Source organism: Flavobacterium pasteuri, from assembly GCF_048286615.1.
Lineage (GTDB): Bacteria > Bacteroidota > Bacteroidia > Flavobacteriales > Flavobacteriaceae > Flavobacterium.
In genome coordinates, this window is record NZ_JBLVPN010000006.1 from 1 (window position 1) to 57671 (window position 57671).

The following is a 57671-nucleotide window of genomic DNA, read 5'->3' on the forward strand; positions in this document are numbered from 1 at the left end:
CTCTTAAGGTGGTTATTGCGGCGGGGCTCACCTCTTCCCATCCCGAACAGAGTAGTTAAGCCCGCCTGCGCAGATGGTACTGCAGTTATGTGGGAGAGTATGTCGTCGCCTTTCTTTAATCTGAACTCGTTTTAGATTTCATTAAACCCTGTTCTTATGAACGGGGTTTTTTATTCATACTTCTCTTAGTAAGAAAAGTATACTGGTACCTTAGCTCAGATGGTAGAGCAATGGACTGAAAATCCATGTGTCCCTGGTTCGATCCCTGGAGGTACCACAAAATGCTTGGATGGTGAAATTGGTAGACACGCTGGACTTAAAATCCAGTGAACAGCAATGTTCGTGCGGGTTCAAGTCCCGCTCTGAGTACAAGGAACTTCAGTTCGCTAACGCCCGCTGAAGTTTTTTTTAAATTATTAAAATTGATTTATGGAGAATTAATAGGATCCCTTTTATTACCTTTTTAGCTTTATCCATCGCTTAATTTCCTGATCTATTCTTTTCAACGGTTTTTTTCTGATTTCTTGTAAGTTTCCCAGGCTATTTTGAACCTAGAAGTGGTCGGTTAATCGTGTGGTATTTTGAAAATATTTTTGGTAATTATTTTCATATTTGCTGTAATATCTAAGGTAATTTTTGTGATTTGATTACACTCTTTTAGAGGAATTTTTTCTATGATTGAAATTACAATCTCAGCTTTAGTTCCGGCAATCAAAGCAACTATTTTGGTGTTACCCTCCTCTTTGAGTTTCGCGATTACAAAAAATACTTTTTTACCATCACTTGAAATTTTAAAAGATTTTTACAGTAACAATTTCATGCTTTTCTAGAAAATTTTAAAATTACTTTTGTTCAAATGTTTGAATATTGTCATCTTGAGTCTTGTAGAAGTTCAGTTTTGTGTTTTCCCCGTTGATGTTCTCTTAGAGCCAAAAATACCTTTTTCATAATTAGTCAATATAAGGTCAAATAACTTATTTTCTGTTGTGTGGAATTCTGTCTTTATGTTTGTTTGAAGATTCACTGTGCCAAAACTACTTTTCCCTATATGGCAGTGGGATAAAACAGCATATTATTAGGCTTGTCCAATTTGTATTCCATTATATTTTGAAATTGGATGATTTCTTTATTTTTATATTCCCAAGTATTAATTCCCTATGAGTAGAATAGCTCACAATAATTTTTCCGCTACTGACAAATTCATAAGCAGTTTAATTTGATTTATTAATGTTTACACTATTTTCTATGTTGGGAACAATTACTTTATCCCCTTGAAAGGCACTAAATGAAATTTCACCACAAATTTTGCCTTCTGTTCCTAGTGGAAACCAAATCCAATATTTTCTGCTTATGCTTTACAAAAAGTGTATCTGAACCATTACTGTACTGCATATCAAATGATATCCAGTTTCCTTTCTGAGAAATAGCTCTATTTTTTAATTTGCCTCACCTTTCACACTCTTCTTCAGCAATATTCTTTTTGAAATTATCCTGCCCGTAAATAGAGCAGGAGGTTACTAATCAAAATGACAAAATTGTTTTTTTACAAAATCGTTAATTTGCACTGGAAAGTGGTGGTCAATTTGACCGGTTTTTCCAATAACTCAATTGAAAAGCTTTTTCTTTAAAATATTTTTCATAGATTTTGCTTACTTGTTTCATATGCTAAAATTAACATTATTTTATAACTTTAAGTGATGGGTACTTAAGCATGTCAAATAAATATTTGAGATAGTAACGTTGACTAAATTAGGACAAATTATATTTATGCATTTAAAAATTTCTTAAATTTGATTGCGATAAAAAATGTGTCAATTATACCAAAAATTACAATTTAATGGATGAAAAAGTACTTCAAACCTCAACAGAACCTTTACTTGAATACTTTATAAAGAGAGGTTACCTACTAAATGATTTGGAGAAATTATTGGTGCAAGAGAATTTTCATTCACGTCTTTACAGAAAAAGACAGTATGTTTTACAAGACGGCGATGTGTGTACCCAATTTAATTTTGTGGTAAGAGGTTGCCTTCGAACCTATAATGTTGACAAAAAAGGAAACATTCATATTTTGCAATTCGGTACAGAAAATAATTGGATAAATGACCTTGGAAGTTTTCACGGTATGAAACCCTCTAACTTGAATATTGATGCGCTAGAAGATACCATTGTCCTACAAATAGGTTTAGATGATCTTATCTTTTTGTACAAACAGTCACCCATCTTTGATCGTATTTTTAGGGTATTAATAGAAAACGGTTATATTCATTTACAAGAAAGGCTACTTCAAAATATAAGTTCAACTGCAGAAGAACGTTATGAAGCTTTTTTTGAGCGTTATCCTCATTTGATTAATCGTATTTCTCAAGTTCAAATCGCTGCTTTTATGGGTGTTACTCCTGAATTTTTAAGCCGTTTGCGAAATCAGCGTACAAAAGCTTCTCAAAACTCTTAATCTACATCAAGACTATTTCTTAAACTACGTCATTGGAATACCTCTATCCAGTGTCGGACATTTGTACCCACAAATTACAATTAGTAAAAAATAGAAATAGTTATGATACAAAAATCTAAAGTTGCAGTTATTGGTTTAGGAAATATTGGTGCTGCAGTTGCCACAAATCTTGTAAAAGGAAATCGTTCCGTAATTCTTGCTGATAAAACATTTGAAAAAGCAAATATACTTTCGCAAAAATTAGGAAGTCTAGCACATGCAGCCACTATTGCTAATGCAGTTAAAGAAGCTGATATTGTTGTACTTGCCATATATTTTAATCCAATCAAAGATTTTTTAAAAACTTATGCTACAGCACTTGAAGGTAAAATTATTGTTGATCCATCAAATCCTATTGCTCCAGACAAAAATGGTGGTTTTAAGAAAATTATTGGTGAAGACGAATCAGCTGGGCAACTTTTATCTGCATTAGTTCCGAATGGTGTTGAATTTGTAAAAGCATTGGGATCATTAGGAGCAGCTACTCTCGCAAGTGCTTCTTTTCAAACTCCAGAAAAGGCAGTAGAATTTTATGCTACTGACAATAGTAGTATTAATGCTGAAATTGAAGAATTAATTCGTGATAACGGTTTTGAACCATTACGCGTTGGAACTCTTAATCAATCGATACGTATCGAAGTATTTGGTGACTTGCATGAATTTGGTGCTTTGGGTAAAGCCGTTACGCTAAACGAAGCAAAGCTAGTTGTTTAATAAAATAGTAACTTTTTTCTCTGTTTGATGCTAATTAATTTTCAAACAGAGTTAAAATTACTCTACATACTATACAATTTACTAATTCAATACAATTAAATGAGTATACATCAAAATGATGCCGATGGCTTACTTCTGGTTCGTTTTAAATTAAAGTCTACCGACACTAATGATTTTGAAAAATGGAAATCAGAAGCAGTAACTCTTATTAAAACTTTTAAAGGATTTCTAAATATTACTGTTTTAAATAGTTTAAAAGAAGCAGATTATTATCATATTTTGATTCGCTTTGATACAGAAGAACATGTAAACGCTTGGTTGCAATCGGATGAGAGGAAGACAATTTTTAATGCATTAGATTCTAAATGGTTGACAGATAAGCAAGAAGTTATTCAGAATTGGAATATTTTCTGGTTCAGAATTTTTGAAGGCACCAAGAAATGGAAACAATGGGCGGTAACATTTATTGCCGTTTATCCGTTAACGCTTATCATACCAATGATGGTAAAATTAATTGCAAAAGTAATTCCGCTGTATTTTTTTGCAGGAATTATAAGCGCACTCATGATTTCTGGGTTTATGATTTTTTTGGTAATGCCTTTTATACATAACCTTTTTAAGAAGTGGCTTCATGAATAAGATCTATCAAATGCTGAATACTAATTTACTAAAGATTATACCAATGAAAAATATATTTACAGTACTTCTAACATTATTAATTTTACCTGCTTTTAGTTAGCGGAAAGAAATAAAAACCATGAAATCATTTCTGGTTAACTCTTTGTCGACTTCTGGAATACCTTATGGGAATAATCTTTCGAAGGGGAATTATGTCAATTCAGACGATGCTAAAATTTACTACGAAGTATATGGAAAGGGACAACCATTAGTAGTACTACATGGAGGTATTGCTGGGTCTACTTATGAAATGAAACAGCTAATTGATAACTTTTTAAAAATCAACAAGTTATTTCTATTTCCACGAGAGGACATGGTAAATCGGAGTTAGGTACCAAACCACATACTTACGAATAGAAGGCCAAGGATGTCGTTGCTGTTTTAAATGAAGTTACTAAAGTTAGTGTAACGATATTTGGTTTTAGCGATGGAGGTTATACAGGATATTATCTAGCTAGTAAATTCCCATAAAAAGTCAAACAAATGGTTATTATTGGAGCAGTTGAAACACATCCAGGTGATTATAAAATTAACTTGAAAGTTAGTGATATGATGAAATTGGATAAACTGTATTGGGAACAACAGTTACAATTGATGCCAGAACCCCATCGATTACAGGAGCTATTTGATAAAGTGAGTGATGTTACTGCTAAAATGCTAGTTAGTAAAGATTTTTTTGCAACCATCAAATGTCTAGTTCTAGTTATGGCTGGTAATCATGACCAATTTGTATCTACAAAGAGAGTTGTAAATGCATCTAAAATGATTCCCAATGCAGAACTTGCCATAATTCCGAATGCTACACACGCCGTGTTTCTTGAAGACTTTCCAGCAGTGTGGGCTGTTACAAGTTCCTTTCTTAAAATACCTAAAAATAACATATTACAAATGACTGAACAAACAAAAACAATGAACACTATGGTAGAACAAATTTTAATGCATCATCTTATTGCATTTGGAGAAAATAACTTAGATGAAATTCTAAAGGATTATACAGAACAATCAGTAATTATGACACCTAACGGATCTGTAAAGGGATTGGCAGAAGTACGCAAATTCTTTAATGACTTTTTTGAAGTAATCCCCTCAGGTTCTTCTTTTACAATGAAACAAAAAACCATTGAAGGAAATTTAGCCTACATCGCATGGTCAAGTGAATCTGGTTCAAATGAAATCCCTATGGGAACAGATACTTTTGTGTTTGAAGGTGATAAGATTCAGTATCATACCGTTGCCGATTATAGAATTAAGAAGTAGCACCACAAGAAACCAATTAAAAACTTGTAACAAATATTATTATGGAAATAACAGCGGCTATTGTAAAAGAAAAAGGTAGCAATTTTGAATTGCAAAAAGTAATTCTCGATGCACCAGGTGCAGAAGAAGTATTAGTAAAAATTGTAGCTACCAGTATTTGTCATACCGATATGGTAGCACGAGATTTTGTAATGGGTTCTCCAAATTTTCCGGTTATTCTAGGTCATGAAGGTTCAGGAATTATTGAAAAAGTAGGTGAGGATGTACACCACTTGAAAGTAGGAGATCACGTAGTGCTTACTTACGGATTTTGTGGTGAATGTGAAATTTGTCGAACAGGAAATCCGGCATATTGCTATGAGTTTTTTCAACGTAATTTTTCTGGAGCTACTGTTGATGGTGATCACCATCATCACGATCTGGCAGGAAATGCCATCAACGATAATTTCTTTTCGCAATCTTCTTTTGCTACTTATGCCATAGCTCATAAAAATAATGTAATTGCTGTCCCAAAAGATGTGCCTTTAGAAATTTTAGGACCATTAGGCTGCGGAATTCAAACTGGTGCAGGAGCTATTATCAATACTTTGCGAATAAAAGTAGGAAGTTCTGTAGTTATAAGTGGTACTGGTGCCGTAGGTTTATCTGCTGTTATGGCTGCAAAAGCATCTTCTGCAACAACTATTATTGCAGTTGACATTAATGAAGAACGCCTTGCTTATGCTAAAGAATTGGGAGCCACACATATCATCAATTCACTTTCCGAGAATGTGCCACAACGCATACGTGAAATTTCACCAAATGGAGTTCAGTATGGTGTTGACACAACCGGACGCAATGAAGTAATTAATAACACACTTAACAGCATGGCACCAGTAGGTGAACTTGCAATAATTGGAGTTGCTACAAAACCGTTGGAATTAGCAACAAATATTTTTCTGACTAAAGGATACAAAATTAAGTTCGTAAATCAAGGTGACAGTGTTTCGGAAGAATTCATTCCAAAACTTATCAAGATGTATCAAAATAGACAGTTTCCTTTTGATAAACTAATTAAAACATATTCTTTTGAAGATATCAACCAAGCTGTTGAAGATTCTGAAAAAGGAAAAACAATTAAATCCGTTTTACTAATCGGAGAATATAAAAAATAATTAAAAAGTAGTAATTATGAATAAGTCAATTATGTCAAAAATAGGCGTAACCACTATGATGGTTATATTAATGAGTGCATCCGTTTTTGCACAAAAAAAAGATAGTAAAGAAGATTTACTGAAACAAGTTAAAGAACTGGCAGCTGCCAATGCATTAATTGCAAAACACTTGAAAACATTTGATACCCTTGATTATACCGTATTTAGTAATAGAGAATGGAGTAGACTTCATGAAAGTCACGCAAAAGACATTAAGGTTCATTTTCCTGATGGACATATAGAAAATGGTTTGGAGCAACACATTAAAACCTTGCAAGCCATGTTTGTTTACGCACCAGATACGCGCATTAAAGAACATCCAATTAAATTTGGTAGTGGCGATTTTACCGCTGTAATGGGATGGATGGAAGGTACATTTACTAAACCAATGCCTCTTGGAGGTGGAAATTTCATTCAGCCAACTGGGAAAAAATTTAGAATTCCAATGGCAACTATCGGTATCTGGAAGAATGGCACTATGAGTGAAGAATATCTTTTTTGGGATAATAAAACCTATATGGACCAAATAATGGAGAATTAGTTCTTCAAAAAATAAATGTATCCTTACCCGTCAGTGTTTAATGAGAAATTATTTTTTTAGTAAAAAAGACAGGTAAGGTTAACTATTTCACTCAATGGAAAGAAAAGATTTTTTAAAAACTATGGCACTTTTGCCTTTTGGCGTTTCAATGAAGTTAAATGCACTCCATTCTTTATCACAAAATTTTGAAGCAACGGAGCGAATGCCGGTTCTTTTCTTAGGGCATGGCAATCCAATGAATGCAATTGAGACTAATATTTTTACGAAGGGTTTCGAATCTATTGCTAAAAATTTACCAAAGCCCAGAGCTATTCTTTGCATTTCTGCACATTGGGAAACTAAAGGTACCTATGTAACAGCAATGGAACAGCCGAAAACCATTCATGATTTTGGAGGATTTCCTCAAGCTTTGTTTGATGTTCAATATCCAGCACTAGGAAGTCCAATTTTAGCCAATGAAATAAAGAATAGTATTTCATCGATTACTATAGGATTGGATGAAGACTGGGGTCTCGATCATGGTTGTTGGTCGGTGGTAAAATTTCTTTACCCAAATGCTGATGTGCCTGTAGTTCAAATGAGTATTGATTATACACAACCTGCGTCTTATCATTATGCTTTAGCCAAAGAGATTGCTTCCTTGCGAAGAAAGGGGGTTTTAATAGTTGGTAGTGGTAATTCTATTCATAATTTGCGTACAGCAGCTTGGGATAAAATGATGACGCCAGGATATGCTTATGATTGGGCTACAATTGCTAATGAAAAAATTAAGGGATTTATTCTTGATTGTGATCATAATTCCTTGATAAATTTTGATAAACAAGGAAAAGAAATGCAATTGGCAGTGCCTACACCAGAACATTATTTGCCTATGTTATATGTTTTGGCTTTACAAGAAAAAGATGAAAGACCTATTTTTTATAATGATACTATAGTGGCAGGTTCACTCAATATGCTTTCTGTGAAAATTGACAAAAGCTAATGAAAAATAAAATGTGGTATCTACTATTATTTATACCGTTAACCCTATTAATAACAAGTTTTATGATAACATCTCAAGAGGCAAAACCTTCATTACATTATTTAATTCGTCCGCCTAAAATAGAATCTGAAAAACCGCCATTACTTTTATTGTTACATGGAGTAGGTAGTAATGAGCAAAATATGTTTTCTTTTGCTGACATGCTACCTGATAAATATAAAGTAGTATCGGTACGGGGACCAATGACACTAGGAAATGGAAGTTACGCTTGGTTTCAGGTTCAATTTGGTTTGAATGGACCAGTGATTAATAAAGAGCAAGCAGAAAATGCGCGTAAAGAAATAATTATGTTTATTGATGATCTTAAAGCTGTCGAGGAATTTGACCAGAATCAGGTTTATTTGATAGGATTCAGCCAAGGCGGTATTATGAGTTACAGTGTAGCTCTCACCGAACCGGAAAAAGTAAAAGGTATCGCCGTCATGAGCGGACGCTTATTGCCTGAGATCAAACCCTTGATAGTTTCAGAAGATCGACTTAAGAAGTTAAGGATATTTGTTTCTCATGGAAAGCTAGATCCGGTGCTGCAATATGGTTACGCCGAGGATGCTGTGGCTTACCTAAAGAGTAAGGAGCTGCAAACCGATTTTTATACTTATGATGAAGTTCATACTATAAATAGGCAAATGCTTGCCGATGTGACTTCGTAGCTAAATGAAAATTAGGATAGGCGGTCAAAACTTATAATTATGAACAAAATCATATTATCTTTCACATTATTCAGTATGACTATGAGAGCACAGCAATACAATAGCAATTTTAAGATCGAAAAGCTGATGGAATCGGATGTAAGCAGTATGGGCCAGAAGATTTTATATCCTCAGGTCAAAGATGCTGCCGTTACGATGATGAAAATTACGTTTCCACCCAGAGGAGACAACTGTTTGGCATAAGCATTACATTCCTGTATTCTCTTATATTTTGGAAGGTACACTGACGGTTGAAACGGAAGACCTAAAATCACTGAATTCAAAGAAAATAGCTGCTTTGCAGAATCCTACAACATCTATCATAAAAGAACCAACAAGGGAGAGATTGATTTGGTAGTATTTGTTGTACATCTTGGTGGAGATGGAAAAAATCTTTTTATTAAACAGTAGATACTACCTAATCTAAACTTTTTATGGCATCAAAAACTAATTTTCCAGATTCCTTATGTGGAATATGTCCAATATTTGGGATTATGAATTTTTCAGTTTTTCCCTCTATCTAGGTTTCTACCTATAACAATCTTTCGTATTTGTCAGTATCCCCCTGAATGAACAACATCAGACATGAAATATCTTTTAGAAAATGTTTAATATTCCAATTATGGGGAAATTAAACTAGTGAAAATTCTAATTGGTCTTTATGATAATTTTATCATTTTGGCTCAAATGAGAATTTTTACCTTACTATTTTAAAACAAGGTCTACTGTCTATGAATTAGCGCTTTTAAAATGCTTAGTAACGAAGAGGCAGATAAAAAATAAATCCTTCCTTAAAATTCACTAATTTTATCGATAGTCATCTTATTGCATATTTTCTCTAGAGCCCTTTTATTTTTATCAGTTTGAATGAAAATAGTTCTGGATCCAGGCTGAAAAAGGAGTGTACTGGGGTTAAAAGAATGTCTTTACAGTACAGTACGGAATCAGTAACTATTGGTTTGTACCTATAGCTGCCTGATCGGTCAGGAACAGTAGTTTTCCATCCAATGGTTTAATTAACTGCATAGGATATTTCTGTGGGTTATAATCCCCATATAAAACTTCATTTAGCGCATTCGATTTATTTTCTCCATAAGTTATCACTACGATCTCTCTGGCTTTGTTAATTGTAGACGCTGTAAGAGTAATGCGATCCATATTCTGCGACTCTAGATAATAGGCCGATACCCATTTACTATTCTCTTGCAGTACGACCTGGGCCGGAAAAAGTGAAGCGGTATGGCCATCATCACCCATTCCTAATAAAATGAGATCAAATTTTCCATCTTCTCTAACAATACTTTTGATGGATTGTTCATATTCCAGAGCATAATCTTGTGATGTTATACCAGTCTTATACATTGGGAATATGTTTGCTTTTGGTATAGCGACATGATTTAAAAGGTGATGGCATGACATTTTTGCATTGCTTCGGTCATCATCAAGTGGCACCCAGCGTTCGTCACCCCAAAAAACAAAAACGTTATTCCAGTCTATTTTTGTTCTGTAATGTGGCGTTGCTAAAAGCTTGTACATAGCCACAGGGGATGACCCTCCAGTAAGCGCTACCACAAAAATTCCACGTTCCTCTACAGCTTTTTGTGCTGCAGTTACAAAAATATCGGCTGCATAGGGTGTTATTTCTTCTTTATTATTAAAAATAGTTACCATCTGTTGTTTTTTCTTTTACGTCGTTATAAGTATTTGATATCCAGCTATGTCCTTGGCGAGCAAGTAATGCGTCTGCCGCTTCAGGGCCCCATCCTCCAGCCTGATATTTATGCAAATTTAAAAATTCATCATTTTCCCAAGCTTCTTGAATTGTTGTTACCACATCCCAGGCTTCTTCAACCTGATCCGAACGCATAAATAAAGTAGGGTCTCCCAACAAAGCATCTAATATTAGCGTTTCATATGCCTCTGGTGATTTGGTGGAACATGAAAAATAGTCAAAAACCATTTCTGCTGGTTTAAGCGATAAGGAGAGTCCAGGCTTTTTGGTCATAAACTGCAACCTTATATCCATTGCGGGCTGAATATTTATAATTAAGCGGTTTGGCATCATACCTTCCTTTCCAAAAGAGAAAGTAGAATGTGGAACCGGTCTGAATTGAATCACTATAGAGGATTGTTTTTCCTTCATTCTTTTGCCGGTTCGGACATAGAAAGGTACGCCCTGCCACCTCCAGTTATCCAGATAAAATTTCATGGCCACAAAAGTTTCCGTAGTGGAGTTATCCGAGACTCCATTTTCCTGAAGGTATCCCATTACGGACTTCTCTTTTATAGAGCCTTTATCATACTGACCTCTTACCGTATAATGTTCTACTTCTTGTGGTGTAATACGACGTATCGCTTTTAAAACATCTGCTTTACGGTTTCTAATTTCGTCTGCTTGCAATGATGTTGGTGCTTCCATGGCAACCATAGTTAAAATTTGCATTAGGTGGTTTTGTATCATATCCTTTAATGCCCCAGCATCCTCATAAAATCCGCCGCGATCTTCAACACCCACTTCTTCAGCAACGGTAATCTGCACAGAATCAATAAAGTTACGGTTCCATAGTGGCTCAAACATGGAATTTCCAAAGCGGAAAGCTAAGATGTTCTGTACCGTTTCTTTGCCCAGATAGTGATCTATGCGGTATATCTGTTCTTCCTTAAAGGTCTTTGACAATAGTTTGTTTAGTAATACGGCAGAACTCTTATTGTAACCGAAAGGTTTTTCAATAATAATGCGATCCTGTTCTGGATTCGCTGCCAAACCTAATTTGTTGATATTGTCAGAGATTGTTGCAATGAATGATGGTGCTATCGACAGGTAAAAAAGCCTGTTGACACGCTCACCAAATGACAGTTGAGTTGCATCTATCTCAAGTTTTAGTACCTTATAGGATTCTTCCTGATCTATGTCATTTTGCAAATAGGTAATATGGGAAGCAAATTGCTGGTAAGCTTCTGCGGAGTCTACCTTATTTCTTGAAAATGTAGTCAGATTTTCACTCACATAACTGCGAAATTGCTCGTTACTGCTTTGGGCTCTGCCTAATGCTATGATCTTAAACTTTTCAGGCATACGCCCATCAAGGTAGAGATTGTAAAAGGCTGGGAAAAGTTTTCTTTTTGCTAAGTCACCCGTTGCCCCAAAAACAATAATGATTGCAGGTTTTATAGTATTGATGTTGTTCATCTTGTTCCATTTAAAATTTAGTTATTCCACTCTGTATGGAATATCCCCAAGGCATCAGTGCGCTCGTAAGTATGCGCCCCAAAGTAGTCGCGCTGTGCCTGTATAAGATTGGTAGGCAGTTGCTCTGATCTGTACGAATCAAAATAAGCTAATGAGTTCATCAGCCCGGCAATCGGAATGCCTTTTTGAACTGCAGCCTTTATAGTATTCCGGATGCTGTTTTGATTATTGTTTAGTTCTGCTGCAATGTTATCATCGAGTAGTATATTTTGAAGGCTTGGACTCCCTGCATAAGCCAGCCTGAAATTTTCCAGTACTGCAGCACGAATAATACAGCCGCCACGCCAGATTTTTGTTACTGTTTCAAGGTTCAGATTATAATTATACTCTGATGAAGCTTTGGTTAGCAATGCCAGTCCCTGTGCATAAGTAATTAATATAGAAAAATGTAAAGCTCCCCTAAGTTCTTTTAAAACAGAAGCAAGGTCGTTATCACTTTTCGGAGTATCCCAAACCAATTTTTGGGCAGCGAGAATTCTCTCGGGTTTGTTTTTAGACATATCACGCATGGCAACAGCAGCATCAATGGTGAGTAATGGTACCTGAAGATCCATGGCATTCTGTGAGGTCCATTTTCCAGTTCCTTTAGATTTTGCCCAATCAGATATAACATTGATCAGCTTCTTTCCGTCGGTATCTGTTTTTTTAAGAATTTCTCCTGTTATCTCAATAAGGTAGGATTGAAGTTCAGTGCCATTCCACTCTTCAAATGTTTTTTGGATCGTATCATCGTCTATATTGTATCCGCGTTTCATCAAATCATAAACCTCTGAGATAAGCTGCATGATGCCATATTCAATTCCGTTGTGGGCCATTTTGACGTAGTTTCCTGCCGATCCATTCCCTAGATAAGCTACACAAGGCTCTTGATCTACTTTTGCTGCTATGGCTTCAAATATTGGACGAAGCCTTTCATAAGCCTGTTTGTCGCCACCTGGCATAAGGCTTGGTCCAAATCGTGCTCCCTTTTCACCTCCCGAAATTCCCATCCCGAAAAAATGAATGCCTTTGGCTGATAATTCGGTAAATCTGCGGTCGGTATCGATGAAGTAGGTATTTCCGCCGTCGATAAGAATATCGCCTATATCCAAGTACGGCAGCAAGTTTGCAATGGCATTATCCACAGGTTTTCCTGCAGGTACCAATAGCATGATTGCCCTCGGTTGCTTAATAAGTGCTACAAATTCTTTCACTTCTGTAGTAGCCTTAATGATTTGCTGTGCACTGGTTTGCTGGGTAAGTGATAAAACTTTTTCTGTGTCTAAATCCAAGCCTGCTACGGCTAATTTCTCATCGGCCATATTTAAGAGCAGGTTGCGTCCCATTACCCCCAAGCCAACAATACCAAAATCGAATGTATTTTTCATAATGGTTATAGTATCTAAATTTATTATTGTAAAAAAAGGCTGAACCCTATAAATAAAGTCCAGCCTTAATGAATCAATTACTACACAGTAGCACTGATAATTGCATCTTTTAATGCTTTTGCAGCGGCAGCTGGGTCTTTAGCACCATAAATGGCACCACCTGCTACAGCTACATCTGCACCCGCAGCTACAACATCTTTTATCGTATCAATATTTACACCACCTGCCACTGAAAAGGGAACTTTTGCTTCTCTTCCTTCGCTAATTAGTGTTTGTACAGAGTATCCAGGTAATGCTTGTTCGTCAAGACCAGCGTGTAATTCAACAAAAGCAACTCCAAAAGCAGTTACCTCTTTTGCTCTCTGCACTCTGTCTTTAACACCAATAGTATCTACGACTACTTTTTTGCCGTATTTGTTTGCTGCTTCTACAGCACCTTTAATAGTAGCGTCATCTACAGCACCCATAACGGTTACCAAATCAGCACCTGCTTTGAATGCCATTTCGGCTTCTAAAGCACCGGTATCAGCAGTTTTCATGTCAGCAAAAACCAATTTGTCTGGAAAAGCTGCTTTCATAGCTGTTACAACACTAAGCCCTTCAGCTTTAATAAGGGGCGTACCCAATTCTATAATATCTACATAAGGTGCTACTTTTGCTGCAAGTTCTAATGCTGCTTCTGTAGTAAGTAAATCAATTGCGACTTGTAATTTTGTCATGTCTAAAAATGTTTAAAAAATTAATTGTAAAAAATTGTTATTCTAGATTAGCGTGTTGAGGCCACAGGTCTTCTTTGGTTAAACCGGATTCATGCCAAAGGCTCATAAAAACGCTTTCAAGTATAAATAATGTAAATTGTTCAAAAAGAGTTCCTGCATACTGGGCAGAAACAGATATGCCAAAGTCTGTTTTTGTAGCTGCATTAATCAGCAGTATATTTTCTGCTAATTCCGCCAGCCTGCTTCTCGGATCGGCGGTAAAGGCCACAACGCTGGCTTTTTGTTTTGTAGCTTTTTCTACCGCAGTTAAAACCGTTGAAGTCGTACCGGATCCTGATGCTACAAGTAGTAGATCGCCTTCAAGAATGGCAGGTGTAACAGTTTCACCTACTACATATACACTGTAGCCTAAGTGCATAAATCGCATAGCGCCCATTTTTAATGCCAGTCCGCTTCTGCCAGCAGCCATTATAAAGATTCTTTTTGCTGCTTTAATTTTGCGAACCAATACATCAATCTCTTGAGGATTAATCTGATTGGCTAATTTTAGGTTTTCCTCTAAAATTAAGTGTAGGTTTTCGTTTATCAAATTATTGATCTTCATCTTTTTTTATTTATAAATAAGCGCATAAGTACTTAATATCATTCAAATATTCACATCGTTAAACACGGTAATTTTGATTGATGTTTTTGTAAATTTCCGCTTATGGATATTGACTGATTTAAATGCATGACTGTTTATAGTTTTAATTCCTGATCAACAGAATTAAAGCAAATAAGTAAGGCGTGATGCCTTTACAGCAATAAGAATTTGTACATCATTAAATAATATTATTTATTGATGCAAAGATAAATCAAGGGAAAAGGGAGTATGTTATACAAACAAGACTATGCGGTATAAATTTGCGCCAATTCGTTTTGAAGATCAGTTGGCGTTTCTTTTAGTTTTGCCTTTACAAATTTATTAAGTGCAGAGGGAGAACTAAACCCAAGGTCAAATGCTATTTCTTTGTGGGAGAGATGTGAGAACAGTAACTGTCTTTTAATTTCGGTTAAAATTCTGTTATGAATGGCATTTATAGCAGTTTCACCACAATGTTTTTTAGTAATCTCATTAAGTTTTTTAGCGCTAATTGCCAGTTGCTGGGCATAGTACTGTACGGTACGTTCACTTTTATAGTGTTGGTTCAATAACTTTTTGAAGGAGATATATACATGCTGATTAACCCCCGAATTTTCGTGATATATAACAGGATGCTGTCCGTGAATAGACTCTATGAGCCCAAGCAGAAAAACTTTGATATAAAAACGTGCCTGTTCTTTTTTAACAAGGCTTGGGGCGTTATAAATACCCTGTATGTTTTTAATAATAGGAAGTACATTTTCAAATTCAGGTTTGGAAAGTGCGGTGCAATTCAGGTTTGCTGCGAGGTTGACATTATAGGCACTAAGTTCATTTTTCAATATATCAGAGCAGAACAATATTTCTTCAAACAAAATAATTTTGCCTGAGAGATCATTACCAGGATTTGATAGAAAGTGAATTTGCTCGGGGAAAACTATAGAGATTTTTCCAGAGTTCAGTGCGTAAATTTTGTCCTCAATGTGCATGTTTATGGTTCCGGATTCCACTAAAATAATACAGAAATGATCTTTTTTATGGGGGTGTAAGTAATGGTCAATATTTGCTGCAGTTAAGTCAAAAACTCGGAATGACAAATTGGTGTCTTCTGTTTTTTGTATATTTCTCTTGATTTCTAACCTCATTAAGTCCATAGGATATTTTTATTTTATTAACTGCCTAAGATCTCAAATTATCTATCAGATCTACTCGTGTACAAAAAAGTAACGACAAAAGTACGCATTTCCTGATCTTAAAGGAAGTGATGTAATTTGAGAATTATACTTTAACAAGATTAAGTATTTTTAATAGTCTGATTTATAAGTAAAAATTAAAACCCGAAAAAATAATTATTTTCGGGTTTTAATTTATTTGAAAGTATAATAAGATATGGGCAATGCTTTATTTGATGAAAAATGTTTTAGGGATTATACTTTAAAATTCTTCAACAGCTTCTAATTCTATATTCCAGAATTTTCCTGTTTGGGTATTCTCAGTAATGGCTTTGTAAATGCCATTTGCAGATTGTTCAATGGTCACTGGGGCTGTATCACCACCCATTTTGGTCTGTACCCATCCTGGATGTAACGGGGTAACGCGTATATTCTTGTCTGCAAGCCTTTGGCTTAACATCACTGCATAAATGTTTATAGCAGCTTTTGACATGCGGTATGCCGGAGCATTCGGAGCAATATTACGCACTAGTGCCATCGCCGTTGATAAAAACACAATTTGACCTCCATCTTTAACATGTTCTAAAAATGCTTCTGTAAACAATACCGTTCCAGTTGTATTGGTAGCAAATGTGGCATTCATGAGTGCTGCGGTAGGAATTTCATCCCCCAAATCTAGGCCAACCCCCGCATTGTTTACCAAACAGTCTAATTTGATACCAAGTTCTTTTACTTGATTTGCAGCAATTTTAATGCTTTCTTCATTGCAGATGTCAGCTTGGATAATAGTCAACCTTGGATGTGAAAAATCGGCAATTTCCCCCGAGCGGGTTATGGCAATTACTGCAGCACCTTCCTGTAATAATTTTTTGGTTAAGTCAAGGCCTATGCCATTGCTTGCACCGGTAACCAGCACATTTGTAATCGAATTGTTCATACACAATCTATTTGTGGTTTCTGATATTATTTCAGAACCCAATTAATTTATAAATTAGAAAAGCTGTTGCTTTTATTTGATACCAAATGTAGATATTTACCGAACTTAAGACCTGTTTTAAAGGTTAAAATGTAATTTTGTTCATTATACACGAACTTATGAACCAATCGGTAAAAAAAACGTTTCAAATTTTAGAATATATCGCATCCAACGGAAATTTTGTAAGGCTCAATGATGTTGCCCGGGCACTGGACCTAAAAAAGAATACTGTCCATGGTTTTTTAGATACCCTTAAACAGTTAGGATATTTAGAGCAAGATGATATCAGCCCCAGATATAAAATAAGCCCAAAGATCGAAGGTTTATATGTTCCGTCATTTTCAGTCAATGAACTCAAGCAGGAACTGCGACCTCTATTAGAAAAAATATCCAATCTTACGAAGGAATCGTCTTATTTAGCTGTACAGATTGGATCGTATTACAGACATGAACTTAAATGTGAACCCAAAAGGGCTGTAAAAATTACGCTCAATATGGGTAAGGATTATGAAATGACTACTACTGCAATAGGAAAGTGTTTTCTTGCCTATTCGGAACATTTACAGGGAAGCCTTAGTAAAGAATATGAAAAAGATGATTTTACGCTGATTGAAAAGGAAGTTGCAACTATCCGCAATACAGGCTATGCATTGGATATCGAGGCCTATGATCCGGATCTTAATTGTGTTGCCATCCCTATTTTTCATAAAAATAGACCCATCGCAGTGCTTTGTGTTTCAGGGCCATCTTTTAGATTCAAAGAATCGCAGTTCCTTGAAAGCCTGCATATCATGGATTTGGTATTAAAGGAACATGGAAAATATGAGAATAGAATTTGTTTTTACTGAATTCTTTTCCAAGTTGATACGCTAAATAAATTAGTCAAATAAGCAATATAACTTATGATTATTTCTCAAATAAGTATAAAAAAGTGTTGAATATTTCAATTCAAGTATTTTAAGAAGTGACCTTGACTGAATTTAAACCAGAATAATATATCTAATTTAGTGAATGGATGAGTCCTAAACGAGAAGTTGTTGGCGATGATGTAAAAAAGATATCATTTTTAGTCATTATTATTCAATTTCTACTAAACACTTTTCGATATGTAAAAATATTCAGATTATCTAAATGCCTATGCCTCAGTAAAGAGAATTATAGTGGATTTGCTCAAGATATCCCTTTCCATCTCCTGATATCTTCCCACTTGTACCAGATTGCTGGCTAACTAGTCTCGTGCTAACGTATCCAATGCTTAGTTATAAAGCCTTTAGCTTGAATTCTCATGTTTAAGTTGTCTCGATTTTTGCATTTTCCTGTTGTAAACATCAAAGGTCTTGCGTTCTGGGTCCACTTTTAGGTTTTAACTCCAGATAAGAACTAGGTTTTAATAAAGGACAATTAACTTTCTTCGGCTGTGGAACTTCTATTTTGCAATACTATTTTTCGAGGTGAAACATAATTATTTTCAACGAGTATCCTATAAATTTTATCAAACTTAGATTTTTGCTTTTCTATTGTAATAAGGTCTTCATAACTTATATGCAGTATTATTGTGTTTTCCAAAGCATCAATGCTCAGTTCGCAAAGTTTTTTACTGTGACAACTTCCAATTTCACTCATCTAACAATTTTCTGTTGTAAATTGAATAATGTGCATCTTGTCTTTATGATCTACTTTGCACAATCATAAACAACTGCCCATAGATAGCGGAAATTATACATCGCCAACTTTTTAATGTCCCTTCAAAAGCTTTATTCATTATAGTATAGGAACACGAATTAAATAAAGATATCAGTGAGAAAAATTTAAGAAAGGCATTTTATCAGCGATTGAAAAAACGCTTTATAAATGTAAATATTTCGATAAAATTCAAAAAGTTATCAATAAAAACTACAAGCCATTTATGTTTTTCTGTTTAATGGTTACTTGATAGTTCTTTTTTTGCTACAGATTTAGTTTGAAGACGTACATATTGTGCTAATTTATTTTCAACTATTTCTTGACTTCAATTGCTTGTTGGAGAATAGCACGAGAATCGGTACTTGATATCGGCCTTACGGTACGATTAGTAACCTTCCAACCATCTATAGTTCGCAAGAGTTTCCATTGGTTCACTGTGAGTTGATAAATAGAAAATCCCGGAGAAGTTCCTTTACCAGGAAGTTTTATATGAGAGGCTGTTGTGTCTGGCATCACTACGAGCAAATAACCCGTAGCTACTGCAGTATGACCATTGATCGTGATGTGGGGAAGCATAGCTAAATGTGTCATTCCTGCCTTGATAGCCTCGTTCTGTGCAGGTGCATTGACGATTTTCATGATTTCATCTCGACCTTTGTCTTGCCGTGCTGGACCTCGGTCAAAGGTGGCATCTTCTGTAAACATATTTGTCCAATACGATTCCGATGCTACATCAGAACTAAAAGCAGAACCTGCAAGGAGGTTTAGTATTTCAAGTCGGTCTTCAGTGGCTATAATACGTGCGAGAAGTTGTTCTGTATTCAAAGTACTTGTTTGTTCATAAAGAGTCGAGTTACCTTTTTTTTTAGCCTCTACTTTCTGGGCAAAAAGTAGATTAGAAATAAACAAAAAAGCGATATACAATACAAATCGTATATTCAAATTAGCTTGGCTTTTCATTATTGATGTTCAATATTGATTTGATAAAATATCTAAAAATTAAATTTGGTAATCTTCTCTAACTGGAGAAAATATATCAAATATCTTACATTTTGTAATAGCTGTTCCTCCATGTACCATATTTGGAGGTATAACAGCAAGTTGTCCTTTTTCATAGATTTTTGTTTCCTCGCCAATGGTCAATTCAAATTTCCCCTCCAAAACTTGGGTAATTTGTTCATGGAAATGTGCGTGCATAGGTAGAATCGCCCCTTCTTCTACATCCCAGTAACCCAAGGTTAAATTTTCTGTATGAACAAATCTTCCCTTAAACCCTTCTTTTATTTCATTTTGTGGTAGTGTGTCTATTTTTATCATCTTTTGTTTTTTTACTTTTTTATTATAGGAAAATGTGTAAAAATAAAGAATTACAAAAAAAGATCATGGCTTTTGCCAAAATCATCATGTAATACTTTACTTATACCAATGATTTTTTGCTACCAATTTAATAGATTTAATTAAAAAAAATTTGAAAACCTATAAATCTATGATGAGCTTTTTTTGGTCTTAGTGTCAGATAGTTCTATTACGATATTAATGAATATGGATTCCACCATTAACATCAATAGTAGCACCAGTAATGAATCCCGAAAGGTCAGAAGCTAGAAAAAGGCAAGTACCTGCAAGCTCTACTGTTTTGCCAACACGTTTTAATGGAATTCCAGAAATCACATCATTCAATTGTTTTTCTGAAAGTCCATCCAGCATACTTGTTTCTATCATAGCGGGGCAAATCACATTCGCTCGAATATTCATTGGTGCAAATTCTCGGGCTATAGCTTTAGTAAGGCTGGTAACTCCACCTTTTGAAGCAGCGTAGTGAGAACCGCCTACCAATCCACCGCCACGTTGCGCCGATAATGATGATAAATTGACGATTACTCCAGCTTGCTTTTCAGTAAATATTTTTAAAGCACTTTTACAAATATTGAAAGTACCTTTAAGATTAACATCCATTATCAAATCATATGCTTCATCGGTAATAGAAAGCATTCCCTCTGATTTTACAATACCGGCACAATTCACTAAACAGTCAATAGTTCCGAAATGTGCTACTGCCTTTTCTATCACCTTATCGCAATCCTGCATGTGTCGTATGTCACATTGCAGATAAATTATGTCTGGTTTATGGCCTATTTGTAATTCGATAGCAGCCCCAACCTCGTTTGCTATTTCGGCATTCATTACTAAATCAAGAAGTACTAATTTAGCACCATGTGCAGCAAAAAGTTCTGCCGTGGCATATCCTATACTTCGTAAAGAAGCAGCCCCGACAATTACACAGACTTTGTCTTCTAATAGTTGGTGGTTGTATTTTTTCTTTTCGTTTAAGTTTGTATTATTCATATAATTTAAATAGTAACATTTTCGATTATTACAGCATATCCCATACCTACACCAACGCACATAGCGGCAAGAGCATATTTTTTATTCGTACGATGAAGTTCATTTATAGCAGCTTGAATTATTCGAGTACCCGACATTCCCAGTGGATGTCCAAGTGCAATTGCTCCACCGTTTGGATTTACTCTTACATCATCATCTGCGATTCCTAAATTTCGCGTAACGGCTAAACATTGAGCTGCAAAGGCTTCATTGAATTCAAATACATCTATTTGGTCAAGTGTTAAACCCGCTTTTTGCAATGCTTTTTGAGTAGCTCCAACAGGGCCAATTCCCATAATTCTAGGTTCTACACCAACTACTGCTGAGGATACTATTCTTGCTTTTGGAGTAAAATTATATTTTTTTAGTGCTTCTTCTGAAGAAATTAACATAGCAGCAGCTCCATCATTTAATCCAGAAGCATTTCCAGCGGTTACTGTTCCACCTTCTTTCTTAAAAATGGGGTTTAATTTGGAGAGAATTTCTAGCGTTGTACTGCCTTTAATAAACTCATCAGTATCAAAAATGGTGATATTTCCTTTTCTGTCTGCCATTTCAACTTTCATAATTTGATTCGCTAAAATGCCGTTTTGTTGTGCAATAAACGCTTTTTGTTGTGAGCGAAAAGCAAATAAATCTTGGTCTTCTCTGCTTATTGCATACATTGTCGCTAAATTCTCAGCGGTTAAGCCCATTGCATCAGTACCATATAATTTTTGCATTTTTGGATTAACAAATCGCCATCCAAAACTACTATCAAATAGTTGTGCATCATTGCCAAAAGGTTTAGAGGTTTTAGAAATCACCCACGGTCCACGGGTCATGTGCTCCATTCCGCCAGCAATAAAAATATCACCGTCACCAGCTTTAATAGCTCTGTTGGCATGAATAATTGCTGACATTCCTGATGAACATAAACGATTGACTGTTTCACCAGGAACGGTGTGTGGTATTCCAGCTAATAGTAAAGCCATTCTAGCTACATTTCGATTGTCCTCACCGGCCTGGTTATGACATCCTAAAATGACATCGTCTACCAGATCTGTTGGTAAATTTGGATTTCTTTTTATAAGTTCTTTAATTGGTAATGCTGCGAGATCATCGGCACGAAGGTTGGATAAACTCCCCCCTAAGCTACCTATTGGTGTTCGGATAGCATCTATGATGTAAGATTGTTTCATAGGATTATTTTTTGTAAAATAAATAAATTATTATCTGCTTTTATGATTGTTTTGAATCTTTATAGTCGTAGGCTGCTTTTTCAGTTAAAAGCATCTCCATTTCCTTTTCTAAATAGCCCAATTCACTAAGAATTTCGCTAGTGTCCCATCCACAAGGAGCGGCAGTAGAGCCAGCAGAAGGATAATTACCGTCAATTTGTATGGTAGAACGAATTACCGCTGTTTTTCCTTCTGTTGGATGATTTTCAAAATCAATTAGCTTAACTGCTTTTAAATGCGCGTCATTTGGTAATGTGTCAAGAGTATGACAAGGCATTGCTGGGAGATCTGCTGCTCTAAATATTGTAAGCCATTCGTCAGTGGACTTAGTATCAAGCGCCGCACCACGAATTTCAAACCATTTAGAAACGTATTTAGCTCTGCTAGCTACAGTTGTAAATCTTTCATCTTCAATTAACTCAGCTCTATTTGTTATTTTTAAAAATGCTTGTACCTGAGCATTTGTATTGATGGTAAAGGAAATATATCCATCTTTTGTTTTCACTGGTTGGTTGTGAGGACTTAAAAGTCGCAGGTCGCCAGGAGGTCCAACAGGAGGCTCAAAGCTTTGTTGCGCTAAATGTTCTTGCAAGACAAAGGAAGACATGGTTTCAAACATAGGAACTTCAATGCTTGAACCTATTCCTGTATTTTCACGCTGTATTAGTGCAGCCATAACTGTACCTGCTGTAATTTCGCCCACAACGTGGTCGCATATTAGCATAGGAACATATGCCGGTTTCCCATCGCGAGCCATTGTTAATCCAGCAATACCTGAAGCACCTTGTAAAACACTGTCGTACGTTGGTAATCCTGAATAAGGCCCATCTGTACCATAGCCAGTTATTAAGCAATATATTTTTTCTGGATATTTCGATCGAATTGTTTTTGCATCTAAACTTAAACGTTCCAGTGCTTCAGGTCGCATATTGGCAACGACTACATCACACCATTTTACTAATCTTTGAATGATTTCTTTCCCACCTTCTTTTTTTAGGTCGAGACAAATATTCTTTTTTCCTCTATTAAGATGCAAATAAGCCCCAGAATGTTGTCCCGTAGGTGACATTCCCCCAAGACCACGCATAAGATCGCCCGATGGGTTTTCAACTTTAATAATATCTGCTCCATATTGCCCCAATCGCCACGTAGCCACTGGACCAACAACTACAGATGTTAAATCTAATATTTTGATGCCTTTTAATGGTTCAAACTTCATATTCAATCATTTTACGTTAATTTCTGCTTCAACTGCAATACTATTATAATCGTCGTAAATGTATAATATCCAGTTAGTTTCATTTTTTTTAGCAGTCAAAGTCATGGCTCTATTACAATAAAGTGGAGCTATGTGTTTTACTTTTATATCTGTCTTTTCCAGTTTCAAATGAGTTCTTATAAATTCAGTTAAAAAAAGTGTCGATAACCCCCCGTTTACTACTAAATCAGGAAGGCCTTCAATATCTTGTGCATAACCTCTATCTAAGTGAATTTTATGAGAATTAAATCCCAATGCAGAGTATTGGAATAAAATAGTTTCATCAGGAGTTATCTGTTTTTGATGTTCCGTTTCAATAGCTGGTGAATGTATGTTTTCAGTATTCTTTGAAGCGCTACTCGCACTAAGCAAAATATAGGTTTGGGTTTCAACAATGGCTGGACTTGATGCAGTAATAGGACGTAACTCGTGTTGTATTGTTACTATAGCCATTGGGCCGGAATTCGTCGTTTTTTCAACGATATTTTTTATAAAACTTGTTTTTTCTACCACTGACCCTATTATAATATCACCAAAGTAAGACACGGATCTTCCTCCTAAAAGCAGTCTTGGTAATCCAAGATCAGGAATAGGAACACCCAATCCAGGGAATCCATCTTGGCGTAATTCGGATTTTAGTGTTTCTCCGGCTAGCATAAAAAAATGCCATCCCTTTGGTAATATATCTCCTTCTGAAAAAGAACGAGTATTTAAGTCTAACATAGCAGCTACTCGACGCACCATCGTAGGACTGCATTGTTCATTAGATTGAGTTTTAGACTCTAGAATGTTTTCTTGCATATTGTTATTTATTCTCACAAATATGTCTATAAATGTGAATTTGAACAAAAATACAAATTATTTTTTTATATTTGAAAATATTATTTCATATTTGCAAAATAAATAACATTTATTAAATTCTTACAATATGAAATTTAAGTATCATCACATGAATCTATGCACCGAAGATGTGTCAAGATTATCCAAATTTTATCAAAATATTTTCGGCATGACTCGCATTCAAGACGAAGAACATGGTTTGACTACCGAGGACACAGAAAATAGGTACGATGGTCAAGTTGAATTTGTAACCGATGGTACCATAGAATTTCATATTACCCAAAAGGATAATGATGCAGGCCACAGAATGAATCAGTGGATTAATCCAATTAAAAATGGTCATTTCTGTTTTAGAACGGATGACATAGAAGGATTCAAAAAGAAATTAGAAGAACAGAATATACCGTTTGCAGATTATGGCAAATGGGCATTAGCAGGTTGGTATCAAATTTTCTTTCACGACCCAGATGGAAACATCATCGAAGTACATCAAATAGGTATGTAATTTGATTTACGATTTATTTTACTTAAAATAGCAGATCTTTATTTAAAAATAATCGTAAAAAAATCAAAGTATGAAAGACAAAGAAGAAAATGGAGCTTATTCAGCACCAGCATTAGATAAAGGTTTGGATATTTTAGAAGTTCTTAGTAAGTCTGAAAACGGACTGACACAGCAAGAAATTGCTGTTCAACTTGGGAGAAAATTGGGAGAGATTTATCGGATGTTGAATTGTCTGGTGCAAAGGAATTATGTTGCTAATTATGGTAATGTATATACCATTACTTCTAAGATGTTTCAACTGTCACATTTTCACCCGCCTACTTATCGTTTATTGACCGAAGCACTTCCTATTATGGAGAGTTTATCAAGAGCAGTGTCTTTCCCCTGTGATTTAAGGGTTTATAATAATGGTTTTCAAACCGTTATAGCATCAATTCAGCCGCCAAATGGACTTGGTTTTATGACTCGTGTAGGCTCTGAAATTGAAGTCGCTCCTTCGGCATCTGGAATGGTATTGCTTGCTTTTCAAGACAAAATTATTAAAGATATAAGAGTTCGAGAAAGTCTTCCAAATTCATCTGTAGCCGAAATAGAAACTTTTAGCAATGGTCTGGATGAGGTAGTTTCTAAAGGATTTGCGTCTATAAAGAGTAAGCAGTATGCCGGGCTTCATGCTATTTCATTCCCTATATTAGATATGAATGGAAATGCAATAGCAGCAATGACAGTACCTATGTTAGCTCGAATTGATGGAACCGAGCAATTTCCGCATGAAAAGGTAGAAGAAATATTAAGAGAATGTGTATCGAGTCTAAGTCAAAAAATAGCAATATCTAATGTAAACTAAATAATTCAATTATGTTATGTCCCAAGTTAAATATGAAATTTATAAAATTAGCACTATTTTTTGGTTTGTTTTTAAATTTCATTTTTGTAGCCAATGCTAAAAACTCTTCAATTATTGTTGTGCATGATATTTATTTAAACCCTAATACAGGCAACGATACTAATGCTGGAACAAAAGAAAATCCTTTGAAAACTTTGTGTGAAGCAGCAAAACGTGTAAATCAAACAAGTGGAGAAGGAACTATAACGGTTTACTTGTCATCTGGTATTTATGGTTTGAATGAAACGGCTGATTTCAATCCGGTAAATCATATGTTCACTAAAACCAATCGTCTTGTCATTCGTGCAGAAATATTGCCTGACGATATTAGCTGGAATCCTTCAGATATGCCCATAATTATTTCTACTATGTCTTTTTTGGTAGAAAAAGATGATAAAGGAAAAATAACTGGAAGCCAAAATTTTGGTATTCTCATTCAAAATAGCCATGCTACTATTCAAGGATTAAGGGTTTTAGGAGAGCCAGTACATGAAAATCCATCTAAAGGAATACTAATTAGAAATTATCCAATTGTTTGGGAAGGAAAAGATCTAGAAGATCTTAGAATAACCCAATGTTTGTTTTTGGGAGATAAATTTGCTGCTCCCAATCATCTTGGAGTTTTAGCAAATGGTAAAGCTCTTGAAGTGGATCATTGCGTTTTTTATGGTGTAAAAGACGCTGTAGTTATGTGGAATAATCCAGCCTTAAACTCTTCAATGCACCATAATCTTATAATTAATAGTTACGGTGGTATTGTGTGGACGTGGTCTGCCACTAACGATTTTAAATTTTACAACAATGTAATCAGTAATGCTAATGTGCTATGGATTTTAGATAAAGATGAAAAAGAATCTTATTTGATTGAAAATTCGATTATAGTAGGTTATAATTCTTATGTAAACAAAGGTGGCGGTGCACATGGATTTGGTGAAACTGGAAATCCAGATAAACTAAAGATAGCTAAAGATGTTATTATAAAAAAAGAAGGCAAATTAGAAATAATAGAAGATCAAACCAATAAATTTTATTTGCATATTAAACTAGGTACACTAGGTTCAAATTTAGGTGCAGGATTATTTATAAAATAGCTTGATTATAATAGAATAGGGTTTTTGTACAGTTATTAATTTCAGTATTGGTTGCAAATTTGAAAATAGGAAAGTGAAAAATTTAAAATACATTTTGCTGTTTTTTTTGATTATTTATAAAAATTTGTTAAGTCAAAAAAATAAATTCAATCACAAATTCCCATAATTGTGTCCATCTCTTTTGAAAATTTAGATGCTAAAGAAGTACTGAAATGACTAAAAAAACTTCGGTGTTAGTTATTGTTTAATCTATTTTTTTTGTCAAAATAAAAGATTTGAATTTTTAAAATGATAGAAAATTTATTTCAATGATTTATAAATATTAAAATCGTGAAAATATCAATTGGGATCATTGTTCTCTGTGTAGAAATTGAACCCGCAAAGTACTTTAGGAATCTTAAAATGACAAAAAAATAATAGACTTTACTTTTTGAAAAAAACTTATTTTAATTAATTATCCATGAAAAAAACGTACAACATTTTACTTGTAATTTCTGCTGTTTCTGCTATTTTGGCATTACTAATGTTAATTTTTGGAGGTGAATTATTGGCAACAGGTCCTTTTATAGTGAGCTCACTTATATGTTTAGCAATAGGAGGTCGCAACGTTTCAATTCTAAATCAAATGTCGTTTACTATTTGGGTGATAGCTGCAGTTTCAGTCGGTTTTTTTTATCCGCAATATTTTCAAAAAATTGGAGATTTTAAATTCACGGGTTTTATAGTTCCGCTTATTCAGTTGATTATGTTTACTATGGGTACAGAAATGAGTCTGAAAGATTTTGAGGGCGTTATTAAAACACCCAAAGCAGTTTTGATTGGTCTAATTAGTCACTTCACTATTATGCCTTTAGTTGGTTTTACTTTAGCTAAAAGTTTTGGTTTTCCACCTGAAATTGCTGCTGGTGTTATACTGATGGGTTCGGTACCAAGTGGAGTTACCTCAAATGTTTTAGCATTTATTGCTAAAGCAAATATGCCTTTGTCAGTAACTATTGCTGCAATTTCTACACTTTTGGCACCGTTTTTAACCCCTTTATTAATGAAATTACTAGCAGGTCAATACGTCGCTATTGATTTACAAGCCATGATGCTGCATGTAGCTGAAATCATTATTTTACCAATAATATTAGGTTTGCTTGTCAATAGATTCCTTAAAAATTCTGTTAAGAAGATACAATTTATTTTGCCTAAAATTTCAATGTTAGGAGTATTGATGATGATGATAGTTATTGTCTCATCTGGGAGAGATTCTTTGTTAGAAATTGGACCATTGTTATTTTTATCAGCAATGATTCATCATACAATTGGGTATTTATTAGGCTATTGGAGTGGAAGGTTTATGGGTCTGGATGAAGCGTCTTGTCGAACAATTTCTTTGGAAGTAGGAATGCAAAATGGGGGACTGGCATCTGGAATTGCTTTACAAATGGGAAAAATTGCTACAGTTGGTTTAGCATCAGTGATAGCAGTTCCTTGGATGACTATTTCAGGGTCAATGTTATCAAATTGGTGGAGAAGTAGAGCATCTGAAAAAGTCTAAAGTATCATCTTCTAATTTTAGAATTGTAAATCTTTTTTTACCAAAATTTGACATCAAATTATGAAATCAAAATTTCTTTATATCGTACCAATAATACTTTTTATTATTTTTAGTTTTAAGAAAAATAATAATGAAAACAACGGATTAGATGGAAGTTTACCTCAATTGGGTAAAAATTCTATACATGAAATTCTTCAAGCCCTAACACTTGAAGAAAAAGTAAATCTGATTACAGGAATGGGAATGTTTATTTCGGGACTTCCTGAGGGAATGATTCCTGAAATGGATCCTAGTGATGCTGGTATTCCTGATAAAATTTTAGGATCTGCAGGACGTACTCACGCAATCCCTCGTTTAGGAATTCCTTCTATCACTTTGTCAGATGGTCCAGCTGGTGTACGAATTTCTCCTATTCGAGGGAATGATTCCACAAAAACATATTATGCAACTGCATTTCCCATTGGGACTTTAGTAGCCTCTACTTGGGATACTGATTTGGTTCTGGATATGGGTAAAGCCATTGGTAATGAAGCTAAAGAATACGGCGTTGATGTTTTGCTGGGACCAGCTATGAATATTCATCGTAATTCTTTGGCGGGACGTAATTTCGAATATTTTTCTGAAGACCCATTGGTTTCTGGAAGTATTGCCGCGGCTATAGTTAATGGTGTACAAAGTAATGGAATTGGTACTTCCATGAAACATTTTGCAGCAAATAATCACGAGTTTAATAGGTTCCGAATGAACGTACATGTTAGCGAAAGAGCTTTACGAGAAATTTATTTAAAGAACTTTCAAGTTGCGCTTCAAAAAGCTGATCCGTGGACAATCATGTCGTCATATAACATGATTAATGGTACTTATACTTCGCAAAATAGGTCTTTGTTAGATACTTACTTAAGACAAGAATCCGGATTTAAAGGCTTAGTGATGACTGACTGGTTTGCAGGTAAAAATGCTGTTGAACAAATGGTAGCAGGTAATGACCTTTTGATGCCAGGAACAAAGGCTCAAAAGATATCTATTATCGACGCCGTAAAAACTGGTAAACTTTCAATGAAGCAGTTAGATGAGAATGTTAAACACGTATTAGAACTTGTTTTAAAATCACCTACTTTTAAAGGTTATAAATATTCTGAAAGTCCAAATTTGAAACAACATGCTAAAATTTCTCGTCAAGTTGCGAGTGAAGGTATGGTTTTATTGAAAAATGAAGGAGTTTTACCAATGACAACCATAAAAAAAGTGGCTTTATTTGGGAATAACAGTTATGAATTAATTGCTGGAGGAACTGGTAGTGGTGATGTTAATAAAAGTTATATGATTTCCTTGGACAAGGGATTAGAAAATGCCAATTATACTGTTCAAGCAAACTTAGCAACAAGTTATAAACACTATTATAAAGTGGCTAAAGCCAAGTTACCTCCGCCTGCATCTCCTTTTCACCCTCATACAGTTGTTCCAGAAATGCATATTGACACTGCGTTAGCTCAAAAAATGGCATTGGAAAATGATATTGCCATATTTACAATTGGGAAACACTCTGGTGAATTTGTTGATAGAACTTTAAGCGAAGATTTCAATTTAACAAATTCAGAAAAAGCAGCATTAGATGCCGTTTCAAAAGCTTTTCATTTACAAGGTAAAAAAGTAGTTGTGGTATTAAATATTGGAGGTGTCATTGAAACCGCCAGTTGGAATGATAATGCGGATGCCATTTTGTTAGCTTGGCAAGGAGGTTTAGAAAGTGGCAATGCTATTGCTGACATTTTGAAAGGGAATGTCAACCCTTCAGGAAAATTAGCAACTACCTTTCCTGTCGCTTACACAGATGAGCCTTCTAGTAAAAATTATCCGGGTAAAGTTACTGAAGTGATAACTAATAAAATGTTATTAGCAGATACAGACGCTGCTGAAGTTACTTATGAAGAAGGTATTTATGTTGGCTATCGTTATTTCAATACCTTCAAAGTGAAGTCTTCCTATGCTTTTGGGTACGGCTTATCTTATACCACATTTAGATATGATAATTTAACATTGAGTAGTACTACATTTAAGGATAAGCTCAAAGTTACTATTACGGTGACTAATAGCGGTAAAGTGGCAGGAAAAGAAATCGTACAACTATATTTATCAGCCCCAACTAATCAACTAAATAAGCCTGAAAGTGAATTAAAAGCTTTCGGAAAAACTAAACTCTTGCGGCCTAATGAATCTCAAACTTTAATTTTTAATATCTCGACTGCTGACTTAGCATCTTTCAGTCCTGCAAAATCTTTGTGGATAGCTGATGCAGGAAGATATACTATCAAAATTGGAAGCTCGTCATTAGATATTAAAAATAAAGTCTTTTTTACTTTGCAAAAATTACAACAGTTGTCGAAAACAGCTAAAATTTTATTGCCTCAAAAAGCGATCAAAGAACTTAGTAAGTAGTAATGCTCAATCAATCATAATTCAATAACATGGAAATAAGTAAAATTACCGTCATTGGAGCTGGCAATATGGGCCATCAGATCGCATTATGTGCGGCTTTGTCTGGATTTCAAGTAAAATGTACAGATACCAATCCTAATATTCTTGCAAAAGCAATTGCGTTTGCAGATAATTACCTGAAAGAAAGGGTAACTAAAGGAAAATTAAGCGAAGAATCAGCCAGTCAAGCTAAAGCAAACCTTGAGTTTGTAACAACAATTGAAGAAGCAGTCGTAGAGGTTGATCTTGTAATTGAAGCTATTATTGAGAAATTGGAAGTAAAAAGAGAACTTTTTGCTCATTTAGATAAAATTTGTCCAGCTCGCACCATTTTAGCGACCAACAGCTCATACATTGTAAGTTCTAAAATTGCTGATGCAACCAATCGTCCGGAGAAAGTTTGCAATATGCATTTTTTTAATCCTGCCTTAGTGATGAAATTGGTTGAAGTGGTTCAAGGACCGCACGTTTCAGAGGAAACAGTTGGTTCAGTAATGAATGCTGCAAAAAAAATGAATAAAACACCTGTTTTACTTCACAAAGAGATATACGGTTTTCTCGTTAACCGTCTCTTGCAAGCCACAAGACAGGAAGCCTTAAAACTACTGGATATGGGCGTTGCAAGTTTTGAAGATATTGACACAGCCGCCATGAATGGATTAGGTTACCCAATGGGACCATTCCAGCTATTAGACCTTACTGGTATAGATCTAGCCTATCATGTAGGAATGGAAAAATACGAAGAAAGTGGGGATCCCGCTGACAGACCTTCTCCCACTGTTGTTGAGAAATTTACAAAAGGAGAATGGGGAAAAAAAGTAGGCAAAGGGTTTTATGATTATGAGCAATAATAAAAATAATAGATTAAGAAGTTTTAAAAATCAAATTTATCATGAGACATATTTTTTTACTTCTGTTATCTGTGTTTTTTTTATTTGGATTTGAATCACAATCAATTGGTTACAAGGACATAAAAGTCAAAAAAGATACTTCTGTAAAGATATTTGGTTCTACTAAATATACGAATGACAATTTTGTTAACAAAAAAGTATCAGATACAATTAAGAATGATAGTAAGAAAGAAAAATTAAAAGACCGCCTTACTAATGGGGAGGTTTTAAAAGGTGCAGTAATCAACATCACTCATCCTACATTGGTAGAAGTAGTTTGTGAAGCTGGGGCTGATTTTCTTTTCTTGGATTTCGAACATGGTTTACGTGACTATAACGATATTGGACAGGCTATTATTGCAGCTGAACTTCATAAAGTTCCTACTCTTGTTCGACTGGGTGAACGTTCCTTAAATCTGACAGAACGAATATTAGACGCTGGAGCCAATGGCTTTTTATTCCCTCATGTAGAAACAGCAGAAGAAGCTGCCGAATTGGTCTCGTGGTGTCGATATAAACCGTCAGGTGTAAGAGGTTCAGGTTTTGCAAGAGCTTCAATTAGTTATAGTGGTAATGAATATGAACGCCGTCAGCAAGCAAGCAAAGATGTAGTTTGCATTATGATTGTCGAAAGCTTAAAAGGAAAAGAAAATTTATCTAAAATATTGGCAGTTGAAGGTGTTACTGGTGTCGCTATTGGTCCAGGTGATATTTCGATGGAGCTCGGAGTGAGTAATTGGAAGGATCCGAAGGTAGTACAGGTATTAGATGAGATGGCTGCAGTAGTTAAATCGTTTCCCAATAAAGCATTTCTTCGTCTTGCACTTACACCAGATGAAGCCGTAAAAAATGCAGAAGCGGGTGCCAATATGATTCTGCTGACCCATGATTGGCAGCTTATAAAAGGTATGTATTCTGGGCTTTTCAAGGATATTAGTAACAAAATTAATCAGGCAACTAAAAATTAGACTTAACCATTTTATAAATTAAGTCTGATATAAACATTCTTTTAAAAATAATAAGATTATGAAAAACTACCTCGTATCTTTCTTTTTATACTTTACGGTTTTTGTAAACGCTCAAAACCCAATTGTAGGAACTAGTAATGGTAAAATTCAAGGTATAACAAGTACAGATAAAACAGTTCGTATTTTTAAAGGTATTCCTTTTGCTGCTGCACCCATTGGTGATTTACGATGGAAAGCACCACAAATTCTAAAAAAATGGAAAGGAATAAAACATTGTACTGCCTTTTCCGCAAGTCCCATGCAAAATAAACCTCAGCCATTCTTTTGTTGGACAGAGGAGTTTCTTGCACAACCCGAACCTATCAATGAAGATTGCTTGTATCTAAATGTATGGACTACCTCAAAATCTAAATCCAAAAAACCCGTTTTTGTATGGATTTATGGCGGAGGCCTAAATAGTGGCTCAGCAAATTGTCCTATATATGATGGCGAAGAAATGGCTAAAAAAGGGGTGGTTTTCGTTAGTATTAACTATCGAGTTGGAGTTTTTGGCTTTATGGCACACCCAGAATTAAGCAAAGAGTCTGGTCATCAAGCTTCAGGTAACTATGGTTTTTTAGACCAAGTAGCAGCATTAAAATGGGTTCAAAAAAACATTACTGCCTTTGGTGGTGATCCTAATAATGTTACGATTGCGGGTCAATCTGCAGGAGCGTTTAGTGTAACAGCTTTGATTGCATCACCATTAGCAAAAGGTTTATTTCAGAAAGCTATTGCACAAAGTGGTGGTTTGCTTTCTAATATGCTTAGTCAAAATTTAAAAAATTCCGAAGAGCAAGGTGTTATTTTTATGAAAAAAGCAAACACTAATTCATTAGCTGAATTGCGAAAAAAGTCAGCCGAAGAATTGCAAATACGAAGCAATGATCCAGAAGTAGGAAGATTTGGAACAACGATGGATGGCTATGTTTTACCTATTAATTTGTTAGAACATTTCAAGAAAGGTTTGCACAATCAAACCCCTATTTTAACAGGATGGGTAACCGGTGATGGAAGTTTTATGGGTGATTCTAATATGACTGTAGACGATTATAAAAAAGAGGCTCAAGCAAAATATGGCGATAAAGCTAACGAGTATTTAAATATTTTTCCTGCAACTACGAGCGATGAAGTTAAAACAGTAAAACAAAAATTGACATTACTAGGTTTTGCAGGATTGCCTTCCCATCTTTTAGCAAGTTTTAATAACAAAGCAAGTTACATCTACCAATTTGGTCATGTTGCACCAGACAAGCCAAATTTCCCTAATTATGGAGCTTTTCACACCTCTGAGGTTCCATATGTACTTCATAATTTGCATACTTGGAATCGTACTTGGCAGCCATTAGACAAAGAAATAGCTACTGTTTTTTCGTCGTATTGGATCAATTTTGCAAAAACGGGAAATCCTAATGGACACAATTTACCGGAATGGAAAAATTATAATAAGCAGTCAGGCACTATCCTAGTAGTTGATGATAAAATAGCATCAAAGTCAGAATTATTAAAAAAAGAATTTGATTTTTTAGAAACAAATAATTAAACCTAACAACTTTATTCACTAAAACAATATCAATATGTATTCAAAATTAGTAACCGCTTTCATTTTTCTGTTTTTTATGTTAAATCTTCAAGCGCAGCAAAAAAATTTAATAAGAGCTTTTCAGCCCGTTAATGTGGTCAATAAAATACCTTATGGGAACAACCCTAAAGCAGGACATTATGTACAAGCAAATGATGCAAAAATTTATTATGAAGTATACGGTAAAGGTCAACCAATAGTATTGTTACATGGCGGATTGTTTGGCTCAACTGTTGAGTTTTCAGATTTTATAAATCGCTTTAAGAAAAGGTATCAAGTAATTGCAATTTCTACCCGTGGTCACGGTAAATCTGAATTAGGCACTGAGCCACTAACCCTTGAACAACGTGCTACTGATGCTATTACGGTTATCAATGCAGTAACTAAAGACAGTGTTATTGTAGTTGGCTTTAGTGATGGTGGTTATTCGGCCTATAAATTAGGTGCAATGTATCCACAACGAGTAAAAAAAATGATTGTGATGGGAGCAGGGGAAATAAGTCCAGGACTAAGAGAATTTAAATTTACAGCACAACAAGCACAAGAAATGGATAAACCTTTTTGGAAACAGCAATTGAAATTAATGCCAGAACCTACTAGAATTGAGGATTTATTTACACAAGTAGCAAATTGTTATAATAATGTTACGGTGAGCAAAGAGGTATTGAGTGCAATAAAATGTCCTGTTTTAGTAATGGCAGGCGATAGAGATGGAGGTAATCCTGTTGAACGTGTAGTAAGTGCTGCAAGATTTATCCCAAAGTCTCAAATTGCAATTATTCCTAATGCTGGGCACGGTTGTTTCTTGGAAAATTTTGACGCAACATGGGCATGTATTGTTCCATTTTTAAAATAATAATCGTTAAAATATTAAGGGGGAACTAATTTTATGGAGTACCCTTAATTTATATCAAAAGGTAAAGTAAAAGTACCAATCAATCATTTTAAAACCTACCTCTAGATTTTCTGGGGACATATAACCTTCCGGATTTATTCGGATAGATGCTAAACTTGTGTCTTTTTTTTGCAGTATCAGCTAGAAAATTGACTAAAGAAAATTTGTGAACCATAATTAAAAACTAAATATTAACTAAATTAAAAAAAATGAAAAAATTATCATTTAATGATAAACTAGGCACTTTCTGGTTGCTATGTTTATTTATACTTTCAAGTGCAGCTTTTGCACAAAATACGGGAAGTATTTCGGGATTTGTAAAAGATAAAAACGGAACACCACTCTCAGAAGTTACTGTTAAACTATCTTCGGCTAATGGAACAGATCGAAGTACCAAAGTCGATTCTTTGTCTTACTATAATTTTAAAAACTTACCAAACGGTAAATACAAACTTCTTTTTACATTAATGGGACATTTATCATCAACTTCCCTAGTTACTGTAGAAAATAATGATGTTGTGTTTAATGGGCAATTGGTCGAAGATCCAATGCAATTAGATGCAGTAGTAGTTACTGGAGGGAATCCTAAACGAAAAGTTGAATCAAGTGTTGCGATTACTACAATGTCAGCAAAAGATATTCAACAAAGATCGCCTCTTAATAATATTGATTTATTGAAATCAATTCCCGGTCTTACCGTAGAAAGTAGCGGTGGTGATGGTCCCGGAAATGTATGGGTGCGTGGATTTCCACAAGGTGGAGGTTACATCTATTTAGGGATTTTAGAAGATGGACTTCCTGTTTTGCCTACTGGGTATAGCACGATTCCTTCGGCAGATCAATACTATAAATCAGATCTTACCACAAAAAATGTTGAAGCAATCCGTGGTGGTAATGCAGCCATAGTTTTAGCGAACACTCCTGGTGCAGTCATTAATAATATTAGCTACGTTGGTGCAGCTAAAAGTTATGGAGAATTAAAAGTAACATCTGGTCTTTCTCAAGGTTTATACAGAGTAGATGGGAATACAGGTGGTTCTTTTGGTGATAATGTAAAATATAATATTGGAGGTTTTTATCGTACCGATAAAGGAATTGTGCCTCCTCCTTATTCAGCAGGGCAAGGTGGACAATTAAAAGCGAATATAACCTATCATTTCAAAAACAATAAAGGATACTTTAGACTTTTAGGAAAATATATAGATGATAAAGTATACTGGCGTCTACCTAGTTATTATTCTTATGATGGCTCAGGTAAGCCAAAAGCGCTTCCAAACTATGACATTTTCACGCAATCTATGGAAATGGTAGATTCAAAATGGGATTATACTAATGCCTCTGGAAAAACTACTAGTTATGATCTTTCAGATATTTTGCATACTAAACTGGGTGCAGTGGGGTTTCAATTTAATTATAAAACCGACAATGATTGGCAGATAACAAATAATTTTCGTTATCAAACCAACAATACTAGTTTTAACTCAACACTTCCATTAGGAGTACAGCAATATGCGTCTGGAGTTGATTATACATATTTAGACGGAAGTTCTGCTGTATATGCGGCAAGTGATTATAATGTTTTTGCAGTAGCACTATTGCAGAAGAATAAAGACACACAAATTATGAATTTTCTTGATTTTAAAAAGAAAGTAAAAAAACATAGTCTTGGTATGGGGCTTTCGCTACATCAATTTAATGTGAATAACGAACCCAATGATGCTTTCGTTTACTTCCAAGAATTGAAAGAAAATCCTCGTCGTTTACTTATTCCAGCCTTCGGATTTGGAGGAAATGGGATGCTACCGGCTTCTAGTTCTATCGCTATAGCAGATACTCGTATTTTATCCAGTTATATAAATGATGAAATTGCGTTGAGTGATAAATACAGACTTGATTTAGGTTTTCGTTTAGACAATCAGAATGTTGATGGAAAAAGACCTTATTATGGTGTGAATTCAGATGGTACGCCAAATTTTCAGGCTCCAGCTTCTATGAATATAGCTGGTAGAATGGATTATTCTGTTTCCGAAACCAATTGGGCATTTTCTGCAGGACTTAACAACAAAATAAATGAAAACGCAGCCATGTTTGCCCGACTTACCAGAGCATACAATACTCCAACATTCAATGATTATGGTGCAACAACATATAATGCAGCATCTATCAAAAAACGTCCTGTATATTTAGCGGAGTTAGGCTATAAATATGCTAACAATGGTTGGTCTTTGTTTAGTTCTGTTAGTTATTCTGCTATTAATAATGTGTCTTTAGCAATCAATGTACCTACTAGTGTTGGATTACAGGCCTTATTAGCTTTTGGATCTACCAGAACCTTGAGTGCAGAGTATGAGGTGGCTTATAAGGTTTCTAATAATTTAGGATTAAGACTTACAGGAACACTACAAGACGCTAAATATACTGATTATGAGGCGTCTACTAATACAAATCCTATAGTATTGGCAGAATTAGGAGATAAAACCTATAGTTTTACTGGAAATAGAGCAGAAAGAGTTCCTGTTTTAAGTACTGAACTATCTGCAAATTATGATTATAAAAAATTCTACACCAATTGGGGTATTATTTATACAGGAAGTCGTTATACGTCTCCATCTGAAAGTTATAAATTACCAGCATACGTAACCGCAAGAGCGAGTGCAGGATATAAAATGACAAAGTCACTTGATGTTAAATTTTGGGTAGATAATTTAACTAATACCAGAGCACTTACTGAAGGAGATACGAGAGGAGATCAATTTAGAGATTTTTCAACAGTAGCTCCAGGAAGCCTTATGATTGGTAGAACTATTTTACCTCGTAGTTTTTGGGCTTCAATATCTTACAGTTTTAAATAAATATTTTGATAGTAATCAATATAACTATTCTATTCATTTGCATAATATATCCTTAGTAGTGTTATATTAATTGTTAAAAAAATGTTACAGAATTTGAAAGAGGTTGCCTTACAAAGGCAACCTTTTCATTTTTTTTGAAAATAGTAAATGATTAATCCTAATTTTACCTTCATATGATAGAATTTAAACTAGATAAAATCTTGCAAGTAGATAACAAAAATATTTATGTAAAATATCATCATGCTTTTGTAGGTCGTCCAACAATTGTTTTTTTACATGATTCTTTAGGCTGTGTTACTTTGTGGAGAGATTTGCCACAAAAAATATCAGAAGCTGTAAAGTGTAATGTACTTGCATATGATCGAATAGGGTACGGAAAATCAGATGCGATGCCAACTCATGTGAGACCTGTAAATTATCTTCAACTGGAAGCCGATTTCTTAAATAAACTATTGATTCAAATCAGTGTAAAAGAGGCAATCCTTTTCGGACATAGCGACGGTGGCTCTATTGCATTGATTACAGCTGCTAAACATCCAGACAGAATTAAGGCCGTAATCTGTGAAGCGGCACATATTTTTGTTGAACAAGAGACAATTAAAGGGATTTCTAACGCAATCGAAGCTTATAATTCGACAGATCTTGCAGACCGACTTGCAAAATATCATGGAGATAAAGTGGCGAGTATCTTTAAGGCTTGGACGGAGACTTGGACTAGTATTGATTTTAAGGACTGGAACATTGAATACCTATTGAAAGATATCACTTGCCCTTTGCTTTTTATCCAAGGTGAAGCCGATGAGTACGGGACATTAGAACAGGTTAACAGAACTATTAACCAAGTACGCGGATTAACTAAAAAATTTGTCATTCCTGAAATAGGTCACACCCCACACAAGGAAGCTCCTGAAAAGACTTTTGAAGCAGTCAAAGATTTTATAGAGAAAATGGAATAGTTAACTTATTTATAAAATTAACTAAATATAACTGTATTATGCACTAGTTCACTTAGCCTTGTATATATACAAGTGCTAGATGGACAGGCTAACTTAGCCCTCCATTTCTATGGAGTTTTTTTATGTCCTTACTTTTTTATAAACCTCTAAGCTATAAAATGGTATATCCACAAGATTTTACTATTTGTCTTTTTTCTTTAGACTTCGTCCTCTCGGCTCATCACCTTCATAAAGTACAATTTCAGAATGTAGGAATTGTGCGGCAGCTGCAGAGTCGTTCACTTTAGTAGCAGTGCGTGCTAACATTTCTGATTCAAATTCCGTTAATACGCTTTCCCTTATTCCAGCTTTTTCCCATTGAGATAAAGGCCTGCATCCTCTTGTGATCACACGAGCCAATGATAGTGCATCTAGCACTGCTTGATTTGCACCCTGTCCTTTGAATGGACTCATAGGGTGAGCTGCATCCCCAATCAGAGTTGCTTTCTGTGTTTTTGTCAATAACCCTGGTTCTAGTAATTCCCGATCATATACAGGGTAACCAGAAATCTGAGTTACCAGAGTTTCCGCTAAAATTTGAGGAATAGGATTATGCCACTGAGTTCTACGACACGCTTCTTCCTTGAGTGCTTGAGGTCCTTGAGTACTTAACGCCTTAGCATCTTCTTCTGGCATTGGGAAACTCAATTGCCACATTACGGAGTCTGAAGTATATGGCATCATATAAATACGCTCATTACCATTGGCAGTTTGAAATACAGTGGCCGAATCCAGTAATGGATTATTAAGACCTTTGAGTGCTTTCAAAGGACAGATGCCTAATATCACAATACAACCCAGATAACGTAAAGGGCTAATACTATCACCAATGAGTAATCTTCGTACCGAACTTCGAATTCCATCGGCTCCAACTACGAGATCCGCTTTGGCAGTCTTGATTTTCCCATCCACTTGAAAGCTTAGATCAACACCTTTGCCCTCACATTCCTTAAAATCTATTAACTGATGTCCCCACTGTACCGAATCCTGTCCGCCAAGTTGTTGCAGTAACGCTAATCGCAAAGATTGTCTTGCGATATGCACATTGGTACGTTTTTGAAAAGTTTTAGCATCCGATTGGATCCACTTTCTTATTCCCCATTCACCAACAACCTTTCCTTCTGTAGTATGAACCACATGTCTTGTTGAAATCACACCTTCCTCTAATAAGAAAACACCCAATCCTTCAATTGCTTTACTTGCTTGCTGCAAAGTAAGTCCATATCCCTGAGACCTAGCTTCAAAATTATCATCGCGCTCATAAAGGGTAAAAGGAATTCCGCGGTGCAAACAAGCGACAGCAAGAGCTACACCTCCAATGCCTCCTCCAATAATGGCAAGGTGTGGATAGTTTTCTTGATCTGCTATAGGAGGTCTGGAAGAACGAATGAGCCCAGATCCGGAACATTTCAGGCAGGAATGAAGGTGGCCTTTAGGAGGAATTGGAGCCGTCCCTTTGCCATTTGTCTTTTTAAACTGATCTAATGCTATCTGATAGTGGAGTCGCACTTTCTTAGTTAGTCCTCGACTTTTCTTGCCTCTTCCTTGACATTCTAGGCACATAGTCCAGCTTATTTCATCATTTTCCACTTTTTTCACTTCATTATTCATTTAACTAATGCTGGTCATAATTATTAACTTCTATATAATTTAACGGCAGAAATTTACATTTTTCAGCATATTACTGCTTGTGGCAATTGCTTAACTTTTAGGCAAATGATTTCCAACACAAAACTACTTTTTCAAATTGAAATAGAAGGATTTTACAAAGCTATTTATTGAATTTTGTTTTAATCCTATAAAAATAGTTTGTAAACAGATTCGTAAGAACTTCATTAGAAATAATGGAGTTTTTATTTCTTAGAGTTTAGCTGGTATAGAGTGGAAAAAAATCATCATTAAAAATTAAAGGTTTCTTAAATAGATTTGAATGCGTTTTTATTTATCCTAAATTAGGAATATATAAATCTAAAGATATGAATCATTAAAAAGACAATCGAATTCGGATTAGTATTGGGTTAGTAGTATCGGCGAGTGTTTAAAAGAGAATAAAAAGCATTGGGTTTAACCGAAAATGGCATGAAAATTAATCCAATGTCAAGGCACCTAAAATTTCTTCAGACAGGAAAGGTCCACCTGGATATTTTGCCGTATAATCCAGATTCATCCAGATTTGACCGCGTTCATCAACGTGATAATGAAGTTTATTTTTATTGCTTTCATTTACAAATAGCACATTCTTAATTAGAAAATTGACTTTTTCTAAATCAGTCAGAGTACCTATCAGTATTTCTGGGTAAATATGTCCAGTAGTATGGATTAATCGTGGAGTTCCACCTATAGATTTGATACTGGCAGCCATTAATATCGAGTGATCATCACAATCACCAGAAAAATAAAGTAGTGATTCCGTAGCAGTAGCAATATAATCTCGTGCTTTTGGGTCGCTTACGTAGTTCCATCGGCTATTTATTTCTTTGAAAACGGCAAAGCATTGTATAATGGTTCTGTAATCTGAATATCCTTTTATGTCTTTAAAATGTTTAGATGTAGCCATAACTGCAAAATTCCTAATTTTAGGATTTTGATATTCGATGGCATTGATAATTTTTGATTTATTGGGGAACGGAAGCAACTTTGCAATAATAATATCTTGTGGGTATGGATTATCAGACATTGTGTACATTATTGAATTATAATCTTCAAAAACACTGTTAAATCCATAGTTTCCTACAGTGGAACCATAAACTAACACTAATAAATATAGAATGATACAAAACAGAATAATTGTTCTTAAGAATCGAAGGATGATTTGAATTATTACAATCATTATCAAAAACAGCACTACTCTGTCAATATTCAAAAACCAGTTTGGGTTAATTAAATTTTGATGTACTATTATAAAGAGTGGAATAGCAATTAATATATTCAGGATAAAAATAATAACGTCGTCCCAAGGTTTTTTGACCTGGAATCGCTGTTTTATACCCTGAAAATTAATTTCTTTTATTTTTATCATAGTAAAAATAAAAACAGTAATCTAGACTGTTTTTACAATATCCTCAAAAGTACCTTTTTTCTCGATAATTTTAAGTTGAAAAAGTTGATTTTGAACTTTGTTTAACATTTCTGCTGATAATGGTTTTTGTGACCATTTTGTTAACGATAACCATTCTTGAATATCTTCAATTTTTTGATGGTAATTTGAAGCCAACGTTTTATCAATACTTGGGATATCTTTGAATTCCTGTGTAATTTGATTAATGATTGCAAGAGTTTTTGAAATAAGGACTGGATTTTTTTCCAAAACTTCCTCACGAACCGCAATTACAAAACAAGGCCAAGGAGTAGGGCAATCAGCAATTCTTCTGAAAATGCCTTTGTCAACAAGTGGTTTTGTCATGAAACGCTCCCACATAAAATAATCGGCGGTTTCATTTGTCAAAGCTTCAACAGCACCATCAATGGTATTTATAATTTCAAACTGAAGATTATCTGTTTTCCAACCTTGATTATCAGCATTTACATACGCCATTAATTGCGAACCGGAACCTAATCTGGAAATCGCCACTTTGGTGTTTTCTATGTCAGCCAATGTCTTGTAATTTGATTTTGCTGCTACGTGAATCCCCCAAATTAATGGGCTTTCAACATAAACCTGAACTATTTTACTCGGGTTTCCGGCAACAATATCTTTTACGATTCCTTCCGTTAGGATTACGGCAATATCTGTTTCGCCATCACGCAGCATTTGACACATTTTTCCGGTTCCTTCAGGAACGTCAGTCCATTGCAAATCGATATTTTCTTTTTCGAAATCTCCATTTTCTATTGATAAATGCCAGGGAAGATTGAAATGTTCCGGAACACCCGCTATTTTTATTGTTTTCATTATAGGTTAGGATTTTTTAATTCGTACCAATTCCAAGAAACGCCCTCCTCCAAGTATTGTTCGGTCATTTCCAGTCCAATTTTTTGCAATATTCTGTTTGATGCGATATTGGCAGTATGCGCTGCGGCTTCCATAATTTTGATATTCATTACATTAAAACCATAATCCAGCCAAGCAAAACTGGCTTCACTTGCATATCCTTTGCCCCAGAATTTTTCGTTTAACCGATATCCAATGTCGTAGAAATGAATTTTATTATTCACCATTTCAGTGTTGTATTTTAATCCGGCCCAACCAATTAATTCATTTGTTTCTTTCAAAATAACCACAAATCGTCCAATGTTATTTTGGATGTATTGTTCTCTAACAAGCTTGATATAGGCATGTACCTCGCTTATATCTGTCAATGGTTTGTTCCAAAGATATTGATGTACATTAGGATTGCTGTCCATTTCAAATAATGCTTCGGCATCTGAAACTAGCATTTCTCTTAAAATTAATCGGTCGGTTTCTAAAATAAGATTCATGTTTTACTAAAATTTGATGGTTCACGATTTAGCCCTGATAGCAGTGAAAATCCTTTTCCTTTTTTCTTTAAAAAGGAAAAGATTGCAACGTATAGCGGGAAATAGCTCCTAAAATTACACATTAATATCTTTAAAGTTATTCAATCTCGCATACCGAATCATATTGGTGAATGCCTCCTGGTCCAGTTTTGGTATTTCAAGAATGGAATTCAACAAAGTAGTGTCGTATTCATTGGCAGCTGTTGTAAAATAAGGGTTTAAATGTTTGCCAATACTTTCATAATACAATTTTTCGATAGTGTTTTTGTATTTGAAGTCTAATGGATTTTGTATTAAGGTAAAATTGGTATAACCAACTTCCTTCATAATTAACTGCAATCCATTTACCATATTGAAACTTTTATGATGTACAATATTAAGCTGTTCAATATCTTCTCTTTCGAATGTATTTACAATCACTTTTGCCACATAATCGACAGGAATAATGTTCAGAACGGTGTCTTCATTGACTATAAAACGCACATTTTCTTGATCTCCTTTTCGTTGGGAAGTGAAGTGAAAGAATTTAGCCAAAAGATAAAAAACCATATATTTCGAAATAAAATACTGGTTTTCGTTCCCCAACATTTTGCCTCCAATCACACTTGGGCGAAGAATTTGAAAGGGCAAGCCTATTTTTTTACATTCTTGTGCTATAAAATTTTCTGAATGGAATTTGGCATTTTCATACGCATTGCGGTGCTCCGGTTTGAATCCTAAACTATGAAAATCATTGTCAATTAATCCTTTTCGGTTTCCAGATGAAAAAGCAGTTCCAATGTAAATGAACTTTTTTATAAAAGGATGAAATAGATTGAAAAGGGATTTTGTGATTTTGGTATTTTCTTCAAAAATCTTTTCGCGTTGTTCTTCATCGGTAGATAAATTTACGAATCCCGCCGAATGGATAAAATAAGCACCTTTTATTTGACTTGAAAAAGTATCTTGAATTACAGCCAAATCGGTATCAATGATTTCAATGTATTCGTGCAGTTTTGCGATTCCTTTTTCTTTTATGATTTTAGGTGTATAACTACTGGATAAGAGTTCGTTTATTCGATCTAAAGCGGAGTTCTTTCCTTTATTTCGTGCAATAATAAATAGTTTTCCATCAATTTTAGTGTTGATGAAAAGCTCCAGAATTTCATACATAATATGAGATCCTAAAACTCCTGTAGCACCTGTAAGTATTATTTTCATTATCGTTTTGTTCTAAAAACAAATGTAGTTTTAAAAAAATTAAAGAGCACTTTTTTAAAACTACAAATGGGTACGGTTTTGAAAATTAATTTCGCTATCCTAAAGCTATTTTTTCTAAAGTATACGCAATCAATTCATCAACGGCTTTGTATGGATCTTCACTAAATGTTCCCGAAGCACGATTGGCAATGATAGCGTTCAACGACAATGCGTTATGTCCTAAAAGCGCCGAAAGTCCATAAATAGCTGCCGTTTCCATTTCTAAGTTTGTAATTTGGTTGTCACCAAATTTAAAATTATCCATTTTAGAATTTAGTGCTTCATCTTGAATATTCAAACGCAAAACGCGACCTTGAGGACCATAAAAACCACCGGCAGTTGCGGTAATTCCTTTATGCATCTTATTGCTTTCTATCATTTTCTCCAGTTTTTCGGAACAAGCAATTACGTATGGTTTTCCTTTTCGTAAATCCCAATTGGTGTGTTTTACAAAAGCATCTTCCATTTCAAGATTAGAAAATTCGTCAATCAAATAGGAGCGTAGCATGTTATCCAGTCCTAATCCAAATTTTGACATCACAAAACTATCCACAGGAATATCGGCTTGTAAAGAACCCGAAGTTCCAATACGGATGATGTTCAGTGAAGTTAAATTTTCTTTTGGCTGACGTGTTTTCAAATCAATATTGACCAAAGCATCCAGTTCGTTGATGACGATATCAATGTTGTCAGGACCAATTCCTGTTGACATTACGGTAATTCGTTTACCCTTGAAAATCCCAGTTTGGGTTTTGAATTCTCTTTTTTGAGTCGAAAATTCAATGCTGTCAAAAAATTGAGTGATTTTCTCCACGCGATTTTGATCTCCCACAAAGATGATATCGTGTGCAATATGTTCTGGTTTTAAATTCAAATGGTATACGCTACCGTCTGGATTTAATATTAATTCTGATGATTGTATCATTATTTTTTTGTTTAATGTTTAAGGTTTCAAGTTGCTCAACTGAATACTAATAACTGAACACTGAATACTTTTTACCCTCCAACACGTTTTACTTTAAATCCTTTTTCTTTTAAAATAGTCATTATTTTATCACGATAATCTCCTTGAATGATAATGGAGTCATCTTTGAAAGTTCCACCAACACTTAATTTGGTTTTGATTTCCTTGGCAAGAATTTTAAAATCCTCGTCAGTACCTTCATATCCTTCAATTATGGTAGTCGCTTTTCCTTTTCGTTTTTCGAATTTACAAATCATAGGTTCTTTTTGAACGTATAATTCGTGAGCCACTTCTTCAATTGGATCTTCAGGAGATGGTTCGTGATCTGGAAAAAGGTTTTTTAATTGGTCTTGTAAGTCCATGTTTTAAAAATTAATTAATTATTAAACCATTAAGAAGTTAAGAAAATTAAGTTTCACTGCTCTTAATCTACCTTAATTTCTTAATGGTAAAAAAACAAAAAGACATCAAGCAAACTCGATGTCTTTCTTGAACTATAAAATTATGAATTATTTTTTAATAAGCCCTAAATCTACTAAACGCTCGTATAAATAAGCTCCTGCAGTAATATCTTCGAATTTTTTTGGATGTTCTGCATCAATACAGCTTTCCAAACAATCCAATTTCATATCACTCACCGGATGCATAAAAAACGGAATAGAATAACGTGAAGTTCCCCATAATTCTCTTGGTGGGTTTACCACTTGATGAATAGTAGATTTCAATTTGTTATTGGTATGACGCGATAACATATCGCCCACATTAATAACTAATTCATCCGGTTCAGCAATGGCATCAATCCATTCTCCTTCGTGATTTTGCACTTGCAATCCTTTTCCTTGCGCACCCATCAATAAAGTAATCAAATTGATATCACCGTGAGCAGCAGCACGAATAGCGTTTGCTGGTTCAGAAGTAATCGGTGGATAATGAATAGGCCTTAAGATTGAATTTCCGTCCTTGGCATACTGGTCAAAATAAAATTCATCTAAACCAAGGTGTAAAGCTAAAGCTCTTAAAACATAAACTCCTGTTTTTTCCAGCATTTGGTAGGCTTCCTTACCTACAACATTAAAACGGGGAAGTTCATTTACTGCAACGTTTTCAGGGTATTCTGAAGCGTATTTTGAATCTTCAGACACGTATTGTCCAAAATGCCAAAACTCCTTCAAATCACCTTCTTTTCTGCCTTTGGCATGCTCTGTCCCAAAAGAAACATAGCCTCTTTGTCCGCCAATTCCAGGGATTTCATAACTGTGTTTTGTTTCTAAAGGTAGAGAGAAAAAATTTCTGATTTCACCATACAATTCATCAACCAGTTGGTCGTTTAAAAAATGCCCTTTGAGTGCTACGAAGCCAATATCTTCAAATGCACTTCCGATTTCATTTACAAATTTTTGTTTACGTTTCGGGTCGTCCGAAAGGAAATCACGCAAGTCAACACTAGGAATGTTTTGCATACTTTTAAATATTTTTTAATAACTTGAAGGTTTAAAACCTTGCACATACAAATGTAAAGAATAATTTTATATTTGAATTTTAAAACTTATAAACAATATAAAAAAATATAACAAAATAATGCTAAACTGTTATATTTTTTTATCTTTGAACCATACAAAAAAACCGTAAAAATGATCTTCGATAGAAAAAATCTTACTGACAATCAATTATTAGATTTATATAAAAGAATCCTCAAGCCAAGACTGATAGAAGAAAAAATGTTGATTCTTATTCGTCAAGGAAAGGTGTCCAAATGGTTTTCCGGAATTGGTCAAGAAGCTATTTCTGTTGGAGTAACAGCAGTTTTAGATTCAGATGAATACATTTTGCCAATGCACAGAAATCTTGGTGTTTTCACCGGAAGAGACATTCCGTTGTACCGCCTTTTTTCGCAATGGCAAGGTAAAGCTAATGGTTTTACTAAAGGTCGTGATCGCAGTTTTCACTTTGGAACACAACAATACAAGATTATTGGAATGATATCGCATTTAGGTCCGCAATTGGGCGTAGCTGACGGAATTGCTTTAGCCAATAAACTAAAGAAAAACGGAAAAGTAACCGCAGTTTTTACTGGCGAAGGAGCAACAAGTGAAGGCGATTTTCATGAAGCGTTGAATATTGCTTCTGTTTGGGAATTACCGGTGCTATTTGTCATCGAAAATAATGGTTATGGATTGTCAACTCCTACAAACGAGCAATACCGTTGTGAAAACTTGGCCGATAAAGGGATTGGTTACGGAATAGAGAGTCATATTATAGACGGGAACAATATTCTTGAAGTATTTAATTTATTATCTGAATTGAAAGCTTCGATGATAGAAAATCCACGTCCTGTTTTATTGGAATTCAAAACCTTCAGAATGCGCGGGCACGAAGAGGCGAGTGGAACCAAATATGTTCCGCAAGAGTTAATGGATATGTGGGCGATTAAAGATCCCGTAGAAAATTATAGAAAGTATTTAGCAGAAAACGGAGTTCTTACAGCTGATTTTGATGCGGCTTTACATGCTGAAATAAAGAATGATATCGATGAAAGTCTGGCTATTGCCAATGCTGAACCAGAAATTGAAGCCTCTTTAAGTGAAGAGCTAAATGATGTTTACAAACCGTATGTATTTGAACAAGTTAAACCTTCAGAAGAAAAAGAAAATATTCGTTTTATAGATGCGATTTCGGCCAGTTTGAGACAATCAATGGAACGCCATGAAAACTCCGTAATCATGGGTCAGGATATCGCTGAATATGGCGGTGCTTTCAAAATCACTGATGGTTTTGTAGCGCAGTTTGGTAAAGAACGTGTTATCAATACGCCCATTTGTGAAAGTGCAGTAGTTTCGGCAGGAATGGGATTATCGATTAATGGGTATAAAGCGATTGTGGAAATGCAGTTTGCTGATTTTGTTTCGACAGGTTTCAATCCAATTGTCAATTTATTGGCCAAATCACATTACCGATGGTTAGAAAAAGCAGATGTTGTAGTCCGAATGCCTTGTGGTGGAGGAACCCAAGCGGGACCTTTTCATTCGCAAACTAATGAAGCTTGGTTTACCAAAACACCAGGTTTAAAAGTGGTTTACCCAGCATTTCCTTATGATGCAAAAGGATTGTTGAATACTTCCATAAACGACCCGAATCCTGTATTGTTTTTTGAACACAAGCAATTGTACAGAAGCGTTTACCAAGATGTTCCAAAAGAATATTATACAATTCCATTAGGAAAAGCGGCTTTATTGAAAGAAGGAAATGATGTTACAATTATTTCGTTTGGAGCAGCAGTGCATTGGGCTTTGGAAACTTTAACAAAAAATCCTGAAATTTCGGCTGATTTGTTGGATTTGAGAACTTTACAACCTTTGGATACCGAAGCTATTTTCGCATCGGTAAAGAAAACGGGAAGAGTAATTATTTATCAGGAAGACAGCATGTTTGGAGGAGTTGCAAGTGATATATCGGCTATGATAATGGAAAACTGTTTCAAATATCTTGATGCACCAGTAAAACGTGTGGCAAGTTTAGACTCGCCAATTCCGTTTACAAAAGCATTAGAAGATCAATATTTGCCAAAAGGTAGATTTGAAAATGATCTTAAAGAACTCTTGGCATACTGATAGTTAGAATTATGATTAGGTTATTTTTAGTGTTTTAATTCTAAAAATAACCTAATATCCAATAGATAATTATAAAAATAAGAATTGTGCCAAAACAGCCTCCACCTAATTTTTTCGCACCGTAACCTGCAAGTATTGTTTTAAAAAATCCATTCATAATTTTAAAAATTTAAGTATTCCTTAAAGGTAATGAATATTTTATTAAAGTAGTCCTTAAGTTTAATTCTAGAAATATTTTATTACTTAGAGTTAATTCTTTGAGAGATATTATTTTATTATAAAATTTAGTTTAAAGAAATTGTATTTTTAAAAAATCAAAATCTTATCGATTGATTAATTTTGCTTTCTCCTTAAGAATATCACTGATTTTTCGATTTTCAATTTTGCTTTCGAGCCAAGAAATAATATCCAAATAGAGGAAAGCTCTTTTTTCGTACGTATTTGTTTCCAATTCTATAAAGCGCGCTCTCATTTTTAAAAACTCTTTTTTGATATCTGTAGGATAAATGGAGTTTAAATTCTTCATAAACTTAATGATTTCTTTTTGCACTTCATGTAAATCATTCATTTTGATAAGGAATTTATAAGTGTTTTTCAACTGATTTTCCAGATAATAATCTTTACCTAATTCATAATGCGCAATCAAACAGAGTATTCTGGCAAAACACATCAAATCTTCTCGCATCGAAAGATTTTTGTTGTTTATGATTTTTTCTAAATAAAAAATACACTCCGCATATTTTTCGTTCCCAAAATAAATTGACGCAAATTTATAATAGAACAACATTTCGTGATGTTCATCAAGATGGTCCGTGTGAATTTTTAATTTATTTAATACTTCAGGAATTAAGTATTCGCTTTCTGCAAAAGTACCTTCCAGAATATGGTAATTCAATTTATTATTATAGACATATAAAAATGATAATGACGCAATGTTATCATTTACCGGGAAATGAGAATCTTTAATCGTATCTTCTAAAAGTTCTAAATACTTTTTGAATTTTGATTTGTATTTCAACATGTATAAAGATTCTAATAAATAATGGTTTCCCTTTAGGAAAAATACAGGATTTAAATGAATCATGCTTGGATTATCATAAAACAGAGCCACCCATTTTAAAGAATATTTATAGCAAGAAAGGAAATCTTGCACCAGAAAACTTCTCCAAAGATTGGCGTTATAAAACCAGTATTTTTCCCTAAATCCGAATTTTTTCTCATCAAATTTAGAAATATGCTTATGGAAATAATCGTCTATATATTTGTATTCTTCGTCACTTTTAACATAACCGGTTTTAAGCATTATACCATACAGTTGTAGGGATAAATTAGATAATTTACTGGAAATTGTATTGCGATAATTTAATTCTTTTGCCTGAATGACCAATTCGTCAGCACGTCCTTGAATACTTCGGGTTATGTATTGTGATTCAATAAGTTTTTCGAATTCCACAATTTCATATGCCATGAGTTTTTCGTCATTCTCCAAAGCTAAAATTTTTGTTTTATCCAAGATTTTTAAACTTTGCTTGTACAACCCTTTATTGTATAATATCGCAGCAAAATCAATTTGTTCTCTAAGCTGATATCGAATGTTTTGACTGGGAATATTCAATCGTATGCTCACTAAAATTTGTTTGTACAAATATGATTTTAGATTCGATAATTGTACTTTTTTAATGATACCGCTTTTCAGAATAAGTTTCTCATCATAGACTTCTGATTTGTCTAAAATATTGAATAATTCGATGAATTTTGTATTAGAACTAGTTTCTAATCGGCTTGCAAAAATCTTAAATTGTCTTTTTTCAGATTTTGAAAGCGATTTTATTAATACAAATAAGAAATCTTTTTGATGGTTAGCCATTGTAAAATATAGTAGCTTAATATTTTGTTTTTCAGTCGCTTACAAAGTTATTATTTGTTTTATAAGCAGTATATTTCATTAAATTGAGTTTTATAATAAAGTAATGAAAGATATTTTTGTTATCAAGATGTGAAATTACATTAAATAAATGAAAATGAATAGAGAGAAAGTTCAAATTTTTGATACCACTTTAAGAGATGGCGAACAGGTCCCAGGATGTAAATTAGATACCAATCAAAAACTAGTTATTGCAAATCGACTGGACGAAATGGGTGTTGACATTATAGAAGCTGGTTTTCCTGTTTCTAGTCCAGGTGATTTTTTATCTGTTTCAGAAATAAGTAAAGTTATTAAAAATGCAGTTGTCTGTGGATTAACAAGAGCAGTGAAAAATGATATTGATGTTGCTGCAGAAGCTTTAAAACATGCAAAAAGACCTCGTATACATACTGGAATTGGAACTTCTGATTCGCACATAATACACAAGCTAAACACAACTAGAGAAGATATTATTGCAAGAGCAAAATTTGCCGTTTCACATGCTAAATCATATGTGGAAGATGTAGAGTTTTATGCTGAAGATGCTGGTAGAACGGACAATGAATTTTTGGCTCGAGTCTGCGAAGAAGTAATAAAATCAGGTGCTACCGTACTTAATATTCCAGATACAACAGGGTATTGTTTACCGGAGGAATATGGTGCAAAAATTAAGTATTTAAAAGAAAACGTAAAAGGGATTGAAAACGTAATCTTGTCTTGTCATTGTCATAATGATTTAGGAATGGCTACAGCTAATTCAATTGCAGGAGCAGTAAATGGAGCGAGACAAATAGAATGTACGATAAATGGAATAGGTGAAAGAGCTGGAAATACTGCTCTTGAAGAAGTAGTGATGATTTTCAAACAACATCCATATTTGAATTTAGATACGAATATCAATACTCGTCAACTAAATGAAATGAGCCGATTGGTTTCTGAAAGTATGGGAATGATGGTGCAACCTAATAAAGCGATTGTTGGTGCTAATGCTTTTGCACACAGCTCCGGAATTCATCAAGATGGTGTGATAAAAAATAGAGCGACTTATGAAATCATGGACCCTTTAGAAGTAGGTGTAAATGAATCATCCATAGTTCTTACGGCCAGAAGTGGTAGAGCAGCATTGGCCTATAGAGCAAAAAAAGTAGGTTATGAACTAACAAAAGTACAATTAGATGTTGTTTATGTGGAGTTTTTAAAGTTTGCTGACATTAAAAAAGAAGTGCTTGATGATGATATTCATCAAATAATTGAAGCTTGTAAAATGAATAAGGAATTAATCCTTAACTAAAATATTTTGATTTCTAATAAAATCTAAATCCTACTATTATGAACTTAAAAATAGCAGTACTTTCAGGAGACGGGATAGGTCCGGAGGTAATCTTACAAGCAAAAAAAGCATTGTATGCAATAGGTGTTGTTTTTGATCATGAGTTTGTTTTTGAAGATGCCCTTATAGGTGCTGTTGCTATTGAAAAAACAGGAAATCCTTTGCCGAAACAAACATTGAACCTTTGTTTGAATACAGATGCTATATTGTTTGGAGCAGTTGATGATTCAAAATATGATACCCAATCAGATTCAAAATCACTACCTATACAAGGGTTGCTAAAATTGAGACAAGCACTAGGATTGTATGCTAATATAAGACCTATCAAACCATATAATGACCTATTAGATTTATCTCCTTTGAAAAGAAAAATAATTGAAGGGGCTGATTTTATAATTTTCAGAGAAATTTCTGGAGGATCTTATTTCAGTGAAAAAAAGATTAACGAACAAGGCACTTTAGCTTCTGATTTATGCGAGTATTCCGAAGAAGAAATTATTCGCATCAGTCATTTGGCTTTTAGAACTGCACAAAAAAGAAAAAAGAAATTGACTTTGGTAGACAAAGCCAGTATTCTTGAAACGTCAAGATTGTGGAGAAAAGTAGTAACAGAAATTGCTGAGGGATATCCTGATGTAACTCTAGAATTTCTTTTGGTGGATAATGCTGCAATGCAAATCATCATTAATCCAAAGCAATTTGATGTCATTTTGACCGAAAACTTATTTGGTGATATTTTATCGGATGAAGCAAGTGTAATTACAGGTTCAATTGGATTATTACCATCCGCATCTTTAGGAAATTCAAATGCACTTTTTGAGCCTATTCATGGATCTTATCCAGAAGCTAAAAGAAAAAATATTGCTAATCCTATTGCTTCAATAGTATCAGCAGCAATGCTTTTGGAACATTTTGGTCTTCATATCGAATCGCAAAAAGTATACGAAGCGGTTCATAAAGCAATCGAATTAAATGTCGTCACTGCCGACTTAAATCCGTATTCAAAATTTGGCACTAATGAAGTGGGAGATTTTGTTTCGAATTATATTCTAAGCAAAGACGACTTATATTTTAAAAGTGACAATGTCTACATAGGCCAATCGACCATAGTTTAAAAAATAAATAATTGATGGTACCTATAATTTTTCAGAAAAACATAATACCTACAAACTAACATAATAATGGAATTAAATAAATACAGCAAAATAATCACGCAAGATGAAACACAACCAGCTTCTCAGGCCATGTTGTACGGAATTGGATTAACTGAAGAAGATCTTAAAAAAGCGCAAATAGGAATTGTGAGTATGGGTTACGATGGAAACCCTTGTAATATGCACTTAAACGATTTGGCTAAAGATATTAAGACTGGCGTCTGGGCAGTAGATTTAGTTGGTTTGATTTTTAATACTATTGGTGTCAGTGATGGAATTTCAAATGGTAATGATGGAATGCGTTTTTCTTTAGTTTCCCGTGATGTAATTGCAGATTCTATTGAAACGGTTATGGGTGCACAATGGTATGATGGAATGATTGCTGTTCCAGGTTGTGATAAAAATATGCCAGGAGCGCTAATGGCTATGGGTAGAGTCAATCGTCCTTCTATTATGGTTTATGGAGGATCTATTCACCCAGGAAAATGGAAAGGTGAGGATTTGAATATTGTTTCTGCTTTTGAAGCATTAGGAAAAAAATTCAATAACACTATTACACCTGAAGATTTTAAAGGTGTGATTCAAAATGCTTGTCCAGGTGCCGGTGCTTGCGGTGGAATGTATACAGCTAACACCATGTCATCAGCTATTGAAGCTTTAGGAATGAGTTTACCTTACAGTTCTTCTAATCCTGCTTTGAGTCCAGAAAAAAAACAAGAATGTGCTGATGCTGGTAAAGCCATCAGAATATTATTGGAAAAAGACATCAAGCCTAGAGACATTATGACTCGTAAAGCATTCGAAAATGCGATTACAATCGTGGCTGTCTTAGGAGGTTCTACGAATGCGGTTATGCACTTAATTGCAATGGCACATTCAGTAGGTGTTGATCTTACCTTAAAAGATTTCCAAGATATTAGTGATAAAACTCCATTACTTGCTGACTTGAAACCAAGCGGTAAATACTTAATGGAAGACTTACATAATGTAGGTGGAGTTCCAGGAGTAATGAAATATTTATTGAAAGAAGGTTTCTTACATGGAGATTGTTTAACGGTAACCGGAAAAACAATTGCTGAAAACTTAGCTTCTGTTCCTGATTTGAATGATGGACAACAAGTGATTCATGAAATCCAAAAAGCATTAAAAGCTACTGGAAATATTCAAATTTTATATGGAAACATTGCTTCAGAAGGGTGTGTGGCTAAAATTAGCGGTAAAGAAGGGGAGTTTTTTGAAGGTACTGCAGTAGTTTTTGAAAACGAACACGATGTGATTAAAGGGATTAGAGGAGGAGAAGTAAAACCAGGAAATGTGGTTATTATTCGTTACTGTGGTCCAAAAGGAGGTCCAGGTATGCCTGAAATGCTTAAACCAACATCTGCAATTATGGGAGCTGGCTTAGGAAGTACAGTCGCTTTAATTACTGACGGACGATTTTCTGGAGGTTCTCACGGTTTTGTAGTAGGACATGTTACTCCAGAAGCTTATGAAGGCGGAGGAATTGCTTTAATAGAAAACGGAGATGTGATTTCAATTGATGCTGTAAAAAACACCATTAATATGAAAATATCTGACGAAGAATTTGCAAAACGTAAAGCCAATTGGAAAAAACCAGAATCACCAATTAAACAAGGAGTGTTACTTAAATATATTCGTTCGGTCACAAGTGCCTCTGAAGGATGTGTAACCGATAAATAATTTTCAAAAAAGAAGAGATAGAAATAAGATATTTTAAATAGATGTTTCTAATTCTAAAAAATAATAAACGTACCCATGGGAACAAATAAAATATCCGGCGCCGAAGCCGTTATTAGATGCTTATTAGAAGAAGGAGTAGATTTGGTTTATGGCTATCCAGGTGGAGCTATAATGCCAGTTTATGACGAATTATATAAATTTCAAGATCAATTACAGCATGTTTTAGTGCGCCATGAACAAGGAGCAACTCATGCTGCACAAGGTTTTGCAAGAGCAACAGGAAAAGTGGGAGTGGCGATTGCAACTTCGGGTCCGGGAGCAACAAATTTAGTTACTGGAATTGCTGATGCTCAAATCGATTCGACTCCTATGGTTTGTATTACAGGACAAGTAGGGAAACATTTATTGGGATCTGATGCTTTTCAAGAAACAGATATCATTGGAATTTCGACTCCGGTGACCAAATGGAATTACCAAATAACGGAAGCTTCAGAAATCCCGGAGATTATTGCAAAAGCATTTTATATTGCAAGATCAGGTCGCCCAGGTCCAGTATTAATTGATATTACAAAAAATGCTCAGTTTGACGAAATTGAATTCAGCTATAAAAAATGTACCAGTATTAGAAGTTACAATCCGAAACCAGTTTTAAATATTGATAAGGTTAAGGAAGCAGCTGAAATAATTAATACTGCTAAAAAACCATTTATCATATTTGGTCAAGGAGTAATTCTTAGTGAAGCGGAAGCCGAGTTAAAAGCTTTGGTTGAAAAATCAGGAATTCCGGCTGCTTGGACTATTTTAGGACTTTCGGCAATGCCAACAGATCATCCGTTGAATGTTGGAATGGTAGGAATGCACGGGAATTACGGACCAAATGTTTTGACGAATGAATGTGATGTTTTAATTGCGCTTGGAATGCGTTTTGACGATCGTGTGACCGGAAATTTAGCTACGTATGCAAAGCAAGCTAAAGTAATTCATTTTGAAATTGATCCTGCAGAAGTAGATAAGAATGTAAAAACTACTGTAGCAGTTTTGGCTGACTTAAAAGAGTCTTTGAAAGCTTTACTTCCTTTAATTGAAAGTAACTCTCATGAAGCTTGGCACAATGAATTCAAAGAGAAATATGAAATAGAATTAGAAGCGGTAATCAATGACGAGTTAAAACCAAAGAGAGCAGGAATTTCTATGGGAGAAACGATTGAAATGATTAACAAACATTCTAAAGGAGATGCCATTATGGTTTCGGATGTGGGACAACACCAAATGTTTGCGTGTCGTTATGCCAAATTCAATTCGACAAAAAGTAATGTAACATCCGGTGGTTTAGGAACTATGGGATTTGCTTTACCAGCAGCGATTGGAGCCAAAATGGGAATGCCAAATCGTGAAGTCGTAGCCATAATTGGTGATGGAGGTTTTCAAATGACTATTCAGGAATTAGGAACTATTTTTCAAACTAAAGTTCCTGTGAAAATTGTGGTATTAAACAATGAATTTTTAGGAATGGTTCGTCAGTGGCAACAATTATTTTTTGACAAAAGATACGCTTCTACGGAAATGATCAATCCTAATTTTATAGCCATTGCTGAAGGCTATTATATCAAAGCGAAAAAGGTAACTAAAAGAGAAGATCTTGATGCTGCCGTTGCCGAAATGATGGCTTCAAAAGAATCCTTTTTCCTAGAAGTTATGGTAGAAAAAGAAAATAACGTATTCCCAATGATTCCTACAGGAGCATCGGTTTCTGATATAAGATTGAGTTAATATTATGGAAAATAAAACATTCACCATTTCTGTTTATTCAGAAAACAACGTTGGCTTATTAAACAGAATATCTGGTATATTCTTGAAACGTCATATCAATATTTTGAGTTTAAATGTATCCGAATCTGAAATTGAAAATGTTTCCAGATTTATCATTGTAGTCAATACAACCGAAAAATGGGTGCAAAATATAGTAGGACAAATCGAAAAACAAATCGAAGTCATCAAAGCATTTTATCATATTGATGAGGAAACTATTTTCTTAGAAAATGCATTATTCAAAATTGAGTCGAGCTTGCTTTTTGATGAAAAACAAATTCAGAATATAATCAAAGAAAGCCACTCTGAAATAGTTACAGTTTCAAGAGACTTTTTTGTGATTTCAAAATCAGGACAACGTGCTGAAATAGAATCGTTGTATGAAAAATTAAAACCTTTTGGTATCATGCAATTTGTACGTTCCGGAAGAATATCAGTTTCCAAAGAAAAAATGGAAATTTCAACTTTGTTGGAAGAACTTAAACAGTAATTTGTTTAAGTTTTAATTAGTAAACCTATCAATTATTAAATTTTACAATCATTAAATAATAAAAAATGGCAAATTATTTCAATTCATTACCACTTAGATTACAATTAGAACAATTAGGCGTTTGCGAATTCATGGACCAGTCTGAATTTGTAAATGGAATAAAAGCTTTAGAAGGAAAAAAAGTAGTCATT

General features: G+C 34.6%; 52 protein-coding genes, 2 tRNA genes and 1 rRNA gene (1 of these 55 running past the window's edge). 31 read left to right on the forward strand and 24 right to left on the reverse strand.

The features are described from left to right. The first annotated feature begins 4 nt into the window (after nt 1-4). From rrf to ACNQF6_RS10025, 3 genes are all read left to right on the forward strand, one after another. Nucleotides 5-114, forward strand: a 5S ribosomal RNA gene (gene rrf / locus ACNQF6_RS10015). Between the two features lie 90 nt (nt 115-204). Then, nucleotides 205-277, forward strand: a tRNA-Phe gene (locus tag ACNQF6_RS10020). Nucleotides 278-283: 6 nt separating this feature from the next. Further along, a tRNA-Leu gene (locus tag ACNQF6_RS10025) sits at nt 284-369 on the forward strand. 196 nt (nt 370-565) lie between these two features. On the opposite strand, the gene ACNQF6_RS10030 is transcribed toward ACNQF6_RS10025, so the two are convergent. After that, complete coding sequence (locus ACNQF6_RS10030; protein WP_417965499.1) at nt 566-715, reverse strand: hypothetical protein; 150 nt, start codon at nt 713-715, stop codon at nt 566-568. Between the two features lie 1122 nt (nt 716-1837). Between ACNQF6_RS10030 and ACNQF6_RS10035 the strand changes: the two genes are divergently transcribed. The 9 genes from ACNQF6_RS10035 (at nt 1838) to ACNQF6_RS10075 (ending at nt 8812) form a co-directional block, all read left to right on the forward strand. Further along, nucleotides 1838-2455, forward strand: coding sequence for a Crp/Fnr family transcriptional regulator (locus ACNQF6_RS10035; protein WP_417965501.1), 618 nt, complete (start codon nt 1838-1840; stop codon nt 2453-2455). 102 nt (nt 2456-2557) lie between these two features. After that, nucleotides 2558-3208, forward strand: coding sequence for an NADPH-dependent F420 reductase (locus ACNQF6_RS10040; RefSeq protein ID WP_417965503.1), 651 nt, complete (start codon nt 2558-2560; stop codon nt 3206-3208). Between the two features lie 99 nt (nt 3209-3307). Then, nucleotides 3308-3847: an antibiotic biosynthesis monooxygenase gene (locus tag ACNQF6_RS10045; RefSeq protein ID WP_417965505.1), complete on the forward strand. Its 540-nt coding sequence runs from the start codon at nt 3308-3310 to the stop codon at nt 3845-3847. Between the two features lie 522 nt (nt 3848-4369). Next, nucleotides 4370-5143: a nuclear transport factor 2 family protein gene (locus tag ACNQF6_RS10050; RefSeq protein ID WP_417965507.1), complete on the forward strand. Its 774-nt coding sequence runs from the start codon at nt 4370-4372 to the stop codon at nt 5141-5143. Nucleotides 5144-5184: 41 nt separating this feature from the next. Further along, complete coding sequence (locus ACNQF6_RS10055) at nt 5185-6297, forward strand: NAD(P)-dependent alcohol dehydrogenase (RefSeq protein ID WP_417965509.1); 1113 nt, start codon at nt 5185-5187, stop codon at nt 6295-6297. A 16-nt stretch (nt 6298-6313) separates the two neighbouring features. After that, complete coding sequence (locus ACNQF6_RS10060) at nt 6314-6877, forward strand: ester cyclase (RefSeq protein WP_417965511.1); 564 nt, start codon at nt 6314-6316, stop codon at nt 6875-6877. A 94-nt stretch (nt 6878-6971) separates the two neighbouring features. Beyond that, nucleotides 6972-7859 (forward strand): 4,5-DOPA-extradiol-dioxygenase, encoded by an 888-nt coding sequence (gene ygiD / locus ACNQF6_RS10065; RefSeq protein WP_282730811.1) that lies wholly within the window; start codon nt 6972-6974, stop codon nt 7857-7859. A 62-nt stretch (nt 7860-7921) separates the two neighbouring features. Then, nucleotides 7922-8569, forward strand: a complete 648-nt coding sequence (locus ACNQF6_RS10070; RefSeq protein ID WP_417965513.1) for an alpha/beta hydrolase — start codon at nt 7922-7924, stop codon at nt 8567-8569. Nucleotides 8570-8608: 39 nt separating this feature from the next. Continuing rightward, nucleotides 8609-8812, forward strand: coding sequence for a cupin domain-containing protein (locus ACNQF6_RS10075; protein ID WP_417965515.1), 204 nt, complete (start codon nt 8609-8611; stop codon nt 8810-8812). Between the two features lie 747 nt (nt 8813-9559). Here the strand turns inward: ACNQF6_RS10075 and pgl are convergent. From pgl to ACNQF6_RS10110, 7 genes are all read right to left on the reverse strand, one after another. After that, complete coding sequence (gene pgl, locus ACNQF6_RS10080; protein WP_417965517.1) at nt 9560-10279, reverse strand: 6-phosphogluconolactonase; 720 nt, start codon at nt 10277-10279, stop codon at nt 9560-9562. Then, nucleotides 10263-11798, reverse strand: a complete 1536-nt coding sequence (zwf, locus tag ACNQF6_RS10085; protein ID WP_417965519.1) for a glucose-6-phosphate dehydrogenase — start codon at nt 11796-11798, stop codon at nt 10263-10265. The genes pgl and zwf overlap by 17 nt, the downstream gene beginning before the upstream one ends. Before the next feature lie 17 nt (nt 11799-11815). After that, nucleotides 11816-13225: an NADP-dependent phosphogluconate dehydrogenase gene (gene gndA / locus ACNQF6_RS10090; RefSeq protein ID WP_417965521.1), complete on the reverse strand. Its 1410-nt coding sequence runs from the start codon at nt 13223-13225 to the stop codon at nt 11816-11818. Between the two features lie 80 nt (nt 13226-13305). Beyond that, nucleotides 13306-13944, reverse strand: a complete 639-nt coding sequence (hxlA, locus tag ACNQF6_RS10095; protein ID WP_282730800.1) for a 3-hexulose-6-phosphate synthase — start codon at nt 13942-13944, stop codon at nt 13306-13308. 37 nt (nt 13945-13981) lie between these two features. Then, nucleotides 13982-14548, reverse strand: coding sequence for a 6-phospho-3-hexuloisomerase (hxlB, locus tag ACNQF6_RS10100; protein ID WP_417965523.1), 567 nt, complete (start codon nt 14546-14548; stop codon nt 13982-13984). Nucleotides 14549-14832: 284 nt separating this feature from the next. Continuing rightward, nucleotides 14833-15720, reverse strand: coding sequence for an AraC family transcriptional regulator (locus tag ACNQF6_RS10105; protein ID WP_417965525.1), 888 nt, complete (start codon nt 15718-15720; stop codon nt 14833-14835). 280 nt (nt 15721-16000) lie between these two features. Continuing rightward, nucleotides 16001-16675 carry an SDR family NAD(P)-dependent oxidoreductase gene (locus ACNQF6_RS10110; RefSeq protein WP_417965527.1) on the reverse strand — a complete coding sequence of 225 codons (675 nt, stop codon included), beginning with the start codon at nt 16673-16675 and terminating at the stop codon, nt 16001-16003. Between the two features lie 158 nt (nt 16676-16833). Here ACNQF6_RS10110 and ACNQF6_RS10115 point away from each other — a divergent pair, with 158 nt between their 5' ends. Beyond that, a complete protein-coding gene (locus ACNQF6_RS10115; RefSeq protein WP_417965529.1) occupies nt 16834-17562 on the forward strand; it encodes an IclR family transcriptional regulator in 729 nt (242 codons plus the stop codon). A gap of 553 nt (nt 17563-18115) precedes the next feature. Here ACNQF6_RS10115 and ACNQF6_RS10120 read toward each other — a convergent pair. From ACNQF6_RS10120 to ACNQF6_RS10150, 7 genes are all read right to left on the reverse strand, one after another. Beyond that, nucleotides 18116-18337: a hypothetical protein gene (locus ACNQF6_RS10120; protein ID WP_417965531.1), complete on the reverse strand. Its 222-nt coding sequence runs from the start codon at nt 18335-18337 to the stop codon at nt 18116-18118. A gap of 372 nt (nt 18338-18709) precedes the next feature. Continuing rightward, nucleotides 18710-19357, reverse strand: a complete 648-nt coding sequence (locus ACNQF6_RS10125; protein WP_417965533.1) for a nuclear transport factor 2 family protein — start codon at nt 19355-19357, stop codon at nt 18710-18712. Nucleotides 19358-19396: 39 nt separating this feature from the next. Further along, the gene (locus ACNQF6_RS10130; protein ID WP_417965535.1) at nt 19397-19714 is read right to left on the reverse strand and encodes a cupin domain-containing protein; all 318 of its coding nucleotides are present in this window, start codon (nt 19712-19714) and stop codon (nt 19397-19399) included. A 216-nt stretch (nt 19715-19930) separates the two neighbouring features. Beyond that, entirely contained in the window at nt 19931-20743 is an 813-nt protein-coding gene (locus tag ACNQF6_RS10135) for an SDR family NAD(P)-dependent oxidoreductase (RefSeq protein WP_417965537.1), read from the reverse strand. A 5-nt stretch (nt 20744-20748) separates the two neighbouring features. Next, a complete protein-coding gene (gene pcaF, locus ACNQF6_RS10140; RefSeq protein WP_282744264.1) occupies nt 20749-21963 on the reverse strand; it encodes a 3-oxoadipyl-CoA thiolase in 1215 nt (404 codons plus the stop codon). A 40-nt stretch (nt 21964-22003) separates the two neighbouring features. Next, on the reverse strand, nt 22004-23221 hold the full coding sequence (locus ACNQF6_RS10145) for a CaiB/BaiF CoA transferase family protein (protein WP_417965539.1): 1218 nt from the start codon (nt 23219-23221) through the stop codon (nt 22004-22006). A gap of 6 nt (nt 23222-23227) precedes the next feature. After that, complete coding sequence (locus ACNQF6_RS10150) at nt 23228-23983, reverse strand: HTD2 family dehydratase (RefSeq protein WP_417965541.1); 756 nt, start codon at nt 23981-23983, stop codon at nt 23228-23230. 205 nt (nt 23984-24188) lie between these two features. Between ACNQF6_RS10150 and ACNQF6_RS10155 the strand changes: the two genes are divergently transcribed. From ACNQF6_RS10155 to ACNQF6_RS10205, 11 genes are all read left to right on the forward strand, one after another. Continuing rightward, nucleotides 24189-24605, forward strand: coding sequence for a VOC family protein (locus ACNQF6_RS10155; RefSeq protein ID WP_417965543.1), 417 nt, complete (start codon nt 24189-24191; stop codon nt 24603-24605). A gap of 70 nt (nt 24606-24675) precedes the next feature. Next, a complete protein-coding gene (locus tag ACNQF6_RS10160) occupies nt 24676-25452 on the forward strand; it encodes an IclR family transcriptional regulator (protein ID WP_282744260.1) in 777 nt (258 codons plus the stop codon). Between the two features lie 32 nt (nt 25453-25484). Beyond that, on the forward strand, nt 25485-26582 hold the full coding sequence (locus ACNQF6_RS10165; protein WP_417965545.1) for a hypothetical protein: 1098 nt from the start codon (nt 25485-25487) through the stop codon (nt 26580-26582). Nucleotides 26583-27042: 460 nt separating this feature from the next. Then, nucleotides 27043-28125, forward strand: coding sequence for a bile acid:sodium symporter family protein (locus ACNQF6_RS10170; RefSeq protein WP_282744258.1), 1083 nt, complete (start codon nt 27043-27045; stop codon nt 28123-28125). 60 nt (nt 28126-28185) lie between these two features. Beyond that, entirely contained in the window at nt 28186-30561 is a 2376-nt protein-coding gene (locus ACNQF6_RS10175) for a beta-glucosidase (RefSeq protein ID WP_417965547.1), read from the forward strand. A gap of 29 nt (nt 30562-30590) precedes the next feature. Further along, a complete protein-coding gene (locus ACNQF6_RS10180) occupies nt 30591-31451 on the forward strand; it encodes a 3-hydroxyacyl-CoA dehydrogenase family protein (RefSeq protein WP_417965549.1) in 861 nt (286 codons plus the stop codon). A 41-nt stretch (nt 31452-31492) separates the two neighbouring features. Continuing rightward, entirely contained in the window at nt 31493-32458 is a 966-nt protein-coding gene (locus ACNQF6_RS10185; RefSeq protein ID WP_417965551.1) for an HpcH/HpaI aldolase family protein, read from the forward strand. 58 nt (nt 32459-32516) lie between these two features. After that, nucleotides 32517-34040 (forward strand): carboxylesterase/lipase family protein, encoded by a 1524-nt coding sequence (locus tag ACNQF6_RS10190; RefSeq protein WP_417965553.1) that lies wholly within the window; start codon nt 32517-32519, stop codon nt 34038-34040. A 34-nt stretch (nt 34041-34074) separates the two neighbouring features. After that, nucleotides 34075-34935, forward strand: a complete 861-nt coding sequence (locus ACNQF6_RS10195) for an alpha/beta fold hydrolase (RefSeq protein ID WP_417965555.1) — start codon at nt 34075-34077, stop codon at nt 34933-34935. A gap of 248 nt (nt 34936-35183) precedes the next feature. Continuing rightward, nucleotides 35184-37826, forward strand: a complete 2643-nt coding sequence (locus ACNQF6_RS10200; RefSeq protein ID WP_417965557.1) for a TonB-dependent receptor — start codon at nt 35184-35186, stop codon at nt 37824-37826. Between the two features lie 173 nt (nt 37827-37999). Next, nucleotides 38000-38782: an alpha/beta fold hydrolase gene (locus ACNQF6_RS10205; RefSeq protein ID WP_417965559.1), complete on the forward strand. Its 783-nt coding sequence runs from the start codon at nt 38000-38002 to the stop codon at nt 38780-38782. Nucleotides 38783-38962: 180 nt separating this feature from the next. Here ACNQF6_RS10205 and ACNQF6_RS10210 read toward each other — a convergent pair whose 3' ends face one another. The 8 genes from ACNQF6_RS10210 to ACNQF6_RS10245 all read right to left on the reverse strand — a co-directional run bounded on the left by ACNQF6_RS10210 (nt 38963) and on the right by ACNQF6_RS10245 (nt 46942). Next, a complete protein-coding gene (locus tag ACNQF6_RS10210; protein ID WP_417965561.1) occupies nt 38963-40384 on the reverse strand; it encodes an FAD-dependent oxidoreductase in 1422 nt (473 codons plus the stop codon). Between the two features lie 523 nt (nt 40385-40907). Continuing rightward, nucleotides 40908-41840, reverse strand: a complete 933-nt coding sequence (locus tag ACNQF6_RS10215) for a transglutaminase (protein WP_417965563.1) — start codon at nt 41838-41840, stop codon at nt 40908-40910. A gap of 21 nt (nt 41841-41861) precedes the next feature. After that, a complete protein-coding gene (locus tag ACNQF6_RS10220) occupies nt 41862-42713 on the reverse strand; it encodes a substrate-binding domain-containing protein (RefSeq protein WP_417965565.1) in 852 nt (283 codons plus the stop codon). Further along, nucleotides 42713-43240 carry a GNAT family N-acetyltransferase gene (locus ACNQF6_RS10225; protein WP_417965567.1) on the reverse strand — a complete coding sequence of 176 codons (528 nt, stop codon included), beginning with the start codon at nt 43238-43240 and terminating at the stop codon, nt 42713-42715. Before ACNQF6_RS10225 ends, ACNQF6_RS10220 begins: the two co-directional genes overlap by 1 nt. 114 nt (nt 43241-43354) lie before the next feature. Further along, on the reverse strand, nt 43355-44479 hold the full coding sequence (locus tag ACNQF6_RS10230) for an SDR family oxidoreductase (RefSeq protein ID WP_417965569.1): 1125 nt from the start codon (nt 44477-44479) through the stop codon (nt 43355-43357). Between the two features lie 94 nt (nt 44480-44573). Then, nucleotides 44574-45443 (reverse strand): nucleoside phosphorylase, encoded by an 870-nt coding sequence (locus ACNQF6_RS10235; RefSeq protein ID WP_417965571.1) that lies wholly within the window; start codon nt 45441-45443, stop codon nt 44574-44576. 71 nt (nt 45444-45514) lie between these two features. Next, the gene (locus ACNQF6_RS10240) at nt 45515-45844 is read right to left on the reverse strand and encodes a translation initiation factor (protein ID WP_121342010.1); all 330 of its coding nucleotides are present in this window, start codon (nt 45842-45844) and stop codon (nt 45515-45517) included. A gap of 147 nt (nt 45845-45991) precedes the next feature. Continuing rightward, complete coding sequence (locus tag ACNQF6_RS10245; protein WP_417965573.1) at nt 45992-46942, reverse strand: isopenicillin N synthase family dioxygenase; 951 nt, start codon at nt 46940-46942, stop codon at nt 45992-45994. Nucleotides 46943-47113: 171 nt separating this feature from the next. On the opposite strand from ACNQF6_RS10245, the gene ACNQF6_RS10250 reads away from it, so the two are divergent. Then, nucleotides 47114-49090 (forward strand): alpha-ketoacid dehydrogenase subunit alpha/beta, encoded by a 1977-nt coding sequence (locus ACNQF6_RS10250; protein ID WP_417965576.1) that lies wholly within the window; start codon nt 47114-47116, stop codon nt 49088-49090. 322 nt (nt 49091-49412) lie between these two features. Here ACNQF6_RS10250 and ACNQF6_RS10255 read toward each other — a convergent pair whose 3' ends face one another. Next, on the reverse strand, nt 49413-50957 hold the full coding sequence (locus ACNQF6_RS10255) for a hypothetical protein (protein ID WP_417965578.1): 1545 nt from the start codon (nt 50955-50957) through the stop codon (nt 49413-49415). A gap of 154 nt (nt 50958-51111) precedes the next feature. Here ACNQF6_RS10255 and ACNQF6_RS10260 point away from each other — a divergent pair, with 154 nt between their 5' ends. The 6 genes from ACNQF6_RS10260 to ilvC all read left to right on the forward strand — a co-directional run. After that, complete coding sequence (locus tag ACNQF6_RS10260) at nt 51112-52287, forward strand: 2-isopropylmalate synthase (RefSeq protein ID WP_417965580.1); 1176 nt, start codon at nt 51112-51114, stop codon at nt 52285-52287. Between the two features lie 38 nt (nt 52288-52325). After that, nucleotides 52326-53441, forward strand: a complete 1116-nt coding sequence (gene leuB, locus ACNQF6_RS10265; RefSeq protein WP_417965582.1) for a 3-isopropylmalate dehydrogenase — start codon at nt 52326-52328, stop codon at nt 53439-53441. A 66-nt stretch (nt 53442-53507) separates the two neighbouring features. Continuing rightward, entirely contained in the window at nt 53508-55181 is a 1674-nt protein-coding gene (gene ilvD / locus ACNQF6_RS10270) for a dihydroxy-acid dehydratase (RefSeq protein WP_417965584.1), read from the forward strand. A 75-nt stretch (nt 55182-55256) separates the two neighbouring features. After that, nucleotides 55257-56951, forward strand: a complete 1695-nt coding sequence (gene ilvB / locus ACNQF6_RS10275) for a biosynthetic-type acetolactate synthase large subunit (protein ID WP_417965586.1) — start codon at nt 55257-55259, stop codon at nt 56949-56951. Between the two features lie 4 nt (nt 56952-56955). After that, the gene (ilvN, locus tag ACNQF6_RS10280) at nt 56956-57480 is read left to right on the forward strand and encodes an acetolactate synthase small subunit (protein ID WP_315209807.1); all 525 of its coding nucleotides are present in this window, start codon (nt 56956-56958) and stop codon (nt 57478-57480) included. 65 nt (nt 57481-57545) lie between these two features. Next, nucleotides 57546-57671, forward strand: the 5' portion of a protein-coding gene (gene ilvC / locus ACNQF6_RS10285; protein WP_417965588.1) for a ketol-acid reductoisomerase. It continues 1344 nt past the right edge of the window; only the first 126 of its 1470 coding nucleotides appear in the window; its start codon is at nt 57546-57548; its stop codon lies off the right edge, out of view.

Coding starts and splice junctions, on each gene's coding strand:
- ACNQF6_RS10075 (WP_417965515.1), top strand. CDS start 8,609: ATGAACAAAATCATATTATCTTTCACATTATTCAGTATGACTATGAGA.
- ACNQF6_RS10110 (WP_417965527.1), bottom strand. CDS start 16,675: ATGAACAATTCGATTACAAATGTGCTGGTTACCGGTGCAAGCAATGGC.
- ACNQF6_RS10240 (WP_121342010.1), bottom strand. CDS start 45,844: ATGGACTTACAAGACCAATTAAAAAACCTTTTTCCAGATCACGAACCA.
- ygiD (WP_282730811.1), top strand. CDS start 6,972: ATGGAAAGAAAAGATTTTTTAAAAACTATGGCACTTTTGCCTTTTGGC.
- ACNQF6_RS10040 (WP_417965503.1), top strand. CDS start 2,558: ATGATACAAAAATCTAAAGTTGCAGTTATTGGTTTAGGAAATATTGGT.
- ACNQF6_RS10235 (WP_417965571.1), bottom strand. CDS start 45,443: ATGATACAATCATCAGAATTAATATTAAATCCAGACGGTAGCGTATAC.
- ilvB (WP_417965586.1), top strand. CDS start 55,257: ATGGGAACAAATAAAATATCCGGCGCCGAAGCCGTTATTAGATGCTTA.
- ACNQF6_RS10035 (WP_417965501.1), top strand. CDS start 1,838: ATGGATGAAAAAGTACTTCAAACCTCAACAGAACCTTTACTTGAATAC.
- ilvD (WP_417965584.1), top strand. CDS start 53,508: ATGGAATTAAATAAATACAGCAAAATAATCACGCAAGATGAAACACAA.
- ACNQF6_RS10215 (WP_417965563.1), bottom strand. CDS start 41,840: ATGATAAAAATAAAAGAAATTAATTTTCAGGGTATAAAACAGCGATTC.
- ACNQF6_RS10220 (WP_417965565.1), bottom strand. CDS start 42,713: ATGAAAACAATAAAAATAGCGGGTGTTCCGGAACATTTCAATCTTCCC.
- ACNQF6_RS10155 (WP_417965543.1), top strand. CDS start 24,189: ATGAAATTTAAGTATCATCACATGAATCTATGCACCGAAGATGTGTCA.
- gndA (WP_417965521.1), bottom strand. CDS start 13,225: ATGAAAAATACATTCGATTTTGGTATTGTTGGCTTGGGGGTAATGGGA.
- ACNQF6_RS10210 (WP_417965561.1), bottom strand. CDS start 40,384: ATGTGCCTAGAATGTCAAGGAAGAGGCAAGAAAAGTCGAGGACTAACT.
- ACNQF6_RS10120 (WP_417965531.1), bottom strand. CDS start 18,337: ATGAGTGAAATTGGAAGTTGTCACAGTAAAAAACTTTGCGAACTGAGC.
- ACNQF6_RS10205 (WP_417965559.1), top strand. CDS start 38,000: ATGATAGAATTTAAACTAGATAAAATCTTGCAAGTAGATAACAAAAAT.
- ACNQF6_RS10225 (WP_417965567.1), bottom strand. CDS start 43,240: ATGAATCTTATTTTAGAAACCGACCGATTAATTTTAAGAGAAATGCTA.
- ACNQF6_RS10060 (WP_417965511.1), top strand. CDS start 6,314: ATGAATAAGTCAATTATGTCAAAAATAGGCGTAACCACTATGATGGTT.
- ACNQF6_RS10260 (WP_417965580.1), top strand. CDS start 51,112: ATGAATAGAGAGAAAGTTCAAATTTTTGATACCACTTTAAGAGATGGC.
- pcaF (WP_282744264.1), bottom strand. CDS start 21,963: ATGAAACAATCTTACATCATAGATGCTATCCGAACACCAATAGGTAGC.
- ACNQF6_RS10045 (WP_417965505.1), top strand. CDS start 3,308: ATGAGTATACATCAAAATGATGCCGATGGCTTACTTCTGGTTCGTTTT.
- ACNQF6_RS10200 (WP_417965557.1), top strand. CDS start 35,184: ATGAAAAAATTATCATTTAATGATAAACTAGGCACTTTCTGGTTGCTA.
- ACNQF6_RS10160 (WP_282744260.1), top strand. CDS start 24,676: ATGAAAGACAAAGAAGAAAATGGAGCTTATTCAGCACCAGCATTAGAT.
- ACNQF6_RS10230 (WP_417965569.1), bottom strand. CDS start 44,479: ATGAAAATAATACTTACAGGTGCTACAGGAGTTTTAGGATCTCATATT.
- leuB (WP_417965582.1), top strand. CDS start 52,326: ATGAACTTAAAAATAGCAGTACTTTCAGGAGACGGGATAGGTCCGGAG.
- hxlA (WP_282730800.1), bottom strand. CDS start 13,944: ATGACAAAATTACAAGTCGCAATTGATTTACTTACTACAGAAGCAGCA.
- ACNQF6_RS10195 (WP_417965555.1), top strand. CDS start 34,075: ATGTATTCAAAATTAGTAACCGCTTTCATTTTTCTGTTTTTTATGTTA.
- ACNQF6_RS10185 (WP_417965551.1), top strand. CDS start 31,493: ATGAGACATATTTTTTTACTTCTGTTATCTGTGTTTTTTTTATTTGGA.
- ACNQF6_RS10255 (WP_417965578.1), bottom strand. CDS start 50,957: ATGGCTAACCATCAAAAAGATTTCTTATTTGTATTAATAAAATCGCTT.
- ACNQF6_RS10105 (WP_417965525.1), bottom strand. CDS start 15,720: ATGGACTTAATGAGGTTAGAAATCAAGAGAAATATACAAAAAACAGAA.
- ACNQF6_RS10135 (WP_417965537.1), bottom strand. CDS start 20,743: ATGAATAATACAAACTTAAACGAAAAGAAAAAATACAACCACCAACTA.
- zwf (WP_417965519.1), bottom strand. CDS start 11,798: ATGAACAACATCAATACTATAAAACCTGCAATCATTATTGTTTTTGGG.
- ACNQF6_RS10175 (WP_417965547.1), top strand. CDS start 28,186: ATGAAATCAAAATTTCTTTATATCGTACCAATAATACTTTTTATTATT.
- pgl (WP_417965517.1), bottom strand. CDS start 10,279: ATGGTAACTATTTTTAATAATAAAGAAGAAATAACACCCTATGCAGCC.
- ACNQF6_RS10055 (WP_417965509.1), top strand. CDS start 5,185: ATGGAAATAACAGCGGCTATTGTAAAAGAAAAAGGTAGCAATTTTGAA.
- ACNQF6_RS10115 (WP_417965529.1), top strand. CDS start 16,834: ATGAACCAATCGGTAAAAAAAACGTTTCAAATTTTAGAATATATCGCA.
- ACNQF6_RS10145 (WP_417965539.1), bottom strand. CDS start 23,221: ATGAAGTTTGAACCATTAAAAGGCATCAAAATATTAGATTTAACATCT.
- ACNQF6_RS10250 (WP_417965576.1), top strand. CDS start 47,114: ATGATCTTCGATAGAAAAAATCTTACTGACAATCAATTATTAGATTTA.
- ACNQF6_RS10165 (WP_417965545.1), top strand. CDS start 25,485: ATGAAATTTATAAAATTAGCACTATTTTTTGGTTTGTTTTTAAATTTC.
- ACNQF6_RS10170 (WP_282744258.1), top strand. CDS start 27,043: ATGAAAAAAACGTACAACATTTTACTTGTAATTTCTGCTGTTTCTGCT.
- ACNQF6_RS10245 (WP_417965573.1), bottom strand. CDS start 46,942: ATGCAAAACATTCCTAGTGTTGACTTGCGTGATTTCCTTTCGGACGAC.
- ACNQF6_RS10150 (WP_417965541.1), bottom strand. CDS start 23,983: ATGTTAGACTTAAATACTCGTTCTTTTTCAGAAGGAGATATATTACCA.
- ACNQF6_RS10130 (WP_417965535.1), bottom strand. CDS start 19,714: ATGATAAAAATAGACACACTACCACAAAATGAAATAAAAGAAGGGTTT.
- ACNQF6_RS10190 (WP_417965553.1), top strand. CDS start 32,517: ATGAAAAACTACCTCGTATCTTTCTTTTTATACTTTACGGTTTTTGTA.
- ACNQF6_RS10070 (WP_417965513.1), top strand. CDS start 7,922: ATGATAACATCTCAAGAGGCAAAACCTTCATTACATTATTTAATTCGT.
- hxlB (WP_417965523.1), bottom strand. CDS start 14,548: ATGAAGATCAATAATTTGATAAACGAAAACCTACACTTAATTTTAGAG.
- ACNQF6_RS10050 (WP_417965507.1), top strand. CDS start 4,370: ATGGTTATTATTGGAGCAGTTGAAACACATCCAGGTGATTATAAAATT.
- ilvN (WP_315209807.1), top strand. CDS start 56,956: ATGGAAAATAAAACATTCACCATTTCTGTTTATTCAGAAAACAACGTT.
- ACNQF6_RS10180 (WP_417965549.1), top strand. CDS start 30,591: ATGGAAATAAGTAAAATTACCGTCATTGGAGCTGGCAATATGGGCCAT.
- ACNQF6_RS10125 (WP_417965533.1), bottom strand. CDS start 19,357: ATGAAAAGCCAAGCTAATTTGAATATACGATTTGTATTGTATATCGCT.